The following is a 57,530-nucleotide window of genomic DNA, read 5'->3' as shown; positions in this document are numbered from 1 at the left end:
ATCTGCTCCGCCATGCGCAAGCCCATTTCCGCACGCACATCGTCGGCGGACCAGTCCGTCACCTTGCCCTCGAAGTCTGCAGGGATGACGATTTCCAGCATCATTGGGGCATTGCCGATCTGCTGCCTGGGCGGAAGATCAGTTCCCCCCGACCGCACAATGAGCTCATTCGCGCCCTCGATCTGCAGCGTAATCGGATGAGGCTCGCTGGTCTGGCGAGGAGTCAGGTGCTCAGGCACGGCAGGAGCAGCCAGGTCAGGATCGACCCCGGGGCAGAGCCGTACGGTTTCTCCGGTCGGACCAAGCGCGATCGCGCTTTCGCACACCAGCGAGACCACCTCGCCCGGCATCACACCCGCCACCGACAAGGTCCGCCATCCGCGCTTGAGGTCTTCGAGCAGGATCGCGCGGCTGCCGTCAACCGCCGCGCCGTCATAGGCGGCTTCGGCCCGACGCCTCGGCCATGCCTGCGCAGTCCATCGTTGCTCGCCGATCCGGACTTCCACGCCGTGAACCACTTCGCCGGTAAGCGCGGGCGGCATCGTCAGCACCGCCTCGATCGGCACCGTTTCGCGATTGGTGAATGTTCGGGCGACGATCAGACGGGCAATCGGTGGAACCAGGCGAAGGCGGATCTCGGTTTTATCGAGCAGCAGGGGTGGTCTCGGGGCGAGCGACGGCCGGAACAAGGGCACAAGCGGATCGATCAGCTTATCCATCGTCGTGCTTCCCTCGGATCCCGCGCATGATCAGCCAGCCGCCCGCTTGCGCGCCTTCGTTACACCGCCTGAAAATGCCTCGCGCAGTCTAGTTTCGGTCTGCGCGATCATCCGATCCAGGTCAGCATCCCTGCCGATCAGATCGGGTGCGATCACCAGTGTCAGGCCGTCCATCACCGGCACGGGCACGCCCTCGCGCGCATCAAGAAGAAGCCGGATTGCTGCATTGGGAAAGCCAAGGCCCTTCAAGCGCTGAAAGCGACGGATCGCCTGGACGTGCGCCTCACCATAAGTAGCATAAGTGCGCCCGCCTGCGGGCGAGGGGACGAACCCCTCGGAAATCAGGAAGCGGATCTGCCGGATTGTCGCTCCGGTAGTCGCCGAAAGCTCTTCGAGTTTCATGCGTTTCTTTTAACATATAAATTGTCAAAAACAAGGGTCCGCCAGCTGAGAGCTGGAAACCGCACCATTTGTTTGATCTGGATGAACTTTTTTCTGCTTCTGACGAGGAGACCGTTCGAGGTGAACGGCGTTTCGTGTAGGCGTTAACCCGAGGCTCTTCGAGACATGTTTATGGCAGGTCTCGGTTTTAGCCGACGCTCAGGCGGCCGGTGTAGAATGTCGTGAGTTGGTCGGCGCGAGCCGCATTGCCACTCCGGCGGATCTTCATCGGCAAGCGTTCTTCAGATGGCCAATGTGGCCAAAGGAGAACGATCATGGAGATGCCTGAAACAGAACTCACCGCCGCCAAGCGCCCGGTTTGGAATGCCGGAAGGACAGTGGGTGTAAAGCGGGCCTTGAAACCGAAGCAGATTTGGGAAATCCGTTTCTACCTCAATCAGCGCCGCCGCCTGCGAGACCGGGCGCTGTTCGATCTGGCGATCGACAGCAAGCTTCGGGGCTGCGATTTGGTGCAGATGAAAATTGGCGACCTTGTCAGCGGCGGGCAGATCCGAACGCGGGCGATCGTCATGCAGCAGAAAACAGGCCGGCCCGTTCAATTCGAACTGCTGCCAGACGCTCGCGCAAGCCTGCTAGCTTGGCTCGAACGCCGGGGCGGCACGGTCGATGATTATGTGTTCCCGAGCCGAGTTGATCATAATGGGCATCTCAGCACTCGCCAGTATGCTCGGCTTGTCGATGAATGGGTGACAGGGGTCGGTTTGATGCGAAGCGAGTATGGAACCCACTCGCTTCGGCGAACGAAGGCATCGATCATCTACAGGGCCACCGGCAATCTTCGAGCCGTCCAAATCCTTCTCGGGCATAGCAAGATCGAGAATACGGTGCGCTATCTCGGGATTGACGTGGAAGATGCGCTTGCCCTCGCCGAGAATACCGAGATTTGACCAATCGGCTCCTCGCCTTCGGCGAGGGGCCAACTTCGCGGCGTTTGGGACGAAGCTGCCGTTCGCGGCTTGCCACCTGAAAGACTGTTTTTGGCAAAAGCAGACGTTGCGATACAGCAACCGCAGCGGCGACGCGAACATGCGATCGGTCTGGATATGCTCGCGCAATGACGCGATCGGCAACATCGCGGTCGTCCTCGCCGCAGCTGGTGTGTTCGGCACCGACACCGCATGGCCCGACCTGATCGTCGCCGGCATCATGGCGGCACTCGGCATTTCCGGGGGTACGCAAATTATCATGCAGGCGCGCAAAGAGTTGGCCCGGGAAAACGTCAGTTACACAGTGGCGGCGGAGTGATAGGGGGTAGATGATGCGTAAGCTCCGCCCTTTTCTTGCCTGTCTAATGCTGGTGCTGACCGCCTTCGCAGGCATGGCGCATGCCGCTGAAGCGGCGGGCGGGAGCGTGCTCGGCATCGAGTTGACTATCCACGCGCCGGGTGATGGTGACGAAGTTCCTGCGGACAGCGACAATGGCCTGCCGCACCATCACAACGCCTGCCATGGGCATGATGTCGGAACGCCAGCCATTGCCTGCGGCCCCGAGACTGCTGTGCTCATGGTCATGCCAGGTATCGGTCAGTTGAGCGCCCCTGTGCCGAACGCGAATGGCAATGTCCTGCAGAGGCCTCCCCAAGCCTGACGATTTCGCCGGTCGGCACATGCCGGCCTGACGCTCATCAGTCAGGAATGGATACTCATGAACAAATTGCTCGCGGCGATGCTTGCCGCGGCGTCCTGTGCCTCTGTGGCGGAGGCGCAACAGGAGCGTATATCGGCCGATACGTCGGCACCGATTTTGACGCTAGAAGAGGCCGTTGCCGTCGCTGGCGGCGCGGCACCGTCGGCGGACGCGGCCAATGCCGGCATCGAGGCGGCACAGGAGAACCGGACGGTCGCCGGCCTGCGTCCTAACCCGGTGGCCCAGGCCCAGGTCGAAAACGTCGCCGGCACTGGTCCCTATAGTGGCCTCAGAAGCGCCGAAACGACGATGGGTGTCGCCTTGCCCATCGAACTTGGTGGCAAACGCAGCGCTCGTGTCGCTGTCGCCAACGCCCAGCTTTCGCGGGCGGAACTGGAGGCGGCGATCGCTGCGGCCGATGTCCGGCTTCAGGTTACCTCGCTCTATGTCGAGGCGATCTCTGCCGAACGGCGGCTCGCGACGGCGCGTGACCAGCTCCGCATCGCGGATGATGCTCTGCGAGCCGCAAGGGTGCGGGTACAGGCTGGCCGAGCATCGCCGCTCGAAGAGCAAAGGGCCGACGTCGCCAGGATCAACGCGGCGGCCAGCGTTGAGCGTGCGGCGCGACTTGCCGAAGTTGCCCGTCTCAGCCTAGCGCGGCGCGTGGGACGTCCCATCGATGGCGGGCTCGACGTTGCGCTGCTCGATCGCCTTCCGGCCGCGACCTATGGCCCAACCGTCCTGCCCTCAGCATCCGGCACGCTGACGCTGGCGGCAGCGGATGCCGATCTGGCGATCGCCGATGCCGGCATCCGCCTAGCGCGCGCCAATCGCGTTCCCGACCTCAACATCGGTCCGGCGCTGCGGCGTCTGGAGGCGACCAACGACACCGCTGCAGTGTTCACCGTGTCGATCCCGATCCCGCTGTTCAACAATGGCAAGGCGGCGGTCGCCCAGGCGAGCGCCGAGCGGTCACGGGTGGAGGCACGTCGGCGAATGACTGCGCTCGATGTCGAGCAGGCCATTGCCGAAGCACAAGCCGAGGCTGCCAACGCCGAAACGTCCGCACGCGCCGCCGCCGGACCGGCGCTCGCTGCGGCGCAGGAGGCCGCCCGCATCGCCCGTATCGGCTATCGCGAAGGGAAGTTCGGCCAACTCGACCTGCTCGATGCCGAACGCACCCTCGCCGACACCCGTGTCGCCGCGATCGATGCGCTCGCAAACTACCAGAATGCCCGCGCGCGGCTCGAGCGACTGACCGCCCCCGCGCCTCATGGGGGGAACCAGTGATGAAGAATATTCAGTTGGCGGGCGCAATGTCGCTCGCGCTTATGCTTGCTGCCTGTGGCGGGGGCACTCCGACGAATGAAGCCACATCTCAGCAGCCCAAGGAAGCCGGCCACGCGGATGAAGGCGTGATCACGCTGACGGCCGAACAGATAGCGACCGCTGGCGTACAGGTCGCGGCGCCATTGGTTGGGGGCGCCGGAACGATCGAACTGCCGGCGACGATCGACGGCGATCCGCAGGCTACGCAGGTCGTCTCAGCGGCGATTGCCGGGCGTGTAGTCGCGCTCAACCGCAATCTCGGCGAAGGCGTTTCGCGGGGCCAGACCCTTGCGGTCATTGAGAGCCGCGAGGCTGCGCAGCTCAAGGGTGAGGTTGAGGCGTCGCGTGCTCGGCTTGCTCTGGCCAATTCCAACCTGGCGCGCGAGCAGCGGCTGTTCGCCCAGCGCGTCTCGCCTGAGCAGGATCTGATCGCCGCGCGAACCGCGGCAACCGAAGCACGGATCGCACTTACCCAGGCGCAGAGCCAGGTGTCGGCGGCCGGCGGGGGCGGCGGCGGTCTCAACCGCCTCGGTATCGTCGCGCCGATTTCCGGTCAGGTGATCGCGCGACCGGTAGTGCTCGGCCAGACTGTCGCGGCTGATGCCGAGCTGTTCAGGGTCGCCAATCTCTCGAAGGTGTCGCTGTCGCTCAGCCTCAAGCCCGAGGATGCGGGGCGTATCGGGCCGGGAGCAGAAGTCACGGTCAGCGCATCCGGTCGCTCGGCGACCGCGAAGATCAGCTTCGTCTCTCCTGCGCTCGATCCGCAGACCAGGCTGGTGCCGGCGATCGCGTCACTCGACAATGGCGGCAACCTCTGGCGTGTCGGCGAAGCCGTGACCGCCTCGGTGCAGCTTGCCGGCGACGGCGGCCCCTCCGCGGTTCGCGTGCCGTCGACAGCCGTGCAGACGGTCGAAGGGCGAACGGTCGTGTTCGTGCGCACGGCGACGGGCTTCAAGGCAACACCGGTCCAACTCGGCGACACCGCCGGCGACACGGTGCTCATCCGCTCGGGGCTTTCGGGCCGTGAGCGGATTGCCACCATCGGAAGTTTCACGCTCAAGGCCGAACTCGGCAAGAGCGAAGCAGCGCACGAGGACTAAGCCATGATTGCTCGCATCGTCACATGGGCGGTCGAGAAGCGCTGGCTCGTCCTCGCTCTCACCGCTGTCGCCGCCGTGATTGGCGCATACTCCCTGTTCCGCCTGCCGATCGATGCCGTGCCGGACATCACGAACAACCAGGTTCAGATCAACGTGCGTGCGCCCGCGCTCTCGCCCGAACTGGTCGAGAAGCAGGTGTCGTTCCCGATCGAAACCGCGCTCGCCGGAATTCCCGGCCTAGAATATACCCGCTCGCTGAGCCGAAACGGCTTCGCGCAGGTGACGGCCGTCTTCACCGACGCGACCGACATTTACTTCGCCCGCCAGCAGGTTGGCGAACGCCTTGAGGAGGTGAAGGAAAATTTGCCCAGCGGCGCCAGCCCCGAAATGGGGCCGATTTCGACCGGGCTTGGCGAGGTCTATATGTGGACCGTTCGCCTGGAGCACCGCGCCGACGACAAGCACCGGCCCGGCGAACCTGGCCAACAGCCCGATGGAAGCTACATCACGCCAGAAGGTCAGCGGCTGACGAGCGAGGCCGACAAGGCGACCTATCTTCGCACCGCGCAGGACTGGATCGTCACGCCGCTCCTCAAGAACGTGTCCGGCGTCGCCGGCATTGATTCCATCGGCGGTTACGCAAAGCAGTATCTGGTCATCCCCAATGTCCAGAAGCTGGCATCTGTCGGCCTCACGCTGACCGATCTCGGCACTGCGCTCGAACGCAACAATACGAGCGTCGGCGGCGGCTTCGTCAACCGTGGCGGTGAGGGGCTCGCGGTCCGATCCGATGCCCTGATCCGCAACGACGCAGAACTGGCGCGGACGGTCATCGCGACCCGGGAAGGTGTGCCGATCACGCTCGATCAGGTCGCGACGGTTCAGACAGGTCAGGCGATCCGAATGGGCTCTGCATCGGAGAACGGGACCGAAGTGGTCGTCGGCACAGCGGTCATGCGTATCGGAGAGAACAGCCGAACGGTGGCGACGGCCGTTGCCGACCGCCTTCAGGAGATCAACGCCTCATTGCCGCCTGACGTCGTCATCCAACCGGTACTTGACCGAACGGCGCTGGTGAACTCGACGATCAAGACCGTCGCCAAGAACCTGAGCGAGGGCGCGCTGCTCGTCATCGTCGTACTATTCCTGCTGCTCGGCAATTTCCGGGCCGCGCTGATCGCCGCCCTGGTCATTCCCATCACGATGGTCCTGACCGGGTTCGGGATGCTGCGCGCGGGCGTGTCGGCAAACCTCATGAGCCTTGGCGCACTGGATTTCGGGCTGATCGTCGATGGTGCAGTTATCATCGTCGAGAATGCCCTGCGGCGGATCGCCGAACAGCAGCATCATGAAGGCCGTTTGCTCAGTCTCCAGGAGCGGCTCTCGAATGTCGCGAGCGCGGCGCGCGAGATGATCCGCCCCTCGGTCTATGGGCAGGCGATCATCATTCTCGTCTATGTGCCACTGCTCACCTTGACGGGCGTGGAGGGCAAGACCTTCGTGCCGATGGCGCTGACGGTCATCATCGCGCTGGCCTTCGCCTTCATCCTGTCGCTGACATTCGTGCCGGCCATGATTGCGATCTGGCTGTCGAAGAAAGTGGAGGAGAAAGACGGCCGGATCATCTCGTGGCTGAAGCAGCGCTACGAGCCCGGTCTCGACCGGGCGATGAAAAAGCCGTCGATCACCATCGGTGCGGCGATCGGCAGCCTTGCCATTGCCGCAGTGGCGTTCGTTTCGCTGGGTCAGGTCTTCCTGCCACAGCTCGACGAAGGTGATGTCCTGATCCAGGCGCTGCGCATCCCGGCGACCTCGGTCCAGCAAAGCCAGGCGATGCAGGTGCCGCTGGAGCGGATATTGTCGCGGCAGAAGGAGGTGAAGTTCGTCTTCTCCAAGACCGGCACGGCGGAACTCGCGTCCGATCCGATGCCGCCCAACGCCACCGACATGTTCGTGATCCTCAAGCCGCGCAACGAATGGCCAGACCCAAGCCTCAGCAAGGCCGAGTTGGTCGAACGACTGGAAGCGGAGCTGGGCAAGGTTCCGGGCAATGCCTATGAGATCACCCAGCCGATCCAGATGCGGTTCAACGAACTGATCGCTGGCGTTCGCGGAGATGTCGCGGTCAAGGTTTTCGGTGACGACTTCGCAGCGATGAACCGCACAGCCGAGCAAATCGCTTCGGTGTTGCGGAAGACCGACGGCGCGACCGATGTGAAGGTCGAGCAGACAAGTGGACTTCCGATGCTCGATATTCGCGTCAATCGTGACGCGATGGCGCGGCTTGGGGTCACGGCGCAGGACGTGCAGGATACCATTACCGCCACGATCGGCGGCCGAACGTCCGGCATGATCTTCGAGGGTGACCGGCGTTTCCCGGTGGTCATCCGCCTGTCCGAAGCCGAACGGGCCGATCTCGGAGCACTTGCCCAAGTGCAGGTGCCAGTAGCGGGTGGTTCCTATGTGCCGCTGTCGAGTGTCACGACCATCGCGGTGGTCGACGGCCCCAATCAGATCAGTCGTGACAACGGAAAACGTCGTGTTGTCGTTCAGGCCAATGTGCGTGGACGCGACGTTGGTAGCGTCGTTGCCGACGCGCAGGCGGCGATCGCAAGCGAGGTGCGCTTGCCCGCGGGCAGCTATCTCGAATGGGGCGGACAGTTCGAGAATCTGGCGTCAGCAAGCGAACGGCTGAAGCTGGTCGTCCCGGCCTGCTTCGTGCTCATCTTGCTGCTCCTCTACGGAGCTCTCGGCAACGTGCGCGACGCGGCGATTGTGTTCACGGGCGTTCCGTTCGCGCTGGTTGGCGGTGTCCTGCTGCTGTTCGTGCGGGGGATGGACTTCTCGATCTCGGCAGCCGTCGGGTTCATTGCGCTGTCGGGCATCGCAGTCCTCAACGGTCTCGTCATGGTCAGTTCGATCCAGGATTTGATCCGGTCTGGCATGAGCCGGGCCGAGGCGGCAAGGACCGGAGCCATCCAGCGCCTGCGGCCTGTTGCCATGACCGCGCTGGTCGCAAGCCTGGGTTTCGTGCCCATGGCTTTTGCCAGCGGAGCCGGCGCCGAGGTTCAGAAGCCTCTGGCAACGGTGGTCATCGGCGGGCTGATCTCGGCAACGCTGCTGACCCTGTTCGTTCTTCCCACACTCTATGCCCGGTTTGGGCAGCGCGCTGCCGATCGCGACGAACGTCCGACAGGCCAATTTGAGGAGATGTCCCATGGCGCGTGACCACGAAGGAGCTGGCCACAGCCACGATCATACGGCCGGCGCGAACGCGAATATGTTGGGATGGGCGCTTGCGCTCACCTCGACCTACCTCATCGCCGAGGTATCGGCGGGTTCGTCTTCAATAGCCTGGCGCTGTTGTCCGACGCCGCTCATATGCTGACCGACGTCGCCGCGCTTGTGTGTTGATTGCCGCTGAGAAGTGACCCGGGGAAGCCAGTAATTTTCACTGAGAAGTGACCCATGTTTGAACACGTCCCTGGCTTTGAGCGGGGGACCATGGAGTGTTGGACATGGCATTATTGAGCGTCATCCGGCGCTGGCATTACCGCGATCATCTGTCGATCCGGGAGATAGCCAAGCGTACCGGTCTATCCCGCAACACGGTCCGTAAATATCTGCGGTCAGACACAGTCGAGCCGCAGTTCAAAGTGCCCGAGCGGCCGAGCAAGCTGGATCCGTTCGTCGATCGGCTGACGGTCTGGCTCAGGCGAGAGATGGGCCGATCGCGCAAGCAGAAGCGCACGATCAAGCAGTTGCATGCCGATCTGGTGAGCCTGGGCTTTGACGGGTCCTATGGCCGTGTCGCGGCCTTTGCTCGTGCCTGGCGCGATGATTATCGCCGCCAGCAGCAGATGAGCGGCAAGGGCACCTTCGTGCCGTTGTCGTTCGCACCGGGTGAAGCATTCCAGTTTGACTGGAGCGAGGACTGGGCGATCATCGATGGTGTCCGCACCAAGCTGCAGGTTGCACACTTCAAGCTCAGCTACAGCCGGGCCTTCTTCGTTCGAGCCTATCTGCTCCAGACCCACGAGATGCTGTTCGACGCCCATAATCACGCGTTCCGCGTGCTGGGCGGGGTGCCGCGCCGCGGCATCTATGACAACATGCGCACTGCCGTCGACAAGGTCGGGCGCGGCAAGGATCGGACCGTCAACGCCCGCTTCCTCACGATGGTGAGCCATTATCTGTTCGAGGCAGAGTTCTGTAATCCGGCAGCGGGTTGGGAGAAGGGGCAGGTCGAGAAGAACGTCCAGGATGCGCGGCATCGCCTGTGGCAGCCCGTTCCCCAGACCGAGACGCTCGACGCCCTGAACAGCTGGCTGGAGGATCGCTGCAAGGCGCTGTGGCAGGATATCCCGCACGGGATCGAACCGGGCTCTGTCGCTGATGCCTGGGCCGAGGAGGTGGCAAGCCTGATGCCGATGGGCAGGCCGTTCGACGGCTTTGTCGAATATGGCAAGCGGGTCTCACCGACCTGCCTCGTCCATCTGGAGCGCAACCGCTACAGCGTGCCGGCATCCTTTGCCAACCGCCCTGTCAGCGTGCGGCTCTATCCCGACCGCTTCCTCGTGGTGGCCGAGGGGCAGTTGCTGTGCGAACACCAGCGCATCATCGAACGATCCCATGATGGGCCAGGACGCACTGTTTATGACTGGCGCCATTATCTGGCAGTGGTCCAGCGCAAGCCTGGCGCCCTGCGCAATGGCGCGCCGTTCCTAGAGATGCCCGATGCCTTCCAGCGGTTACAGCGCCATCTGTTGCGCGCTCCCGGCGGCGACAGAGAGATGGTCGAGATCCTTGCCCTGGTGCTGCATCATGACGAGCAGGTCGTACTGCGCGCGGTTACCATGGCGCTGGAGTCCGGTGTTCCGACCAAAACCCATATCCTCAACTTGCTGCACCGGCTGATCGACGGCAAGCCGCTGACGACACCGCCGATCACGGCGCCCCAGGCGCTGAGGCTGGTCAGCGAGCCCCTTGCCAATGTGGAACGCTATGATGCGCTGCGCGGGGAGAACCGCCATGCGTCATGATCCCGCCAGCGGCGCCATCATCGTCATGCTGCGCAGCCTCAAGATGCATGGCATGGCGCAGGCCGTCACCGATCTCATGGAGCAAGGCGCGCCCGCGTTCGACGCGGCCGTCCCGATCCTGTCCCAGCTTTTGAAGGCGGAGACTGCCGAACGGGAAGTGCGGTCGGTATCCTATCAGCTCAAGATCGCACGGTTCCCGGCCTATCGCGATCTGGCGAGCTTCGACTTTGCCAGCAGCGAGGTCAACGAGGCGCTGGTCCGCCAGCTTCACCGCTGCGAGTTTATGGACGTGGCCGACAATATCGTGCTGGTCGGCGGACCCGGAACCGGCAAGACCCACATCGCCACCGCCCTAGGCGTCCAGGCCATCGAGCATCATCGCAAGCGCGTGCGGTTCTTCTCCACGGTCGAGCTGGTCAACGCGCTGGAACAGGAGAAGGCGCAGGGCAAGGCAGGGCAGATCGCCGGAAGGCTTGCCCACTCCGATCTCGTGATCCTCGACGAGCTTGGTTATCTGCCGTTCAGCGCCTCAGGCGGCGCCCTGCTGTTCCATCTGCTGAGCAAGCTTTACGAGCGCACCAGCGTCATCATCACCACCAACCTCAGCTTCAGCGAATGGGCCACCGTGTTCGGAGATGCCAAGATGACCACCGCGCTCCTCGATCGGCTCACCCATCACTGCCACATCCTCGAGACCGGCAACGACAGCTTCAGGTTCAAGAACAGCTCCGCTCAGCAGCCCAAAACCCGGAAGGAGAAAACCCCATCTTGACCCACCCCTGACATCCGAAACATAATCGCAAGGTGGGTCACTTCTCGATGAAAACCCCGGGTCACTTCTCAGCAGCAATCAACAGGCTGCCAGCCAGATATCGGCATCGACCGCATCAAGCGCGGCACGAAAAACCATCGCGGCGTCGAGGATGTCCCCGTCCGCGACGGCCGTCATAGGAATGGTGACAGGAACGCGCGCAGGATGTCCGCCGCCTGCCGCTGGCGCAGAATGCGCCGGTTGCGCAATTCCTCGTCACGATCGACATAGGCATCGTCATGCTCGAAGCGGGCAACCGCCACCGGGCCATCGCGCAAATAGCTCTCGTCGGGATTTGCGTCGCAGAACCGGACAGCTAAGCGGCCAAGCGCCTCGCGGATCACATCGCCATGCTTGCCTTCCAGCGCGGATTTGAACGCGGCATGGACGGCATCGATGCCGCCCTCATAATGTTCGAGGCAATAGACAAGATCGTGCGCGTCCTTGCCCTCATGCCGCTGATCATATGCGAACGCCTTCAGGCAGGTGAAGCTGACGATATCGGCATGCCGCACGACCTCGGTGGTCCGCCCGCCGCCATTGAGCAGCTCGGCGGTGATCTCCTTGGCCTCGTGCAGGTCGAACACCATCGAGGCGTGCGGAATATTCATCGCCGTTACCTGGCTGTCAGTGGGCAGCTCGGTGACCTTGCTACCAGCCAGATTTGGCGCATCGGCGAGGAATTCGAGGATCAGCGTCGCATTGCCATCGATCTTCGTCTGCCACCGCCAGGACACCTTGTGCCCCTTGTCGTTGGTGACTCGCTCGAAATTCATTGCGAGGAGATTATCTTCGAGCGTCGCATAGGCCTCCATGTCAGTGAGAAGCCCCATGTCGACGACAACGTCGACATCGCCCGTGCCGGCGTGACGCGGGACCTCTGGAGGGCGGGCCGCGATGAGATATCGGGGCGTCAGGCCGCCAACCAGATAGACCGAATCCTTCCATGGTCCGAGACCGCGTAGAAGCGTCACCAACACGCGTTCGCAGCCTACGGTTACTGCGGCCTCATAGCCATCGATCGTTTGTGGCTTGGCCATCAGGCTTCCAGCCTTTCCGCACGAAGATGTGCAGCCATCTCCTTTGAGCGACCAGTGCCCTGAAGCAGATCAAGATAGACTTGCAGTGGCTCGGCAAGGCAGACACCGCCCAGCCGTTCGCCGACGGTGATGTCGCCGCGCGCGCGTGTCTCGATCACACCGAGATTCCATCCTTCGCTGACCGGCCGCGCCTGCAAGGTCTCAAGCGCATCGCGCTGGCGCGGACCGGGGACGATCCGACACCGGACCTGGGAAATGCTCGAGAGATATGGCGCGTAAGCCTGCGCAGCGGCGTCGGAGGTCACGGCGTAGGCAGCGTCGGCGTGGCGGCATGCCTGGTCGAGCCGCTGAGCGAGTCCGTCGGCATCCGCACCGGGCACATAGTAGCGCTCGATTTTCGGCGGCTTCTGGTCAGCGATATACTCGGCCCAGGCATCCAGCAACAAGCGTGGGGAGCGCAATCGGCGCAGCTTGGATGGTCCCGCGCCCTCGACATCGACCCATTCGCGCCGTTCCATTTCGCTGAGCGTGGCCGAGGCGGTGGCCGGCGACACCTCGGTTTCCTCGGCAATCTGCTTGACGCTCAGCCAGGCATCGCGGCGCGCAAAAACCGCCCGCACCACGCGCGCCTTCTGCCCCTGAAAGACAGAATCGAAGATCTTGCTGCTTTTGCGAGGTGCGGGGCGATCAATGTAGACGAACGCCTGTTTCGCGGGAATGTAGAGCGTGCCGCCCAGGTCGTAGAAGCCAATGCCTTCTTCGCGGAGGATATCGCGGGCGCCCGGCGAAATGGCGCGGGCGACGAAGAAGGGGACAATCTCACGATCGCTGTCTGGCAAATGGGCGAGATAATTGCGGAGTTGCCAGATCGTCTCACGCACATCACGCGGAAAGGCTTCCCGCTTCGCCTCAACTATGAGCTGGAGGGGACGTCCGGCGACGAGAGCTTCGACGATCGCATCGACTCGCCCGCGGGGTCCGATCGCGACCTCCCGGCCACCGATCCATGCCTGTCCCTCGGGCAAACCTGCGATGGTAGCGATGAGGCCGTCAAGCAGTTCGCGCTCTTCAAGTTCAAATTTCAATTTATTTCCTGCTCAGTGAATTTGCGCCATCTAGCAAATATTTGCCCGTTTGTCCATATTCGCTGTACAGAGATTATCTCCTTGCGGTGCTTTCCTGCGGGAACATATCTAATAAGGACTGGTCGAAACACAGCCTAGGCGATCGCCAACGATTGCTACTGCGAATGGCTGTGTTTCCAGATCGGTACGCACCCGACAGTCGCGAATGTCCGGCTATGCGGACGTTTGGTGGTTCTACCGAACGGACGGCAGCTTACCGACCATGATCGCCGCAAAGCGGACAGTTCGGACTGTCCCAACCCCGGTCATTCCTTTGCGGTGAAGCGAACAAACAAACGGTGGGTTAGAAAAACGGGATAAGACAACTGATTTACGCCGCCCCTTTAGGCTTGTGGGCGTAAGCCAAGCCTCACCCAAGACCAGCTCCCTTCGCGGTGCCAGCCGCCAACCCGGATGCCGCCGCCTGAGCGATAGCAGTCTGCACCTGGCCGGCCCGTTCACTGATCGCCGCAACCAGCTTGCCGCGATCATTGGTGAAGATGGTCGCGGATTCCTTTGCTCGGGATATCCCCACATAGAAGGATTTTTGATCGACCAGATTGACCGCCTTGCTGTCGGCATGGATGATGACATGATCGGCGGTGCGCCCCTGCGCGGCAAAGGCGGTATCGACATAGCCATGGGCGATATGCCGGTCGCGGGCGGAATCGAGGTGGAGCGTTTCCGTCGTTCCTCGCCCGATCTGGATGGTCGCGGTGCGGGCCTGTTGATCCACGGCGATCACCTCCGCGCGCCCACCATTGATCCGGCCCGCCTCCCGGTCATTGCGGGTGAAGCGGATTGCATCACCGGCTTTCAGGTCGATCGGCTGGGTTGAGAAGGCCTGGGCATGCCCCGCACCCCATTGCCGCAAACGCCAGTCCACCTTGCGCCCATCCTCGGTCTTGAGCGCGATGGCGGCCTTGGCCGGATCGATGCGCTCAACGCGGTAGGCTTCGCCACGGGCCACACCCTTGTCGGCATAGTCACGGGTGAAGCGAACCACATCGCCCTTGTCGTAACTCAAGGGATCGCGCGCCTCAGCACGGTTCAGCCCCTTGTTGACGAGGGCTTCCACCGGGACGGCGGGCCCCGACAGTGCCCCCGACCGGGTGAGCGCCGCGCGAATATCGGCGGTCAACGCATCGCGCCCCTCGCGTGACGGCTCGACAACGATGGTACGGACACGCTCGGCCTTGTCCAGCGCCACAAACCGCTCGGCAATGGCCGCGAAGCGTGTGGCCCGGTCAGCTTCCTCGATGATCCGCCCACTACCCCGATCGAGCGCGGCCATGGCTTTCCTGGCATCCCCCTCGATCGACGCCAGCACGGCATCCTTGGTGGCGAGGTTGGTCTGCCGCACGATCTCGGCCAGCCTGGCGGTTTCCATGCCAGCGCCCTGCAACTGGGCAAAGGCCGCACCCGCCTCGACTGACCCCAGCTGCTTCACGTCACCGACTAGCACGATACGGGCGTCATATTTTGCGGCCAGGTCGAACAGCCGCGCGGTATCGCGCGCCGACAACAGCGATGCCTCGTCCACAATCCACGCGGCGGGCCGGGTGAGATCGGACCTCTGTGGCGACAGCAGATGCCGGGCAACGGTATCGCCGCGCGTGTCCAGCGCTTCGCCCAGCACCATCGCCGCCGACGCGGTCGGAGCCAGGGCCGTCACGGCTATCCCCCGCGCTTCGGCCTCGCGGGCGAAGGTCGCCAGCACGGTCGTTGTCTTGGCGGTGCCGGCATAGCCCTGGACGGCAGTGATACGGTTGCGGCTGGTCAGAAGCTGCTCGGTGGCGGCGCGCTGATCGGGATTCCAGCCATGGCCTGTGCGCTCGGCCTGCGCCGCTGCGCCGGCAACAGCCTTGGCGGCGGCAAGCGGTGATGCGATGGGGGTAAGCGTGCGGCGCCCCTCGGCCTCGATCCTGAGCATCCTTGCTTCGGTCTCGACATTCTGCCGGGTGGTGAACCCGGCAAATTCCGCAACACGCCGATCGATATGAATACGGTCGATCAACTCGCCCTGTTTCGTTGCCACCTCGATCGCCGCCCCGATCTGGGCGTATCCGATCCGACCCAGCCCGATCCTCCCGGCTTCCTCCTGCAGGGCGGCAACAGAGAACACCGACTGCCGCTCGCCCAGCTTGTCGGCGGCATGGGCGACAGCACGGGCAGCGGCATTCTCCCCCTGCAATTCCATGGCCGCGCGATGGGCCGGATCGGCGGCTTTCGCTTCGGCCTCCCGGACCATCGCCAGCCTGGCCTCGGCCCCGAACCCCGCTTTGGCGGCCGTCTCCCGCCATTCCGTGACAAGGCTCCCATGATCAGCGGCAACCTTGGCCTCGCGGGTATCGAGCGTGGCAACCTGCTTCTCCACGGCGGTGGCGGTCTCTCGGGATGTACCGCGCTCGGAAAGTGCTGCCTCGATGTCGGCGCTCCGCGTGCTGAACGCCTCGATGACTTCGGTGGAGACACCCCTGATCTCGAACAGGGACTCCTTGCCCGCCTCGATCTCATAGCCCAGTTCCCGGACCTTCAACGCCAGTTCCTGCCGGTAGATCGCCCCGATCTGCTTCTGAAGCTGATAGATCGCGCGCGGTTCGAGGCTGCGCCAGGCACCGTCCTCGCCCTGCGTCGCGTTCATGAGGACATTGTGGGTATGAAGCTGCGGGTCCTGGGCGCGGCTGGTGCCGTGCTGGAAGCTGGCGATCACTAGATTGCCGGTCGCCTCGCGGGCGACCGTGCCGCCATCGCGGATGCGGGTGGCGGCCATATGGCGCTCGACATGGGCCATCGCTGTTTTCACTGCCTCACCATGCGCCTCGATCAACCGCCGGTCGCCCGCGACCTCGGCCATGATCGACACCGACTTAGGCGCGCTCAGGGTCACGTCCCAGCCGGGACGATGCTCCAACTGCCCGTCGCGGAACTTACCAAGCTGCTGGTAGCCGATCCTGCCGTCGAGCAAGGCGCGAAACGCATCGCGATCCACCTCGCCGGACAGGCCCAGCGCCTCCGCGCCAGCCCCCTGCCATTCGGAGGGCGATAGCCCGCCCTCGGCATAATAGTCGTCGGCCTCGTAATAGCTGCTGGCCTGCGCCGAACTGGTGAGTGCAGAGACGGACGCCACCATCACACCGGCCCCTGACTGTCGGGCTTCGGGGTGGGTGACGACGATCCTGATGAGGGGGATGCTGATGACAACGATGGCGGTGGAACTGTGCTGCTGGCGGCCTGTCCCCAGAGCATGGTCGCCGGATCGGCGGCGATGAACCCCGGCTGGTGGGGTTTGCCCCGCCGAGCGATATGATCGGCGGTCAGCCTGATCCTCGCCACTGGCAATCCGTCGGGGAGCAGGAGATATCCCTCGTGCCGCGCAAGGCGGAGCTGGCTCTCCATGACGGCAGGCCGCACCTCGCGCATCCGCCCCAGATTGATGCGGTGGCCTTCGTCGCCATCGCCCAGCATGTCGGTCTTGGTCCGGATCTCCATCTCGCAATCGCCGATGGTCTGGCTAGCCCATTGGCGGGTGTCACTGTCGATGGTCTGCAGGAACAGCTTGGTGTTGCAGCAGCCCAGCATGGATTCGGCAATCTGCGGCCCATAGCGGTGCTGCATCTGCCCCAGTGCCTGGAAGGTCAGCACGACCGCAGCGCCGAACTTGCGGCCCTCCGGCAGCAGCCGCGCCAGATTGTCGACGCGCGGCAGGTCGGCCAGTTCGTCCAGCACGAACCAGATACGCCGATCGTCGGAAGGGCGCAGGCCCAGTACCGCGCTGGCCGCGCATTCCAGCCAGCAGGCGAGGAGCGGTTTCGAGGCTTCGAAGTAGTCCTCCTTCCTCGGCACGAATATCCAGGGCCGCGCACCCGGATGCCGGTCGAGCGCTTCAATGAAGCTGCGGAAGGCAAAAGGCTTCGCCTTGCCGTCCTCAGCGCGCAGGAACTGGATCAGGTCCGCTGCCTTCGCCAGCATGAACAGCACGCTGCCCGTGGCCCGGTCGGCATCGTCGGCAAAGGTGCGGGCCGACGAACTGGTGGCGAGCCATTCCTTGAGGTCGTCCTTGGGCCGGTTCTTCAGGGCATGGAGCAGGTCGGGCAGGGTGCGCCTGTTCTCCTGCCACAGAGCCCGGATCATATTGGCGACGAGGATGCGGCTGGTATCGAGCCACACGTCGCTGTCGTGCTGGCCGGTCTCGGTAATCAGTTGGTGGGCGATGCGGTCGGCATCGGCTGGATGGGCGATCTCGGCGAAGGGCGACCAGAAGGCGCAGCGGGCATCGAACGGGTTGAGGATCGCGTCGCCGCGCGCCGGATCATAATAGTGCGCGATGAACTCGCCGATGGTGTCGTAGACCAGCGCGGCTTCGCCTCGCGCCTCGATGCCGTCGAGCAATTGCCGCAGGGCGGTGGTCTTGCCGCTGCCGGTGGTGCCGATCATCGCCATGTGGCGGGTTTCCAGACGGGGGGGGATCAGCACCTTGCCGATCGACAGGGGGCGTGCGTCAGCCTCCTTCCCGGTCAGCCTGGCAAGCTGCTTCTCGTCCACCACTTGCGTTCCGCCGATCCAGCGATCGGCCAGGAGGCGCTCGCGTCGCCGCGCCATAGCGCCGCGAAAGGCGATCAGGCCCACAAGCCAGGTGCCGAAGCCCAGCACACTGCCCCACTTTCCATAGGACCAGACAAGATCGACGCGCCGCCGGAAATAGGGATGGGCGATGATCTGGCGCGCCGATCGGCCTTGTTCGATATGGTCGGGATAGTGAACGTCGATCCCTGTGTCCGCCTCCCAGCCGGAAACGGCCCAGAGCTTGGTCCTCGCCCAGTAGTAGGTGCCGGTGGCGAGCATCGTGTCGCGGCCTAGCATCATGTTGGGCAGTGTCAGTCCGCCGAGAGCAATGGAGGCGAGCATGATCAGGGCTTGCCGCTTGAGCCGCGCGCCCTGCGTGCTGAGATGATGCTTGCGCAGGGCATCGGCATGGTTGCGGCGATCGTCGGGGCGGGTCATGGCCGGTTCTCCCGCGCGAGGCCCCGCTGGCGATTGTAGGCGGCGGTGATCTCCTCGGTGAGGATCGCGTCACTCTTGCGCGCGCCACTAGCGGCGCTGCGGGCGTAGCAATAGGCAGCGCAGGCGGTGAACAACGCGCGGTCCAGCATCCGCTCCACATCCACGATGCGCGTACCGACCGATGCCAGTTCGGTGACGATCTCGCGGGCGTCGATCGCGCTGCTTGCCCCCTGAGCGAGGGCGGCCAACCCCGTGTCCACGACGCGGGCGAGCATGGCATATTCGCTGAGGCCGCGTTGTCTGGCAAAGCCGGCAAGGGTGCGGTGCTGGGCCGGAGAGAGCCGCACGGTCTGGGCGCGGGCGCTCATCGCACCGCTCCAGCCGAGATGCTATTCGCCATCGCGGAAAACGGCGCAATTGCGCCGTTGCCGTGTCCTCCCGTTTGACGGGATGCTATCCGCATCCCGTCAAACCCGCAGAAATGCGCGATGCACCCGTGCGTGAGGTGTGTATCTGAATTGTGGGCTCGATGCGAAGCATCGCGGCCCTGCGACCTCGCAAAAATAGCGACCTGGTCAGGCATGATCCGATCCTTTCCGGCAGGCTTCGCACAAGGCGCCGCTGGGTTCGCCCAAACAGCAATCGCTGGCCTCGCAGGCGATACCTTCCGGCCCACTGGTGGCTTCACGCTGCCTGCAAATCCATGCTGCTATCATCGCCTTGGCGGCGAGGTCGGCCGCCTTCCGATCGATCTCCTCCGGGACATTGCGAGGGGCATAGAGGTCATGCTCGCGAACCCATGCGAGGACCGTCTTCTCGATCGCCTGTTGCATCCGCTCGTGCAGCGCGCGCGCTTCGAACGGATTGAGGTGGGCTGTGACGCCACTGGTGAGAATCAGGCCGCCCAGGGGAAGCCAGTGCCGATCCACCACCTGCCAGGGCCCGTCGATCCGGCAGGTGGAAACATCGCCGCGATAGATCGCGATCGGTGGGCGTTGAGATCGTCGCCACGGGATCAGCGAATTGCGCAGCGTGTCGCCGTCCTCGTCGTCGGCAACAATTCTGTCGAGCAGCGGCGTCACATAGGGTGCGACACGGGCGTCGATGAATGCGCGATAGGTAATCTTGCGATCACGGCGCATGAAGTCGGCAAGCCGGTCAACGGCCTTGCGGAAAATGGGCATGGGGTGTCCTTTCGTGAATTCCACGATTGGCGGGGCCAGAGATGGGGTGAGACGCGGGCGCAAAGCGCCGATGCATCAGATGGCAGTTCGGGATTGCGCCAGGCGTTTGATGGACTCGGTGGTGAGCAAGGTCCGCCTGCCGATCTTGATAGCGTCGAGGCTGCCGGACTTTATGAGGGCGTAGACCGATGATCGCCCGACGCCGAGCGCCTTGGCGGTCTCATTGATGGATATGGCGAGAGGTTCCATGTGCGTCTCCAAGTTGGCCGACCGACTGCGGCGGGAGACGTGGCAAGTTGCACAGGGTTGCCAGTGGCCCACCCCGTAATGGGAAAGCTGCAGAAATCCGCTGATGACGCGCGGGACGGAAAACAAATGCCGCCCGCCAAAAAGCCCCTCCCGATTCGCAAAAATCAAAAACGGCGGTCAGCGGTCATTGGGAGCCACAGAATTTTTCAGATGAGCGTAAATTTTCTTGGCGTAGGGCACCAGTCGATCGCGTTTTGGTATCTCGCCGGAGACATTGGCTGAGCTGTCGAACCACTCATCGAGCCAATCGGTGATGGCATGGATCGCCGTAGCTTCATCTTTCAGGTCCAGCGTTTCCAGCCTCGGATCGCTACGCAAATCGAAAATCGCTTCGATATAAGCATATTTGACGTTCCGGCCTGGTCCCGACCCTCGCTTGGGCTTGATCTTAAGGGCATTGATAATCTCACTGGGGTCGGCCTCAATCTTGATTGCCTCCGAAACGCGCTTTCCTCCCGGCAAGAGGCAAAGCGACCGGAACGCTCCGAACTCCGAAAGCAAGAGGACACGCAGCTTGCCGAACGAATAGCGGCGATCCAGATAGTGCTTTTTGCCTTTGCGATCCCTGAAATATGCCTTCGGGCCGCCTTCACGCTGGATATAGGCGAAGAACTTCTCGAGGGTCTCTTTCGTCTCGTCGCTTGCGTTCAGATACAGGGCTTCACGCGGTGTCCACAGCCAGCCGCGCCCATATTGAAAGCGGCCCCATTTCCATAAGGCATATAGCGGGATGAGACATGAGACCTGGGCTGCCCCAAAAAGGATGTTTCCAGCGGTTTTCGAGAATGGCCTAGCGATCAAGAACGCTGTCATGAGCAATGGCGGAATAGTGAGGAGGACCGGGACAGCCCACGTATAAAGAGAAGATTCCCGTCCGATATTCTCCGCTACTGTTCGGATAATGTCGTCCAGTTCCCTTCGTGCTTCATCTTCGTCCTCATGGAGTAGCTGTAAGACAATTCTCCGAAGGGAGCGGGCGTCGTCGTTGTCCATCGCTCAATCTTCTCCCGTTGACGGGGGACATTGCCCGCACCTCGCAATTCGTCCAGATAGTCGCTCCACCATTGGGCCATTGCAACACGTTCGCGCCAATAGGCCGATTGGTTGTAAATGCGCCGGACGCTTCCTGCGACCATATGCGCCAGCGCCCGTTCGATAGCGTCGGGGTTCCATTTGCCGGATTCGTTCAACAGCGAGGATGCGGACGTGCGGAAGCCGTGCGCGGTCATTTGGTCCTTGGGAAAGCCCATACGGCGCAAGGAAGCGTTGATCGTGTTCTCGCTGAGCGGCCTTTCGCGCGTCCTGACCGACGGAAACACATAACGTCCGGAACCGGACAGGGAGCGCATTTCCGCGAGGATCGCCAGCGACTGCCGGGATAGCGGCACCGAATGGGGCTGGCGCATTTTCATCTTCCCTTCCGGGATGATCCAGACCGCCTTTTCAAAATCCACCTCCTTCCACTCCATATGCCGGATTTCGCCGGGACGCTGGAAAACGTGGGGCGTGAGTTTCAGGGCATACATGACGGAGGGATCGCCCTGATAACCCTCGATCGCCCTGAGCAACGCGCCAAATGCCACCGGATCGGTGATCGCGGGGAAATGCTTGACCCTCGCTGTTGTCAGCGCACCTATGAGCAACTGGGCTGGGTCACGCTCGGCTCGTGCTGTCGCCACCCCGTAGCGAAACACGCGGCTGGCGAATGCTCGGAGAAGATTTGCCGTATCCAGCCGGCCCCGCCGCTCATGCTTACGAAGTTCGTGCAACAGTTCCTGCGGGGTGATCTCTGCGATGGGACGTTTGCCGAATTCTCCGCCAAGCAGCTTCACGAACCAGCGCATCTTTTTCAGCGTCGGCTCTGCCAACCCCTCCCGCGTTTTCTTCTCGATCAATTCCTCTGCCACGCTGGCAAAGCTGTTATTGGCGCGGATGCTCGCTTCGATGCGTGCCTGACGCTTGGCGGCGTTGGGATCGACATCATGGGCAAGTTGCCTGCGAGCCGCATCGCGTGCTGCACGCGCCTCGGCGAGCGTGATTTCAGGATACGAACCCAGCGCCAGCTTTCGCTCCACGCCGTTACGTCGATATTTGACGCGCCAGAGTTTGCTGCCCCCCGGATTGACCAGCAGGTAAAGCCCTTGCCCGTCCGTGACCTTGTAGGGTTTGTTCTTGGGCTTCGCGTTGCGGACTGCGGTGTCGGTCAGCGCCATTTGGGGGCCTCGCTGATGTGGAGGGCCTGGCGAGGCCCCCAAATTTGCCCCGATCAGCCAAATTTAGAGGCAAACAGAGGCAGTCGCTGACGATCAGCGAGTGCCTCTAAACTAGCGGAAATCTAAGGTTTTTTCAACCATCAGCACGCATCTGCTGACAGGGTACTGGAGGCCCGAGCCGGAATCGAACCGGCGTATACGGATTTGCAGTCCGCTGCGTCACCACTCCGCCATCGGGCCTCGGTGCGGTGGGTGGCCGCAAATGTGCGGCTTTGGTGGCAAAGTCAAGCCGGGGATCGGCGGGCGGCCCCAAGAATCTTGTGCGGCGCGGCGCAAAGCCGCTTGGCGAGGGCGAGTGGCTGATCTAGAGGTCGGGAGACGCCTTAGTGTATTGCATTGTCAATACAGTTGTGCCAAGCGAGGACTTATCGTGACCGAGCAGAATTTCTCTTCGATGCGGGCCGCCATGGTCGAAAGCCAGTTGCGCACCAGCGACGTGGACGATCCGCGCGTCGTCGCCGTGATGGCGAAGGTGCCGCGCGAGGATTTCGTGCCCGCCGGCCGCCGCGCCGCCGCCTATATCGACCGGCCCGTGCCGCTGGGCAACGGGCGCGCGCTCAATGCGCCGCTGGTGACGGGACGGTTGCTCAAGGAAGCGCAGGTCGAGCCGGGCGACCGGGTTCTGCTGATCGGCGCGGCGACGGGCTATGCCGCCGCGCTTCTCGGCGAACTGGGCGCAACGGTGACGGCGGTCGAGGAAGAAGGCGGGCCGGAAACGGCGGCGACCGGCGCCACGCTGGTGCGCGGGCCATTGGCGCAGGGCGCTTCGGCTGGCGCGCCATATGACCTGCTGTTCATCGACGGGGCGGTGGAGGAAGTGCCCGCCGCGCTCGTTGAGCAACTCGCCGATGGGGCGCGCGTCGTGACCGGGCTGATCGACCGGGGCGTTACGCGCCTCTGCAGCGGACGCGCGGTCGGGGGCGTTCTGGGCCTCACGCGCCTGACGGATATCGAAATGGTGGTGCTGCCGGGCTTCGGCGCGCCCAAGGCATTTACTTTCTGACGCGCAGGAGCAGGCGGGGGCACATGACGGCGAAGCATCAATCGGGTGGACGGCGGGCTGTTGCCGCCCTGCTTCTGCTGACATCCGCTCTGGCCGCGCCAGCAGGCGCCGAAACATTGCAGGGCGCGCTGGCGAAGGCCTATGCCAGCAACCCGACGCTGACCGGCGCGCGCGCGGGACAGCGCGCCACTGATGAGGGCGTCGCGATCCAGAAGGCAAGCGGCCGTCCGGCGCTCAACCTGTCGGGCACCTACGAGGAAAGCATCCTCAAGCCGACGATCAGCTTTACTTCGCCCCAGCGGACGGTGAACGCGCAGACGCAGCTTTCCGTGCCGATCTACGCGGGCGGGCAGGTGCGCAACGGCATCAAGGCGGCCAAGACGCGCGTGGACGCCGGGCAGGCGCAGCTTCGCGGGACGGAGATGAGCATCTTCTCCCAGACGGTTGCGGCCTATATGGACGTAATCCGCGACACCGCCATCGTCTCGCTCAACCGCGCCAATGTGCGGGTGCTGGAGGTCAATCTTCAGGCGACGAACGATCGGTTCGAGGTCGGCGACGTGACCCGCACCGATGTGGCGCAGTCGCAGTCGCGCCTCGCGCTCGCCCGGTCGGACCTCCAGACATCCGAGGCGAACCTGATCACCAGCAAGGAAAATTACATCGCGCTGGTGGGTGAGGCGCCCGACAATCTAGAGCCGCCGCCGCAGCTTCCCGGCCTTCCCGCAGACCCTGATTCCGCAGTGCAGGTGGCGCTGCGCGACAATCCCGACATTCTTGCCGCCAACAAGCAGCGGGAGGCGCGCGCCTATGATGTGAAGGCGGCGAAGGGGGCGGTGCTGCCGCAGGTCTCGGCCTACACGCAGGCGGGTTACACCAACTATCTCCATTCGCTCAACAGCAGCGCGCAGGACGCCAACGGCAACATCATCGAAGGACCGCAGATCAACAAGCAGGCGGCAGCGGGCGTGCAGATTTCGATCCCGCTCTACCAGGGCGGCCGTCCCGGCGCGCAGGTGCGGCAGAATCAGGCGCTCGAAGCGCAGGCGATCGAGCAGGCGATCGAAACCGAACGCGGCGTCATCGCCCAGACCCGCGCTTCCTATGCAAGCTGGCAGGCGTCGCTGGAAACCATCAAATCGGCGGAAAACGCCGTGTCGGCATCCTCGCTGTCGCTGGAAGGCGTGCGGGCGGAAAATTCCGTGGGCAGCCGCACCATTCTCGACATTCTCGACGCCGAACAGGAAGCGCTCCGCGCGCGGGTGCAGCTCGTTTCGGCGCGGCGCAACGCCTATGTCGCGGGCTTCAGCCTGCTGGCGTCGATGGGCCATGCCGAGGCCGATGACCTGAACCTCGGCGCGGGCGCGCTCTACGATCCGATGGTCAATTACAAGCGGGTCAGGGGCAAGTGGTTCGACTGGGACTTCGACCCCGCGCCCCGGCCCGTGGCGACACGGACCGTTGACACGCCCGCACAAAATGCCAATGTCCCTGCCGCAACGACGCAACAGCCTTAACCGCTTGTTAACCCGCACGAGTAATTTTGATGTGAAGCGGAACGGCGCGTGGTGAAATTTGGACGGGGAAACTCCATGGGTGACATGACCAAGGAACCCTCGATGGAAGAGATCCTCTCGTCCATCAAGCGGATCATCGCCGAGGAAGGCGAGGAAGCGGTTCAGGCCGCTCCGCTGCGCCGTTCACGCGGCGAAAAGGCCGCGGCGCAGGCACCCGTGCCTGCTCCCGCCGACCCCGACGAAGTGCTGGAACTGACCGACGAGATCGCGGAGGAACCCATGCCCGCTCCCAAAGCCGCGCCCAAGGCTACAGCCGCCGCCGCGCCCGCTGCCCCCGCGTCGGACGACTCGATCCTGTCCATGGAAAGCGAAGTCGCGGCGCGCCATTCGCTATCGGCCCTGTCCTCTATGCTGGTGGCTCCGGCGGCCGGGCAGGACAATACGCTCGACGGGCTGGTGCGCGCGATGCTCAAGCCCATGCTCAAGGAATGGCTCGACGCGCGGCTCCCCGCGCTGGTCGAGGACATGGTGGCGAAGGAAATCGCCCGCATCACCGGCGGTCGCTGAACCGGCGCTTGCACAAGGCCGTTCGCGCGGCCTAGACCCTTGGCATCCTGACGATCGCTGACCGGCGCGTCCTGCGTCGGCGCGAATCGCCATCCGATGCAAGGGTGATATTCATGAAAACATATCTTCTGGGAGCCGTCGCTGCGCTCGCGATGAACGCCGCGCCCGCGCTGGCCCGTCCGTTCACGCCCGCCGATATGGTGAGCCTCAACCGCGTGGCCGCGCCCGCCGTCTCGCCCGATGGCAGATGGCTCGCCTATCAGTTGCGCACCACCGACCTTGCCGCCAATCGCGGACGGACCGACCTCTACCTGCTCGACATCGGGCGAGCGGGGCAGACGCCGCGCCTGATCGCGTCGGTGCCGGACAGGAACGAGGCGGCGCCCGTCTTTTCCCCCGATGGCGCCAGCCTTTATTATCAGTCGGACGCGAGCGGCGACGACCAGCTCTGGCGCGTGGCGCTGGCGGGCGGGGAGCCGGTGCAGATCACCAAAGCGCCGGGCGGCATCTCCGGCTTCCTCATCAGTCCCGATGGGACGAGGGTCGCGCTGTGGGCCGACCGGCCCGTGGGCGCGAAGACCATCGACGATGTGAAGCCCGACGCGCCGAAGGATGCGGGCACGGGCCGGGTCTATGACCAGCTTTTCGTGCGCCACTGGGACAGATGGGCAGACGGGCAGCGGTCGCAGGTCTTCGTCATGCCGCTGTCGGGTGGTCCGGCTGTGTCGGTGATGGGAAGCCTTGTCGGCGACGCGCCGTCGAAGCCCTATGGTGGGGCGGAGGAACTGGCCTGGAGCCGGGACGGGCGGACGCTCTTCTTCACGCTGCGCGAGGCGGGGCGAATCGAGCCGCTTTCGACCAATCTCGACATCTTCTCGGTTCCGGCGGACGGCAGCGCTGCGCCTGTGAACCTGACCGCCGCCAACGAGGCGACGGACACGATGCCGGCGGTGTCGCCGGACGGCAAGTGGCTCGCCTATGCCGCGATGAAGCGGCCGGGTTATGAAAGCGACCGGCTTGTGCTGATGCTGCGCAACATCGCGACCGGTGAAACGAAGCCGCTGACCGAAGGGTGGGACCGTTCGGTCGGCTCTGTCGCCTGGGACGCCGATGGCAAGGGGCTGCTCGTCACCGCCAACGATGTGCTCGACAATCCGGTGTTCCGGGTCGATGCCGCGTCGGGAAAGGTGACGCGCCTCACCGGCAGGGGCCATGCGGCAAGCGTCGTGCCGCTGCCCAAAGGCGGGTTCGTGTACGCGCTCGACAGCATCCAGTCGCCCGCAGACTTCTGGAAGATGCCAGCGAAGGGCAGGCCCGCGCGCCTCACCAGCGTCAATGCGCAGAAGCTCGACGGCGTCGATGACGTGTCGGTCGAGCGGTTCAGCTTTAAGGGCGCGAATGGCGACACGGTCTGGGGGCAGATCGTCAAGCCGCTGAACCCGTCCGCCAGCGGCGCGGCGCCCAAGCTGCCGGTCGCTTTCCTCGTCCATGGCGGACCGCAGGGCAGCTTCAACGATTCATGGTCCTACCGCTGGAATCCAAAGGCGTTCGCGGCGCATGGCTATGCGGCGGTGATCGTCGATTTCCACGGCTCCACCGGCTATGGGCAGGCCTTCACCGACAGCATCAACAGGGACTGGGGCGGAAAGCCGCTCGAAGACCTGAAGCTCGGCCTCGCCGCCGCCGCGGCGAAGGACGCGCAGGTCGATGCGGGCAACGCCTGCGCTCTGGGGGCGAGCTACGGCGGCTATATGATGAACTGGATCGAGGGCCAGTGGCCCGACGGGTTCAGATGCATCGTCCAGCATGACGGCGTGTTCGACGCCCGCGCCATGGCATATGAAACCGAGGAACTGTGGTTCGACGAATGGGAACATGGCGGCCCCTATTATGAGCAGGCCGCCGAATATGAGAAATGGAACCCGGTCAATCACGTCGCCCGGTGGAAGACGCCCATGCTGGTGGTGACGGGCGAAAAGGACTTCCGCATTCCCTATACGCAGGGGCTGGCCGCCTTCACCGCGCTCCAGCGGCGGAATATCCCGTCGAAGCTGCTGGTGTTCCCGGACGAGAATCACTGGGTGCTGAAACCCCGCAACTCGCTGCAATGGTATGGCGAGGCGCTGGGATGGCTCGACAGATGGACGGCGAAATAGCCGACGCCTAAAAGCGCTGGAATGGAAGCGGCCGGGCGATTAAGGCCGCTTCCCATGACCGAATTGCCCAAGACTTTCGACCCCGCCGACATCGAGGCCCGCTGGTATGCGCATTGGGAGGCGAAAGGCCTGTTCCGCCCGGAACGGCCCGACGCCGCGCCCTTCACTATCGTCAACCCGCCGCCCAACGTCACGGGCAGCCTGCATATCGGCCACGCGCTCGACAATACGCTGCAGGACATCGCCGTCCGCTACGAGCGGCTGCGCGGCAAGGACGCGCTGTGGGTCGTGGGGACCGACCATGCGGGCATCGCGACGCAGATGGTGGTCGAGCGGCGGATGGAGGAGCGCCAGGACAAGCGCACCAACTATACGCGCGAGGATTTCGTCGCGAAGGTGTGGGAATGGAAGGCGGAAAGCGGCGGTGCGATCACGCGGCAGTTGCGGCGGCTGGGCTGCTCGATGGACTGGGCGAACGAGCGCTTCACCATGGACGAGGGCTTTTCGAAGGCCGTGGTCAAGGTGTTCGTCGAACTGCACCGGCGCGGCCTGCTCTATCGCGACAAGCGCCTCGTCAATTGGGACCCGCATTTCCGCTCCGCCATTTCGGACCTTGAGGTCGAGACGAAGGAAACGCAGGGCGGCTTCTGGCGCTTCCGCTATCCGCTGGCGGACGGAGTGAGGCTTGCCGACGGGAGCGACCATATCGTTGTCGCCACGACGCGGCCCGAAACGATGCTGGCCGACATGGCGGTCGCGGTGCATCCCGATGACGCCCGCTACAAGGACGTCATCGGCAAGGAAATTCTCCAGCCGATCACCGGACGGCGACTCGCAATCGTGGGTGACGATTATGCCGACCCGGAACTGGGATCGGGCGCGGTCAAGATCACGCCGGGGCATGACTTCAACGATTTCGAGGTCGGCAAGCGCGCGGACATCAGGGCGGCGGACATGCTCAACATGTTCGACGCCGACGCGAAGGTAGTGCAGACCGCCGACGGGCTGGTGCCGGAGGAGTATCTGGGGCTGGACCGTTTCGACGCGCGCAAGGCGGTGGTCGAGGAGATGAAGGCGCTCGGCTTCCTCGTGCCGCACGTCACGAAGAACAAGGAGGGCGAAGAAATCGCCGCCGACTTCGAGCCGCGCACAATCCAGACGCCTTATGGCGACCGCTCCGGCGTGGTGATCGAGCCGTGGCTGACCGACCAATGGTATGTCGACGCCGCGAAGCTCGCGGTCGCGCCGACGCAGGCCGTGCGCGACGGTGCCATCGAGATCGTGCCGAAGACGTGGGAGAAGACTTTCTTCAACTGGATGGACAATATCCAGCCCTGGTGCGTGTCGCGGCAGCTCTGGTGGGGGCACCGGATACCGGCTTGGTTTGGTTGGAGACGAGGCGAGCACAACATCGCCAAAGGCCCCAATGTTGAGCCGGATATCTTCGTTGCGGAAACAGAAGAAGAAGCAATTCGCTTGGCGACTGACGCTTACAAGCCGTTTCTTCTAGAAGGCCAAGAGATCAGCGTAGTCGATAGCAGGCAAGATGCTGAAAAACGCATTGGCTTGTCAATTTGGCGCGATCCCGATGTGCTCGATACATGGTTCTCCTCCGCACTGTGGCCGTTCGGGACGCTGGGTTGGCCGGAGCAGACCGACCTGCTGGCCAAACACTATCCCAACGACCTCCTCATTTCCGGATTCGACATCCTGTTCTTCTGGGACGCGCGGATGGCGATGATGGGACAGGAGTTCATGGGTGAGGTTCCGTGGAAGAAGCTCTACCTCCATGGCCTCGTGCGCGCGGCGGACGGGCAGAAAATGTCCAAGTCCAAGGGCAATGTCGTCGATCCGCTGGGCCTGATCGACACCTATGGCGCGGACGCGCTGCGCTTCTTCATGGCGGCGATGGAAAGCCAGGGCCGCGACGTGAAGATGGACGAGAAGCGTGTCGAGGGGTATCGCAACTTCGCAACGAAGCTGTGGAACGCGGCGCGCTTCCTTCAGGCGAACGGTGTCACGGCGTCGACCACGCATGAAGCGCCACACGCCGCGCTCCCCGTCAACCGCTGGATCGTCGCCGAAACGGTGGCAACCGTGCAGGCGATCGACATGGCGATGGCGGACCTGCGCTTCGACGCGGCGGCCAACGCCATCTATCACTTCGTCTGGGACCAGTTTTGCGACTGGTATATCGAACTGACCAAGGGCGCGATGGACGCGGAGACGCAGGCGGTCGCGGGCTGGGCGTTCGACCAGATCCTCGTCATGCTCCATCCCTTCATGCCTTTCATAACCGAAGAGTTATGGAACCTGACCGGCGCGCGGGAGAATGAACTGATCGTCGCACGCTGGCCGATTGCCTTGGCGGCTGTGGACAGCCAAGCGCAGGCGGAGATCGACTGGCTGATCCGGCTGGTGAGCGCGATCCGCACCGCGCGGACCGAACTCAACGTGCCGCCGGGCGCGAAGCTGCCGATGGTGGTGCGCGATGGCAAGGAGGAGACGCACCGCCGCCTCGACCGGCAGGGCGTGGCGCTGGCGCGGCTGGGCCGGGTCGAGAGCCTGAGCTTTGGCGATGCGCCCCCCGGCGGCGCGGCGCAGATCGTCATCGACGAGGCGACTTTCATCCTGCCGCTGGAGGGCGTGATTGACATCGCCGCCGAAAAGGCGCGGCTGGCCAAGGCCTTGGCGGCAGCGGAGAAGGAGCGGGATTCGCTGGGCGGCCGCCTGTCAAACCCCGCCTTCGTCGAAAAGGCGAAGCCCGAAGCCGTCGCCAAGGCGCGCGATGACCATGGCGAAAAAAGCGCGGAGGCGGAGCGGCTGAAAGCGGCGCTGGAGCGGTTGGGGTAGGCGATTCTCCCCTGAAAGGGGAGGGGGACCGCTAGCGTAGCAAGTGGTGGAGGGGTTTCCCGCCATCGTGAGGGCGACACCCCTCCGTCATTGCTACGCAATGCCACCTCCCGTTCCAAGGGGAGGATGATCGCGGCGCGGGTAAGGGGAGTGAGAGAATGAGCGGACCGGCAAAAGGGACACGCGATCTGACGCAGGCGCCGATCGCGTCGGCGCTGCTGCTGTTCGCCATCCCCACGCTGCTGTCCAACATCCTCCAGTCGCTGAACGGGTCGATCAACGCGATCTGGGTCGGCCGCTTTCTGGGAACGCAGGCGCTGGCGGCGACGGCGAACGCCAACATCATCATGTTCCTCATGTTTTCGGTCGTGTTCGGCTTCGGCATGGCGTCGACCGTCGTGATCGGTCAGTCGGTAGGGCGGCGCGACATGGAGGCGGCGCGGCGTGCGTTCGGTTCCGCCATCGGCTTTTGCTCGATGCTCGGGATCGGCGTCGCGACGGCGGGCTGGGTCGGCGCGCCCGCGCTGCTGCGGCTGCTGGCCACGCCCGCGGGTGCCTATGACATGGCGCTCGTCTATCTGCGCGTGATCTTCATCGCGATGCCCGCCTCACTGCTGGGTCTCATGATCATGATGGGGCTGCGCGGAGCGGGGGACGCGCGCACGCCGCTCATCTTCATGATCGTAAGCGTGACCATCGACCTCGTGCTCAATCCGGTGCTGATCCTGGGGCTGGGACCGGTGCCCGCATTCGGCATCGCGGGATCGGCGGCGGCGACGGCGGCGGCGGGCTTCGTCAGCCTGATCGGCGTGATCGCCTATATCTACGCGAAGGACTTGCCCTTGCGCCTGCGCGGGAGCGAGCTGCGCTGGCTCTGGCCCGCGCCCGACCAGCTTCGCATTCTCGCTGCCAAGGGGCTGCCGATGGGTTTGCAGATGATCGTCATGTCGGCGTCCGGCCTCGTCATGATCGGCCTCGTCAACCGGGAGGGGCTGCTGGTGACGGCGGCCTATGGCGCGGCGCAGCAGATATGGACCTATCTCCAGATGCCCGCGATGGCGATGGGCGCGGCGGTGAGCGCCATGGCGGCGCAGAATGTGGGCGCGGGGCGCTGGGACCGGATCGGGCGGATCACGGGCTATGGCCTTGGCTATCAGCTCGCGATCACGGGCACGATGATCGGCGTCATCCTGCTGTTCCACGAAGCGCTGCTGGCGCTGTTCCTCGGCAGCAACCGCGCGGCCATCGACGCGGCGTGGAACATGCAGACGATGGTGACGTGGAGCTTCCTGCTGTTCGGCTGCACGATGATCCTGTTCGGCGTGATGCGCGCCAATGGCGTGGTGGTAAAGCCGCTGCTCATCCTCATCTTCACCCTGTTCGGCGTGCGCCTCGGCTTCTATCATCTCGCCTACCCGCTGCTGGGTGCGGACGCCCTGTGGCTCAGCTTTCCCGCCGGGTCGGTCACATCTCTGGCGCTGGCGAGCGCGGTCTACCTGCATGGCGGCTGGCGCAAGGCGAAGCTGATCGCGCCGGTGCACGCGGAGGAATGCCGCGAAACCGTGAATAGCGAGGCTGAACCCGCCGGACGCATCGCGCCCGCCGGGTAGGCGCGGGGTCAGCGCCCCTGATTGCGCCAGCGCGTGATGGTGCGGTCGAGGATGTCGGCTTCCTGCCCGCTCTGCCGCCAGAGCTGCGTGAAGCTGGGATCGCTCGACGCGGGGCGGCGATGCGCTTCCAGATCGTCGAATGCGACGCGGATCGGCACGGCGACGCCCTCGCCGCAGATGATCGCTTCCCGGTTGCGCAGTGCCGGGATCGAATCGAGGAAGCCGCGCGCGCCTTCGGGCATGGCGGCTTTCACGAACGCCTGATCGCGGTCGTTGTTGAGACGCATGGAAATGATCGTGCCGCACTGTGACAGCACACCTTCGGCCAGATCGGACGGGCGCTGCGTGATGAGGCCCAGCGATACGCCATATTTGCGGCCTTCCTTCGCGATCCGCTCCAGGATGCGGCGCACCGCCTGCCCGCCGCCCACGCTGGAGCTGGGGATGTAGCGATGCGCTTCCTCGCAGACGAGGAGGATGGGGCGCTGCGGTTCGTCGCGCGCCCAGATGGCGTAATCGAAGACGAGGCGCGAGAGCACGGACACCACGGTCGACGTGATGTCGGACGGCATCGCCGAAACGTCGATGATCGAAATCGGCCTGCCGTCTGCGGGCAGGCGGAAAATCTTGGCGATGAACTGCTGCATCGTGTCGGCGACCAGCATGCCGGAAAACATGAAGGCGTAACGCGGGTCGGCCTTGATCTCCTCGACCTTGGTCTTGAGCCGCATATAGGGCAGCGTGCCGGTGCCCTTGTCCAGCTTGCCCATCTCGTTCGACAGGATGGTGGTGAGGTCGGACAGCAGATAGGGGACTGGGGAATCCACCGTCAGGCGACCGATGGTCTCCGCGAGCCGGTTCTTCGACCGCGCGGCGAGCAGGCATTTGGCGAGGATGTCGCAATCGACCGTGCGTTCGGCGCCCTCGGCGGTCACGAACACCTCGCAATGCTCCTCGAAATTCATCAGCCAGTAGGGCAGGGCGAGGTTGTTGATGTCGAACACCGCGCCGTTTCCGGCGAATGCCGCGCCATATTCCCCATGCGGGTCGATCATCACGATATGCCCCTGCGGCGACAGGTCGCAGATGCGGTGAAGGACGAGCGCGGCGCTGGTCGATTTGCCGGTTCCGGTCGATCCCAGCAGCGCGAAATGCTTGCCCAGCATGGAATCGACATAGAGGGCGGCGCGCGTGTCGCTGGTGGGATAGACGGTCCCGACCTCGATGTTCGCGCGGTCGTCGGCGGCGTAGATCTGCTGCATGTCGGCGGCCGACACGGGGAAGATGTCGGTGCCCGGCGTCGGATAACGGGTCACGCCGCGGCGGAAGCGGTGGATGCGGCCCGTCAGCGCTTCCTCGTCGCCCTCGCCCAGAAAGTCGATATCGGCGACGATGCCATGGTTCGTCTGGTCGAGGACCAGCGACCGGACGCTGGCGATCAGCCAACTGCCGCCCACGCGCAATTTGACCTGGCTGCCCACCTGACCCGCCATGGCGATGCACGGATCGGCGTCGTGACCCAGCAAGGCGATTTGCTGGGCGTCGAACAGCGCCTTGGAACTCGATCCCGCGATCTGGAACAGCATGCCCATCGCCGGATAGGCGTTCGCATGATTCGGCAGCGCGGCCGTAAATTGGTCCACCCCCGGCATATGGGTCATGGTTGTTATCTTCCCCAAGCGGCCGGACCCGCATCCGGCACAGGAGGCCGATCATAGGGGGCGAAAGTAAAGAACGGCTTTATGGCCGGATGCGGGGCCATTTTCCTGCGCCTGCGAGGGTTAAGGGCAGGTGAGCAGCGGTCCATTTCGGACAAGAACTTGGCATCCGAAGGAACAGCCGCCATGGCCAAGGCATTGTTCAGGCGTAACAATCGGGATGGAATATTTGCCGGCTTCTTTCTCTTCTGACATCGCACGCCGGTCCGACGCGATCGCCATTGCGCGCGTCATCTGCATATTGGGCGTGGTGTATGTGCATGCCTGGACCGGTCAGGGCGGCGTGGCCCTCGCGGAAATGCACGGCAGCGCGCAGGACAATCTGCGCTGGTTTCTGATGGAGGTGTTCGGGCGCAGCGCGGTGCCGCTGCTGGGCCTCATATCCGGCTGGCTGGTCGCGGGATCGCGCACCACGCGTGACTGGCGCGCGCATATCGGGCGCAAGGCGCGCACCATCCTGCTGCCGATGATCCTGTGGAACATCATCGCGATCCTGGCCGTGTCCGGCGCGGCGCTGGTCGCGGGGCTGCAGGCGCCCACGCCGCAGTCGATCGGGTGGCTGGCGCAGGAAGTGCTCATCGTCAGCCGCAATCCTGACATCAACGTCCAGATGCCGTTCCTGCGCGATCTGTTCCTGTGCATGGTGGCGGCGCCGGTGCTGATCCGGTTGCCGACATGGGCGCTGGCGATGGTCGTGGCGGTGGCGGGCCTGTGCCATATCGCGGGGTGGGGCGCGCCGGTGTTGATGCGCGCGTCGATCCTGTTCTTCTTCACGACGGGCATTATCGCGCGCCGGCACGGCTGGGCCGAGAAGGTGGCGGCGATGCCGCTGCTGCCCGCGCTGCTGCCTTTCCTGCTGCTGATGGGTGCGCAGCTCTATCGCGCCATCGTCATCGGCGACGCTGGCCTGCGCAGCAGCCAGGCAGCGCTCGATCTGGCGGTGCGGGTGAGCGCGGCGCTCGCCTTCTGGCGGATCGCATGGGCGCTGGCGGCAAGCCCCGCGCGTGCAACGCTCCTGCGGATCGAGCCTTACGCCTTTTTCCTCTTCTGCGCGCACCTCATCCTCATCTGGGTGGGCGGGCCGCTGATCGGGAAACTGTCGGGCCGGATGGGCGAGCCGCTCTATCCGCTCTACCTGATCGCACAGCCTTTCCTTGTGCTGGCAGTGATCGTGCCGGTCGCCAGCGGCCTGCAGCGCATTGCGCCTGCCGCCGCCGGGGTGCTGAGCGGCGGGCGGCTGGCGGCGCGGCGTCAGGCGGCTTCGCGCACCGTGATGGCCTGAGCCGCCGCCATCGCGATGGCGACGCTCCGCTTGCGCGCCTCATGGTCGAAAATCTGGGAGGTCAGGATCACCTCGTCCACCTGCGTGCGGCGGAGGAAGGCGGCAAGGTCGCGCTCCACATCGGCCTGCGTGCCGATCGACGACACGCTGAGCACATCGGACAGCATCGCCCTGGCCTGTGGCGGCAGGCTTTCATAATAGCCCGCGACAGGGGGCTGGAGCTTCCCCGGCTGTCCGGTGCGCAGCCGCACGAACGCCTGCTGCATGGATGTGGCGAGCAGTTGCGCTTCCCCGCCCGTATCGGCGGCGAATATGTTGAACGCGGCCATCGCATGCGGCTGCTTCAACTGCGCCGAAGGGCGGAAATCGCGGCGGTAGATCATCAGCGCTTCGTCCAGGGCGGCAGGCGCGAAATGCGAGGCGAACGCATAGGGCAGGCCCAGCGCGGCGGCGAGCTGCGCGCCGAACAGGCTCGATCCCAATATCCAGATCGGCACATTAGCGCCCGAGCCGGGCGTCGCTTCGATACCGAGCCGTTGGTCGCCCGCGAGGAATGCCTGCAATTCGATCACGTCGCGGGGAAACTGGTCAGCCCCGCCCGCAAGGTTGCGGCGGATCGCCTGCGCGACGCGCTGGTCGGACCCCGGCGCACGCCCGAGGCCAAGGTCGACGCGGCCGGGGAACAGCGCCTCCAGCGTGCCGAACTGTTCGGCAATCACCAGCGGAGAATGATTGGGCAACATGATGCCGCCCGCCCCGATCCGGATGGTGGAGGTCGCGTGGCCGATATGCGCGAGCACGACCGCCGTCGCGGCCGATGCGATGCCCTCCATCCCATGATGTTCCGCCACCCAGAGGCGGTGATAGCCCAACCGTTCGGCGTGGGCGGCAAGGTCCGCCGCATCGGCGAGCGCGGACGCCACGCTGCCGCCTTCGCGGACAGGAACGAGATCGAGGAGAGAGAAGCGCGTCATGGCCGCCATATGGGGCCAGGACCGGTTTTATTTCAAGACTTGATTGTCAGCCCGCCCGGCCGAAACCCGCCACCGGTATGTCGACGCGACGGCCGAAGGCGCCGGGGCGGCGCAGGACGGTCGGACTGGCTTCGCGGTCCAGCAGAGCCATCGTCTCGGTGAAACAGGGGCGCAGCGCGACGATCGTTTCGATCAGCTCTTCCGGTCCCTGCCGCGCCTCGACGCAGCGGCGCGCGGTCATTTCGATATGCTCGGCCATGGCGCTGAGGCGATAGGCGCCGAATTGCGCGGATTCGCCCTTCAGCGTATGCGCGGGACTGACGAGCGCGGCGGAGTTGCGGGCGCGGAATGCGTCTTCCACCGCCTTGATCGACTTGACTCCATCTTCGCGGAAATAGCCCAATATGCGCAGGAACGCCGCGCCCAGCTCCGCCCGCGAACGGGAAAGATGGGCGAGATTAACCAGTTCGGTATCGTCGTGGGACACCCGAGCGCTCCTTTGCCTAGACCGGACGCTTGTAGGTGCGGCGCGTAAACAGCCGGTTAAGGCAGGCTTTCAGTGCGCAGGGAGACGCCGATCACCCCTGTTTTTCGAGGAGGAAGCGATCCGTTCCGGTCCGCGTGAAGGCCCAGCCATGCCCCTCCGCCAGCGCGGCGAGTTCCGTTGGCGCGACCGGATCGTCGGCGGTGACGCGCACCGCGCCCGCGCCTTCCCGCATCGCCCGCGCGGCGCGCAGCGCGGGCCAGGGGCATTTCATCCCGCGCGCGTCGATCTCGACCGGCGCGGCCTTATTTGTTGCCATAGGGATTCTTGGCGCTGCGCAGCGTCAGGCGCACCGGCACCGCGCCGAAACCCAGTTCCTTGCGGATGCCGTTCACCAGATAGCGGCGATAGCTTTCGGGCAGTTCGTCGAGCCGCGTGCCGAACAGAACGAAGGTCGGCGGCCGTGTCTTGTTCTGGGTGATGTAGCGCAGCTTGATCCGCTTGCCGCCCGGCGCGGGGGGCGGGTTGGCCTCCAGCGCGCGTTCGAACCAGCGGTTGAGCACCCCGGTCGAGATGCGCTGCGACCAGGCGGTGCGGGTTTCGAACGCGACGTGGATCAGATCGTCCAGCCCTTTGCCGGTGGCGGCGGACACGGTCATGATCGGCACGCCGCGCACCTGCGCCAGACCGTCGTCCAGCGCCTTCTTGATGCCCTGATAGAGCGCCGACCCGTTTTCGACCGTATCCCACTTGTTGAGCGCGATGACGAGCGCGCGCCCTTCCTCCAGCACCCTGTCGGCGATGCGCAGATCCTGCGCCTCAAGTCCCCGCGTCGCGTCGAGCAGCAGCACCACGACTTCCGCGAAATTCACCGCGTTGAGGCCGTCGCTGACCGCAAGCTTTTCCAGCTTGTCCTGCACCTTGGCGCGCTTGCGCATGCCCGCGGTGTCGATCAGGCGCACGGGGCGGATCGCGTTGTCGCGGCTGACCCATTGCCAGTCGACCGCAATGCTGTCGCGGGTGATGCCCGCTTCCGGACCGGTCAGCAGGCGGTTTTCGCCCAGCAGCCGGTTGATGAGCGTGGACTTGCCCGCATTGGGGCGGCCGACGATGGCGAGCTTGAGCGGTGCGCTTTCGTCATCCTCGTAAAATTCCTTTTCATCCTCCGCATCCTCCCGCTCCAGATGGGGCAGCAGCGCTTGGAACAGGTCGGCCAGACCCTGCCCATGTTCGGCGGAAAAGGGGATGGGTTCGCCAAGGCCAAGGCCGAAAGCCTCCATCACGCCGGGGTCCGCCGCTTTCCCTTCCGCCTTGTTGGCGACGAGCACGACCGGCGCGTCGTTGGCGCGCAGCCAGCGGGCAATTTCCTCGTCCAGCGGGGTGATGCCGGCGCGAGCGTCGATCATGAACAGCGCGACATCGCAATTGTCCACCGCCGCCTCGGTCTGGATGCGCATCCGTCCGGGAAGCGACTGCGGATCTTCGTCCTCATAGCCCGCCGTGTCGATGATGGTGAAGTCGAGGCCCAGCAGATGCGCCTCTCCCTCCCGCCGGTCGCGCGTGACGCCGGGCTGATCGTCCACCAGCGCCAGCTTCTTGCCGACGAGGCGGTTGAACAGGGTGGACTTGCCCACATTGGGGCGTCCGACGATCGCTACCGTGGGCAGCATGGCCCATTTCCTTCCAGAATCATGACTTCAAAAACAGCGCACCCGCGCAGGCGTGGCCTGCGCGGGTGCGCCGCATAGCATAGCGGTGGCGTCAGCGGAACGCTGTCAGCTTTCCGTCGTCGGCCAGCACATAGAGCATGTTGTTGGCGACGATGGGCGACAGCGACATGGACCGCTTCATATCCACGGTCGCCTGCACCGATCCGCTGGTCGGATCGACATAGGCCATTTCGCCGCGCGTCGACACCACGATCAGGCGATTGCCCGCCAGCACCGGGCCGGTCCAGCGGATCGCCTTGTCCTTTTTCTTTTCCTTCTGCCAGCGGCGCAACTGGCTGATCCAGCGGATCTTGCCGGTGGCGCGCGCGACGCAGAGCAGCTTGGCGTCGCTGGTGACGGCGAACACCCATTCGCCCACGACCCACGGCGTCGAAATGCCCGCGATGTTGATTTCCCACAGGCGCTGGCCGCTGGTCAGTTCGTAGGAAGCCATGCGCCCGCCCTGTCCGATGGCGAACACGCGGCCCCGGTCGATCACCGGGTCGGCGTCGATGTCGGTCAGGCTGGCGACGGCGGTCGAGATGCTGGTGCGCGACAGCGCATCGCCCCAGAGCTGCCGCCCATTTTCATAGCGATAGGCGTTGATTTCGCCCGAACTGTAACCAGCGATCACCGTGCCCTGCGCGGCGGCGGGGGCGGCGACGCCGAAGATGCCCGTCACCTGAAGCGTGCCGCTGTCGGTCCACTGGGTCTCGCCATCTGTCTGATTGAGCGCGAAGATCTGGTTGTCCTGCCCCATCACATAGACATGGCCGTTTTCCAGCGTCGGCGCGCCGCGCAGCGGGCCGCCCAGATGCTTTTTCCAGACGATGCTGCCGTTCGCCGCGTCGAGCGCCGCGACATCGCCGACGCCCGTGCTGGCGTAGATGCGGTTGTCGAGCGCGGATACGCCGCCGCCGAAGAGGGCGCGGCCATTATTGCCCTTGCCCTTGCTGTCGGCGGGCAGGCTGGTCTGCCACAGCTTCGATCCGCTCGCCGCGTCATAGGCGATGACATGCGCGCCGCTGTCGATCACGAACAGCTTGCCGCCCGACACCACTGGCGCTGCGGCAAGACGGGCCTGCGGTGAGCTGCCCTCGATCGAGGCGCTCCACACCTGCGCGGGCGATCCGCCCAGCGCGACATGGCCCATCGCCTTGGACGGGTCGCCGCCCGGCTGCGCCCATGCGTCGTTGACGTAGGGCGCGGGCAGGCTGACCGTCACATCGGCGAGTGCCGGATCGACCTCCACGCCCTGTTCGTTGGTCAGGATCGACGTGCGCTTGCCCACCACCGGGGTTTTGGGTCCGCCCTTCTTGCCGCCCACGACGCCGCAGCCCGCGACCAGCGCGATCATCGCGGCCACCGTGACGCTCCGCCCCAGAGGCGACAGGCTCTTCATGCTCACCATCCGCTCGCTTATCCTTCGTTCGGCTCTGCCGGAATTTCGACCGCGTCGATCCCCATGACGCCCGCCATCTGACGCGCGCGTGAACGGATCGAATCGGGCACCTGCGCATCCTTCGCCATCGCCGCGAACATCGGCCCGGCAAGGTCGGTCTTGCCCATCTTCACATAGGCGAGCGCGACCAGTTCCCCCGCGCTGCCGAACCACGGCGCGCCTTCGACCGCGAGCGGCTTCAGCCGGTCCACCACCTGCTGCGGTTTCAGGCCATCGAACTCCAGCGCGGTCTGGCGGATGAGCGCCAGATCGCGATAGGGCTGGTCAAGGCCATCGTCCGCCGCCATCGCCGCATAGATGGCGATCGCGCCCTTCGCGTCGCCCTTGCGCGAAGCGACGCCAGCCTTCGTCAGCAGGGCGGCGGCGCGGTAGCCGGGCTGCCCGGCCTGCGCCAGCGCGTCGAGTTCCTTCGCGTCGGGATTGCCGCCGCCGAGTGCGCTTGTCAGCACGGCGTCCGCCTTTTCGGATGTCGTTTCGGACTGGGTACGGCTGTAATGCTGCCAGTAGAGCCAGCCGCCGAACGCCGCGAGGCCCAGCACGAGCGCGGCGATGGCGGTGCGGCCATAGCGCTGCCAGAAGGTCAGAAGCTGGTCCTGACGGACGGCCTCATCGACCTCACGCATGAAGACTTCGCTATTTTGCGGCGTCAGGGCCACGATATTCTCCGGCACATGGAACAGAAACAGGTTGGCGCAAGGCGCGATCAATAGCGGCGCTGGGCTTTAGCGCAAATTACTTTTTAGGGCGGTAGACCTGTTCGTCGGTCGGAAAGGCGCGGGCGCGCACATCGGCGGCATAGCGCTGCGCGGCGCTGTCGATCAGCGCCGCGACATTGTCGAAGCGTTTCACGAAGCGGGGCACGCGGTCGAACATGCCGATCATGTCCTCCGTCACCAGCACCTGACCGTCGCAATGGGCCGATGCGCCGATGCCGATGACGGGGATGGAAACGCTGTCGGTGACGGCGATGGCAATATCCTCCATCACGCCTTCGATCACCAGGCCAAACGCGCCTGCATCGGCGACGGTGCTGGCGTCGGCGACGATTTTGGCATGTTCCGCCTCGCTCTTGCCGCGCGCGCCATAGCCGCCGAGTGCGTTCACCGCCTGCGGGGTGAGGCCGACATGGCCCATCACCGGAATGCCGCGCTGCGTCAGGAAAGCGACGGTGTCCGCCATCGCGGCGCCGCCTTCCAGCTTGACGCCCGCCGCGCCCGTTTCGGCCATGATGCGGCTGGCGCTGGCGAACGCCTGCTGCGGCGATGCTTCGTAAGCGCCAAACGGCATGTCGACGATGACGAGGCTGTGATAGCTGCCCCGCACCACCGCCGCGCCATGGGCGATCATCATGTCGAGCGTCACGGCGAGGGTCGAGGGGAGGCCGTAGATCACCTGACCCAGCGAATCGCCCACCAGCAGCATGTCGCAATGCGGATCGAGCAACTGCGCCTGCCGCGCGGTATAGGCGGTCAGCATGACGAGCGGATCGGCGGTGCGCCCATCGACCTTGCGGCCCTGAATGGCGGGGACGGTCAGCCGCTTCATCGGCGCGGGCGTCGGATTGGCCCGGCTGGTCGCGGTGTCGAGCGTGAAGGTGGTGGACATGGATGCGCTCTACCCCAGCGCGGGGGCAGGCGCAAATGGGGCGGCCGTGGCTGGCCGCCCCATCAGGACATGGATCAGAAGCTGACCTTGATGGTCCCGCCCCAGGTCTGCGGGTCGCCGACCTGCCCGGCGATCAGGCCGGTGTTGCCCGGCGCGACCTGGAGGTTCTCGATATAGTTCACGTCGAAGACGTTGCGGACCCAGCCGAACACATCGAACCCTTCGCCCCGGAAGCCTGCCCGCAGGTTGGTGAGGGCGTAGCCCTTGACCTCGGTATAGATGGACGGCGAGGCGTTGGAGTTCCAGTGCGACCGGTAATTGCCGTCCACGCCCAGATAGACCTGGCCGTCCTTGTCGAGCAGGTGGGCCGGAATGTTATATTCCGCGCCGTAGGAGAAAGCCCATTTGGATACGCCGGGCAGATCCTGACCCGAAATGTCGCACTGCGGACGGCTGTAGGACGGATTGGCGGTCGTCCCGGCTTGCCCTGCGGGACTCCACAGCGCCGGGTTGGTGGTGATGGTGCCGCCGGACAGTTCGGGCGGGCAGGGCGCGTTGGTGAACTTCTTATATTTGGCGTCGGTGAACGCGCCGTTGGCGTAAGCGGTGAAGCGATCGCTGACGACCACCTTGAAATCCGCTTCGATACCCTGCGAACGCACCTTCTGCGCATTGGCGAGATAGCCGCGCACGGTGCCGAACTGACCGCCGTTCACCGTCGCCTGGAAATTCTTGATCTCGGTGCGGAAGGCGGAGAGGTTGAAGGTGGCCCGGCGGTCCCAGAACTGGGTTTTCAGGCCGACTTCGAAATGATTGACGGACTCGGGCTTTACGGTGCTGGCATCGTAATTGACCGTGTTGTCGGCGTTGAGCGGCAGGCCGTTCTGGTTGATCCCCAGCGTCTTGAAGCTCTTGGCGTAAGTAGCGTAGGCGAGGACGTCGCGCGTCACCTTGTAATTGACGTTGAAGTCATAGGTGAAGTTCCAGGCGCTGTCGGACGGCGCGCTGACCTGCGGCTGATAGACGCCGCACTGGGACGATGTCCCCGCGATCGTGCCGGGGGCGGGCGTTGCGGTGCAACTGATCGCCTGACCCTGCGCATTGGTCACGACGCGCTGATAATAGCCCGACTTCTTGTCGTAATTCAGGCGCACGCCCGGCTGGATGGTCAGCGCATCCGTCACCTTCCAGCTCAACTGCCCGAACAGGGCGGCGCTGTCGGCCTTCAGATACTGGGTGTTGCTGGCGGTCAGCCCCTGAAGCGTGGCGGGGTTCGCCGCATTCGCCCCGGTCAGGCTCCAGCGGGCGGCGTCTGCGCCCTGCTGTTCTGTACCCTGCGTGTCGATCCGCTGCTTGAAGCCGAACAGGCCGACCACGAAGTCGATCTTCTGGCTTTCGTAATTATAGCGGAATTCCTGGCTATATTGATCCTGCTGCGACGGGTTCTGCGACTTCGACACGATCGACAGGCCGGTGAAGTCGCGGTCATTTTCCGGCTTCCAGTCCCAGAAGCGCCAGGCGGTGACGGACGTCAGCGTGCCTGAGCCGACATTCCACTTCACCTTGAGCGACGCGCCGCCGATCTTGTTGCCTGCGTTGAGGTTCGAATCCAGATCGCTCAGCCGGTCATAGGGATTGCGGCTGGGCACCTGATAGACGCGGCCGGGATAGGCGGGGTTGGGATTGGCGTTGATCGCCTTGACCAGCTCGTCATATTGCCGGGTGATCGGACGCTGGGTGGTGCCCACGCGCACGAAGGTCGTGCCGCAGCATTCCGGGTCCTGCTTGCTGTAATCGCCCGACAGGGTGATGCTGAGATCCTCGGTCGGCTGGAACAGCAACTGGCCGCGAATGCCTAGATTGTCCTGCTCGTTGATCCAGCGGCGGCTCGTCACATTATAGAGCGTGCCACGGCGGCTGGTGGTGGCCACGGCGACGCGCGCGGCGATCCTGTCGGTGAGCGGGCCGGAGATCGCGGCCTTCGCCTGCTTGTAATTGAGGTTGCCTGCCGTCACTTCCGCGCGGCCTTCGAAATCGAAGGTCGGCTGGTTGGTCGTGATGTTGATCGCGCCCGCAGTCGTGTTCTTGCCGTAGAGCGTGCCCTGCGGCCCGCGCAGCACTTCGACCTGCGCCACGTCGAGGAAATCGAACGTCGCCGCCGCGACGCGGCTGTTATAGACATCGTCGACATAGATGCCGACGCCCTGCTCGAACCCGTCGCTGGTGAGGCCGAAGGGCACGCCCAGACCCCGGATATTGACCGAGGTGTTGCGCGGGTTGGTGGTGTAGACCTGAAGCGTGGGGGCGAGCTGCTGCAGCTTCACCACGTTGAAATTGCCCGTCGCCTCGATGCTGTCGCCGCGGATGACGGAGATGGCGAGCGGCACTTCCTGCGCGGTTTCGGTGCGGCGGCGGGCGGTGACGACGATCACGTCGCCGCGCGGCGAGGATGCGGCGTCGGCCTGATCGGGCGCCGCGTCCGCCGGGGCGGCCTGCGCGAAAGCGGCAGGCGACAGGAAGGACAGGCCCGCTACGCTGGCGAGCAGAATTTTACGCGCAATCATGCTATTCCCCTTGTTCCGGATGTCCGGTCGATCTCTTGGGGGGCTTGTGTTCGACGCGGGCGGTCCCCCGATCCGCCAGCCGCCGCGCGATCCCGCGCGGGCTTCAATCAGGACGGGACGCCCGGCCTCAACTGGTGAGGCGCGTCTTTTCGGTGACGTCGATCTGCACGACCCGCGCATCATGGACGGTGAGCGTGATCGACCCGAACCGCAGCCCTTCGAGCACGTCGCGCACCTTTTCGATGCTGGCGGCGATGTCGATGCGCTGGCTGGCCGGACGGGCGTCGCGAATGTCGATGGTGCGATGGTCGGTCATATATCCCTCTCTGACCCTCCTTTATCTCAACTGATGAGATAGACAAAAAAGCAAATATAAGGGGCGCGCAAGTTTGTCTTGTCGCGCCCCTTACGGGGGTGAGCCTGTCAGGGATGGAGCGTCGGCGCTGCCTTGCTGTCCTGCTGCGCAAGGGGTACGGCGGGGCGCATCTGCCGCACCGCGCTCGCCTGTTCCTGCGCATTGTCGATCAGCCGTTCGAGCAGCGACTGGCCGAACGCCCAGTCGCCAAGGCCCGAATCGGCGTTGATGTGCCCGGCATAGCCTGCGTCGATAAACTCGCTGCCCCAGTTCTTGCCGATGCTGTGGGCGCGTTCGAAGAAGATATAGGGATCGTTGCGGCTCGCCACGAGGATCGAGGGGAAGGGGAGCTGCGCGCGCGGAACAGGTCCGAAGCCGCCGATGGTTTCAGGCGTTTCCATCCGGTCGCAATCGGGCGGCGCGACCAGCAGCGCGCCGGTCACGGGCCAGCCATAGGCCTGACTCTGGAGCGCGCCCCACCAGCCCACGGCAAGGCAGCCGAGGCTGTGCGCCGCAAGGATGACTGGCGCATTCGCCTCCCGGATCGCGGCATCCAGCCGCGTTACCCACGCATTGCGGCTGGGGCTGGCCCAGCTTCCCAGATCGACGCGCTCACAGTCGCCGCGCTTTTCTTCCCACAAACTCTGCCAATGACCCGGTCCGCTGTTGTTGAGGCCGGGGATCGTCAGGACAACCGGCTGCCGCGCCTCACCCGAAAATCCGAATCGGTCCATCGTCTGATCCTCATCCTTGTCCGAGCTTCCAACCTAATTCTATTTCTTTGGTAGACAATAGGCAGGCGATGAAATGTGGTGAAATCTGGGCAGCCCGTTCATCGGGGAGACAGGTTCGTCGCACGCTCCCCGCGACGGCTCACCACGGGTAGATCTGACCGTAAAAGCTATACACGCTGCGGCCATAATCTTCGCTATAGTCGGGCCGCCCGTCGTCGCCGAAACGGGGCGCCTGATCCAGCACCCGTGCATCGAGATCGACGACATAGCCGCCCTTCCCGGTATCGTAGCCGAGCATCGACCATGGGAGAGGATAGCGATCCTCGCCCAGCCCCAGAAATCCGCCGAAGGACAGCACCGCATAGCGCACCTGCCCCGACCGCTTTTCCACCATGAAGTGCGAAATGCGCCCCAGCCTTTCGCCCTCGCGGTTATAGACCGGGGTGCCTTCCACCCGGTCGGAAGCGATCAGGTCGCGAAGATTTTCGTCTGTTTCGGTAGTCATGTCACTCTCCTGCGGCTTATGGCCTATAGGGGAGCAACCATGGGGGACCGCAGGGGTTCCTCCGCTTTCAGCAGCAGGAGCAAGGCAGATGAAGATCAATCGCAGCGGGTCGGCAGTGTGGACCGGCGGTCTCAAGGACGGCAAGGGCGCCATTTCGACCCAGAGCGGCGCGCTCGACGCCTATCCCTACGGTTTCGCCACGCGGTTCGAGGGCGTTCCGGGCAGCAATCCTGAAGAACTGATCGCGGCGGCGCACGCCTCCTGCTTCACCATGGCGCTGTCGCTGATCCTCGGCGAAGCGGGTCTCACCGCCGACAAGATGGAAACGAGCGCCGTCGTGACGCTGGAGCAGAAGGATGGCGGCTTTGCCGTGACCGCGAGCAGGCTGACGCTCAAGGCTACGGTCCCCGGCGCGGACGACGCAACCTTTCAGGAACTGGCCGCCAAGGCGAAGGCCAATTGCCCCATCTCCAAGCTGTTGAACGCCGACATCAGTCTGGAGGCGGAATTGCTGGGCTGACGATCGGCGGAATGGCGCGGACATGTTCGCGCCACGCAATATAAAGGCCGCTGGCGATGATGAGGACCGCACCGATCCACGTTGTCGCCATCGGCCATCCTTCGCCGATGGCCGCGCCCAGCAAAGTCGTCCAGATGATCGCGCTGTAATCCATCGGCAGCACCGTCGCCACCGGGCCGAAGCGCAGCGCGGCCGTCATGCAAAGCTGCGCAAGCCCGCCGATGGTGCCGATCAGCACCAGCAGTCCCCAGGTGAAGCCGTCATGCGACTGGGCGAAGAAGGGCATGATGATCCCCAGCGGCCCCATCGACAGCACGGTGAACCAGAAGACGGTCACGCCCGGCGGGTTGGTGCGCCCGAGTTCGCGCAGGATCAGGCTGGTGATCGCGGTCAGGATCGCGGCGGCGATGGCGACAAGGACGCCGTGCATCGGGAAATGCCCCGCATCCGGGCGGATCATCACCACCACGCCGGCAAAGCCCAGCAGCACCGCGCTCCAGCGATGGATGCCCGTCGCCTCGCGCAGCACCAGCGCCGACAGGATCGTGCCGAATATCGGCATGGTGAAGCCGATCGCCGCCGCTTCCGCAGGCGGCAGCAGGATGTAGGACAGGAAGTTCAGCCCCATGCCGATGACGCCCGCCATCATGCGGCTGGCGTGCACGCCGATGCGATGCGGGCGCAGGGACGAAGCGCCGCTGGTCAGCAGGACGGCGACGAAGACGACGGGCATCGCGATAAGCTGGCGGTAGAAGACGGTTTCGACGATATTGACGCCGTGATTGGCGGCGATCCTCCCGCCCACGAACATGACCGACAGGCAGATGACGGCGATCAACCGCAGCCCAATGGCCAGCATCGGGCGGTGAGGGCGGGAGTGAGTGTCGTCGGCGGTCACGCCACCCCCTTAGCCCGGCTGCGCCATTGCGCAACCGGGCCACTTGTCACTTCATGGGCTTGCGGAATTTCAGCGTCATGCGGTCGCTTTCGCCGATGGCGAGATATTTGGCCTTGTCGACGTCTCCGTTGCGCAGCACCGGTGGCAGCGTCCACACGCCCTTTTCCCAGTCCGCAGTGTCCTTGGGGTTCGCGTTGATTTCGGAGCTGCCGACATATTCGAAGCCCGCCTCCTGCGCGATGCGGCGGATGGTCGAAACCTTCAGATAGCCGCTCGTCTTTTCGAGTGCGGTGTCGCGATCCTCGGGCAGGCGATGGTCGACCACGCCCAGCGTGCCGCCGGGCTTCAGCATCGTGAAGAAGGCCTTGAAGGTCTCGGCCTCCTTGCCGCCCATCACCATATTGTGAACGTTGCGGAAGGTCAGCACCGTGTCCACGCTGTTCGCGGGGATATTCGCGGTCTCTTCGGGATAGGCGACGACCTGCACCTTGTCATAGACCGGATTGGCGGCGAGGAACTCGCGATATTTGGGCAGGTAGCTGCCGGTCGGCTGGAGCGCGTAGAACGTCCCCTTGTCGCGCAGCAGCGGCGCGAGAATCTCGGTATACCATCCGCCGCTCGGCGCATATTCGACGACGCGGCTGCCCGGCTTCACGCCGAAGAAGGTCAGCGTCTCGACCGGATGGCGGTATCTGTCGCGGGCGACATTGGCGGGCGTGCGCGTGGGTGCGGCGACGGCGGCTGCGACCGGATCGGCGGCTTTGCCATGGCCTTCATGGCCTTCATGCTGCGCAATCGCGGCTCCCATGGGGATCAGCGCCACGGCGGCGGCGAACAGGGCGAGACGGTTCATGCAGGGGGAATCCTCTCTTTGTGGGGAGAGGATGATGTGCCTCGCCCGCACGGGCGAGGCAAGTCAAACCCGCGTGGGCCGTCCTTACAGACAGGCTTCGAGGAAAGGCTGGTCGAACCCGAACTGGCGCGCCTTGTCCAGCGTGTAGGGACGCAGGCCCATGGAGCGATATTCGCCCACGATCTTCCCGCTGTCGTCCTCGTCATGATATTCGAACTTGAACAGTTCCTGCGTGACGATGACTTCGCCTTCCATCCCGATCACTTCGGTGATGTTGGTGACGCGGCGCGAACCGTCGCGCAGGCGCTTCACCTGCACGATGAGATCGACCGAATCGGCGATCTGCTTGGAAATCGCTTCCTTCGGGATCTTGATGTCGCCCATCAGGATCATGTTTTCCATACGGCCGAGGCACTCGCGGGGCGAGTTGCTGTGCAGCGTGCACATGGAACCGTCATGGCCCGTGTTCATCGCGGCGAGCAGGTCAAAACATTCCGCGCCACGAATTTCGCCCAGGATGATGCGGTCAGGGCGCATACGCAGGGCGTTCTTGACGAGGTCGCCGATGGTGATCGCGCCCTGTCCCTCAAGGTTCGGCGGGCGGGTTTCGAGCGGCAGCCAGTGCGGCTGCTGCAGGCGAAGTTCCGCCGCGTCCTCAATGGTCAGCACGCGCTCGCCGGGGTCGATCATCTTCGACAGGGCATTGAGCATCGTCGTCTTGCCCGAACCGGTGCCGCCCGAAATGACGACATTGAACCGGCACGCGCCCGCGATCTTCAGCGCCGTCGCCATCTTGGGCGACATCGCACCCCACTGGGCGAGCATGTCGATGGTGATCGGCTTGGCCGAAAATTTACGGATCGAGATGGCGGTGCCGCGCAGCGACAGCGGCGGCACGATCACGTTGACGCGGCTGCCGTCGGGCAGGCGGGCGTCGGCCAGCGGCGTCGTCTGGTCGACGCGGCGGCCGACCTTGTTGACGATGCGCTGGGCGATCTGGAACAGATGCTCCTCGTCGCGGAACTTGATCGGCGCGATCTGGAGCTTGCCCTTCTTTTCGATATAGGTCTGTTCCGGGCCGTTCACCATGATGTCGCTGATGTCCGGGTCGGCCAGCAGTTCTTCGAGCGGGCCAAGGCCCAGCAGTTCGTCGACCAGCACCTTTTCCAGCGCGAACTGTTCGCGCCGGTTGAGCGTCAGCTTCAGTTCGGCGAGCACTTCCATGATGATCGGACGGAATTCTTCCGCCAGCTCATCTTTGGTGAGCGTCGCCGCCGCTTCGGGATCGACACGTTCCAGCAGGCGCGGAAGCACCTGTTCCTTGATCTTGTGGACGCTCGCTTCAAAGCCCTGCGGTCCGGCGTCGGGCACATGTTCTGCATTGGCGCGTTCGGACAGGCGCGACATGGCGTCGGCGTTGCGCTGCATCTGGCTCGTGGGCGCGGCGAGCGGATCGACGGGCGTTTCGCCGGGCAGGGACGCGATGTCGAGCGGAGGGAATTGCTCACCGCCGCGAGGCGCTTCCTCGCGGGGGGCGGGGCCGCCCTGCATGGGGCGGGCCACGCCGAAACCCGGCTTGATACCGGCAGGTCCATTCTTCCGTCCAAAGGCGCTCATACTTCTCCGCCACTCTGTCGAGACCGGAACGCAAGACGCGCCGGTCGATCCAATCGGGGTGATAAGGGTGAATAGGTCGCAAACTTTGACAAATGGCTAATGCGGCGTTGACCCATTGCCATCAGCGCAAGGAGCAGCGCCGTCGCAAGGCTGATCGCGGCGCCCCATCGCTCCTGCCACAATGTGACGCGCTCGACCCGGTAAAGGCCCGGCGTCGCGGTAAAGTGGATCAACGGACCTGCGCTCGCCACCGGCTGACCGTCGCGCGTCACGCGCCAGATCGGGAAGGCGGCATGGCCCAGCGTCACCGGCCCGGCGCGCCGCACGAGGATGGCGTCGCCGCGCGGCAGGGCGCGATAAGCCGACATGTCGGTCCAGCGATATTTGCGCTCGACATGGGTCAGGTCGAACCCGCGCGGCAGATATTCCGGCGCATCGGGCGCGATCCGCTCGATCTGCGCGGTATCGTCGGGTCTGCCCATGAAGGCGGCGGTCAGAAAACCGGTAAACGCATAAGGGAAGATCAGCAGCAGCGCCCCGCCCGCCGCCAGCGCCGGGCGCAGCCGCACGGACATCATCGCCGTCACCGCCGCAAATTCCGCAAGGCACAGCGCCCGCCACGGAAACTGCACCTTGTTCAGCATCTCGATGTCCCAGACGAACGGGATCAGCCGGACCGACAGCAGCGCCAGCAGGATCGCCATCGCGCCCCAGAAGCTCCGCGCGGCGGGCCACGCCAGCAGCATGAGGCCGAGGGCAAGGCTGGGGAACAGCTCGAAACTCGCGTTCAGCACCGACCAGTCGGTCGCGCGATAATCGGGACCCCACAGCAGCGAAATCGACACATGGCTCTGGAGCGTCATGGCGGGCAGCAGGTAGAACGCCGCAAGGCACAGCGCCATCGCGCCCGCCAGCGCTGCCGGGACCAGCACCGGATCGCGCCGCCACCATCGCCGCGCCACCATCGGCGTGACGAGGAAAAATGCCGTCAGCATCGCCAGCGGCAGATGGCTGAGCAGCAGCCCGGCGCAGGACGCCGCCAGCAGCAGCGTCGCACGCCGCTCGGGTAGCCGGTCGATGGCGAGCGCGATCAGCGGCAGCCACACGAACGCCGCCGCCTCCGCCAGCGCGCCGCGCACATAGATGTCGTGCAGATGATAGGGCGCGGCCATATAGAGCGCCGCCCCCAGCAGCGGATGCGTCCCCCGCGCGGCCAGCCAGCGATACATCGCAAGGCCCGACGCGACCAGCAGGACAAGCCCCGTCAGATTGATCGCCGTCAGGACCGGAATGCCGAGCGCGTTCAGCCCCCCGCCGATCCAGTAAGCGAAAGGCGGATAGAAATAGAAGGCCGGACTACCGATCCCTTCGAAGCTGGCGGGCAGCCAGCGCTCGTAGAAATGCCCCGCCGCCATCTCCTGCCCGAAATGCTCGGTCCACAGGATATTATACTGATGCAAATGCGTCGTTCCCGGCCCCCACAACAGGGCAGGCAGCATCAGCGCCAGCCCGAGCAGCGTGAGCGCGACAAGCGGATGGCGCAGGAGGGGATAAGACCGCATCGCCGCCTCCCTGCCAGACTCATGGTAAAGAAAGCGTGATCGCACGCCCCGCGCTTACCGCCCGTTAACCAATGTCGCCGATACCGGACGCTGGACTTCATGAGGGAAAGCCGCGCCCATCCCATGCGAACGCTCTCGATCGTCATTCCGGTGTATAACGAGCAGGAAGCGCTCTCGCTGTTCCTCGACGCCGCGCGTCCTGCGGTGGACGAAGCGCTGCACCTGATCGGGCCGGGCGCGAGCGCCGAATATCTGTTCGTGGACGACGGCAGTACCGATCGGACCGCCGATCTGCTGGCGATCCTCTCGCGGCTCAATCCCGATGTGCGCTACCTGTCGCTCTCGCGCAATTTCGGCAAGGAAGCCGCGCTCGCGGCCGGGATCGACCATGCGACCGGCGACGCGGTCATTCCCATCGACGTCGATCTGCAAGACCCGCCCGCCGTCATCGTCGACATGGTGTGCGCCTGGCTTTCGGGCGCGCAGGTGGTCAATGCGCGGCGCATCGACCGTTCGAGCGACGGCTGGTTCAAACGGCTGAGCGCGCGCGGCTTCTACCGCCTGCTCAACCGCATGTCGGACTATCCCATTCCCGAAGATGTCGGCGATTTCCGCCTGCTCGACCGGCAGGCCGTCGATGCGATCCGCCAGCTTGGCGAACAGGCGCGCTTCCACAAGGGGCTGTTCAGTTGGGTCGGCTTCAAGGTCGCGACCGTCGATTACGTCCGCGCCGCGCGGGGGGCAGGGGCGACCAAGTGGCGGCTGGGCAAGCTCTGGTCGCTCGCCATCGACGGCATCACCGCGTCCACCACCATGCCGCTGCGCATCTGGTCCTATATCGGCGGCGCGGTTGCGCTGCTCGCGATGGCCTATGCCGCATGGCTGGTCGTGCGCACGATGACCACGGGCGTCGATGTGCCGGGCTATGCCTCCATCATGGTCGCGGTGCTGATGCTGGGCGGGCTTAATCTTCTGAGCCTCGGCATCATCGGGGAATATCTGGGCCGGGTCGCGCGCGAAGTGCGCCAGCGCCCGCTTTATGTCGTGGCGCGCTCTTCGGCGGAGCCGGAAGCGGTCGAAACCGCGCAGGGGGAAGAGGAAAGATGGACCGTTCAGCCTATGCGAGCATGAGCACGCAGGAGGGCGGCCACTGGTGGTTCGTCGCCCGCCGCGCCATCCTCGACAGCCTGATCCGCCAGCGCATCGCGCCTCGCGACGGGGCGCGCATATTGGAGGCGGGATGCGGCACCGGCGGCAATCTCGCCATGCTGGCCAGCCATGGGTGCGTCGATGCTCTCGAATATGACGCACAGGCGCGGGAGATTGCCGGCGCGCGTGGCCTCGCCCGTGTGGAGCCGGGCATGTTGCCCGCGCGGATCGGCTTCGATGACAGCCGCTACGACCTCATCGCAATCCTCGACGTGCTGGAGCATGTGGACGAGGACCGCGCCTCGCTCGCCGCGCTTAGGGATCGGCTGGCGGCAGGCGGCCGCATCCTGCTGACGGTCCCCGCCGTGCCCTGGCTCTGGTCCGACCATGACGTGATCCACCACCACAAGCGCCGCTACACCCTCGCCAGCCTGCGCCGCGTGGCGGAGGAAGCGGGGCTGAAGGTTGAGGGGATCGGCTATTTCAACAGCCTGCTCTTCCCCCTCGCCATGGCGATGCGCACCGCGCACCGGCTCCTGCGCCGCAAGGAAGCGCTCGATGCGCAGCCCTCGCCGCCGGTCAACGCGCTCCTGCGCCGCATATTTTCTTGGGAACGGCACCTGCTCGGCCGCATCCGCTTTCCCATCGGCCTGTCGCTCTACGCGATCCTGTCAGCCTGACGCTTCGTCCGGGCTATACCAGTGCCCGTCCCAGCATCGCGCGGGGCGGGGCGGGCTGACCCGCGCCGGATCGGCGGGGCGGACGAGGGCCGGGACGGCATCCAGCGGCGCGACATAGGTGCTCACCGGAAAATCGCCGAAGCTCTGCTTCCACGCATCGAACAGGTCGCATCGCACCTGTGGCGCGGGTGGGTGGATGAGGGCGCGGCGAACTTCCATGAAGCCGGTGATCGACCCGATGGCGATCAGCCCGATCAGGACCGGGCGCGCGCGCGCCGCGTCGTTCACGCCGTCCGCTACCATGGCCGCGAGGACCATGAGCGCGCTGATCGACGCGCGCATGGGAAAGTCGCTCGACGCGCCGATCTGGACGAAGGGCGCCAGCAGCAGCCAGACCGTCAGCACCGCCAGCGTATCGCGCCCGAAACGCGGGCTGCGGACGAGGAAGGCGAGCGGCGCGACATAGACCAGTATTTCCAGCAGCTCGAACGCTCCCCACTGGACCGGCGGCAGCGCCTGCAGCCGCGCGCCGACCTCTCCGCCCGCCGCTGCGAGATAGAGCAGGCCCGGCGCCGCGATCAGGCTGGCGAGCGCGGGGAGGGCGATGTCGCTCCCGCGCAGGCTGCGCGCGGCGAGTGTTCGCACGCCCGCCAGCGCGGCAAAGGGCATCGCGCCGATCAGGCCCAGCGGCGACCAGAGCGCCGTCAGCGGCAGCAGCGCGAGGAAGGGGCCGGGCGGGAGCTTCCCCGCGCGCCAGAGCAGGAAGCCCAGCGCGCCGACCCAGCCCGAAATCGCATGCGGCGGCACCCAGAAGGCCAGCGTGATGGTCGAACTATACTGGAGATAGGCCCAGTTTTCGATATGATCGGAAAGCCCGCCGCGAAACAGGATGCGCCCGACTGCATCGAGACCGCTGAACAGGACGACGACTATCAGCGCCGTGATCTTTGCGCGCCGCGTCCCGAACAGCGTCGAGCCGAGCGCCAGAAGGCTACCGATCAGGAAACTGTTCTGCGTTAGCAGCGCGATGTCGCCCGCCCGCGCGCCCAGCGCCTTGGCCGCCAGCGCGGGCGCGAAGAACATGCCGATGGGGCCGCGCAGCAACTCGGGCAACCCCCGCGCCGTGTAGACGAAGGGCCAAGGATAGGCGCTCATGTCGCGCATGACGGCATATCGAACCTGCCAGTCGATATTGGCGTAGAAAAACCGGCCCTCGCCGCCCAGCAGCATCAGCAGGAATGCGGCTGCGAAGCTCAGTGCGAGCGCGCCCGTGCTGACGCGCGGCAGGCTGGCGGACGCGCGGTGGAGCCAGACGAGCAGCCCCGCGGCCGCCGCTCCGCCCAGCGCGATCGTCCATCCCGGCATCCCCAGGAAGCGCCAGAGCAGCAACTGGTCCACCCCCAGCCAGCCCGCGAGCGCGACGAGCAGCCAGCGGCCCTCAAGGCCTTTTGCCGGAACGGGGGAAGCGGGCGCGGTCATCTGCGCATCGTCATGGCAAAGAAAAAGGGGCGCGGAAAGCGCCCCTTCACCGGATCGTCGGCAAGGCCGCGGTCCAAAGCCGGATCAGCCCGCCTTTTCGGCGAGGACCGTCAGACCCTTCTCATTCACCTCGGCAAAGCCGCCTTCGACCGGAATGATTTCCGGCGAAGCGCCCGCGCTGGCGTAGATCTGGATCGCGCCGTCGCGGATCGTCGACATGAAGGGCGCATGGCCTTCCAGCACGCCGAAGTCACCCTCGGTGCCGGGCACGACCACCTGATACACCTCGTCGGAACGAACGAGCTTTTCCGGAGTCACGAGTTCGAAATGCAGTGCCATTTTCTCTGTCTCCCCCCTCCCGCTTGCGGGAGGGGTCGGGGGAGGGTGTTCAGGAAGGCCGTCCCCAGACAGACCCTCCCCTATAACCCCTCCCGCAAGCGGGAGGGGAATGGTTCATCCTACGCCGCTTCCGCAGCCAGCTTCTTGGCCTTTTCGACCGCCTCGTCGATGCCGCCGACCATGTAGAAGGCGTTTTCGGGCAGGTGGTCATATTCGCCCTCGACCACCGCCTTGAACGAGCGGACGGTGTCCTCGATCTGGACGAACTTGCCGCTGATGCCGGTGAAAACTTCGGCGACGTGGAAGGGCTGCGACAGGAACTTCTGGATCTTGCGCGCGCGGGCGACGGTCAGCTTGTCCTCTTCGGACAGCTCGTCCATGCCCAGAATGGCGATGATGTCCTGCAGCGACTTGTACTTCTGGAGGATCGCCTGCACCGCGCGGGCGGTTTCGTAGTGCTCCTGACCCACGACGCGCGGCTCGAGAACGCGGCTGGTCGAATCGAGCGGATCGACCGCCGGATAGATGCCGAGTTCGGAGATGGCGCGGTTGAGAACCGTGGTCGCGTCAAGGTGCGCGAACGACGTTGCAGGCGCCGGGTCGGTCAGGTCGTCCGCGGGAACGTAGACGGCCTGCACCGAGGTGATAGACCCCTTGTTGGTGGAGGTGATGCGTTCCTGCAGCGCGCCCATGTCGGTCGACAGCGTCGGCTGATAGCCCACCGCCGAAGGAATACGGCCGAGCAGCGCCGACACCTCAGCGCCCGCCTGCGTGAAGCGGAAGATGTTGTCGACGAAGAACAGAACGTCCTGATTTTCGACGTCGCGGAAATATTCGGCGATGGTCAGGCCCGAGAGCGCGACGCGCGCGCGCGCGCCCGGCGGCTCGTTCATCTGACCGTAGACCAGCGCGACCTTGGAGCCTTCGCTGATCGCGTTGCCGTCCGCGTCCTTGGCGATGACGCCCGCGTCGAGGAATTCGTGATAGAGGTCGTTGCCCTCGCGCGTCCGCTCACCCACGCCCGCGAACACCGAAGTGCCGCCATGGCCCTTCGCGATGTTGTTGATGAGTTCCTGGATGAGCACGGTCTTGCCCACGCCCGCGCCGCCGAACAGGCCGATCTTGCCGCCCTTCGCATAGGGGGCGAGCAGGTCGATGACCTTGATGCCGGTGACGAGGATAGACGCGTCGGTCGACTGGTCGACGAACTCAGGAGCCTTCGCGTGGATCGGCGACTTGAGGTCGGTCGCGACCGGGCCGCGCTCGTCGATCGGCTCGCCGACCACGTTCAGGATGCGGCCGAGCGTCGCGGGGCCGACCGGAACGCTGATCTGCGATCCGGTGTCGGTCACTTCCTGACCGCGGGTCAGACCGTCGGTCGAGTCCATCGCGATGGTGCGGACGGTGTTCTCGCCGAGATGCTGGGCGACTTCCAGCACGAGGCGCTGGCCGTTGTTGCTGGTTTCCAGCGCCGAAAGGATCGACGGGAGCGCATCAGGGAAGGTCACGTCGACGACGGCGCCGATGACCTGCGAAATGCGGCCTACATTATTGGTGGTTGCCATGACTGATGTCCTTGCCTGCACTTAGAGGGCTTCGGCGCCCGAGATGATTTCGACCAGTTCGGTGGTGATCGCGGCCTGGCGGCTGCGGTTATACTGGATGTTGAGCTTGTTGATGAGGTCGCCGGCGTTGCGGGTCGCATTGTCCATCGCGGTCATCGACGCGCCCTGTTCCGACGCATTGTTTTCCAGCAATGCCTTGAAAAGCTGGATCGACACGTTGCGCGGCAGCAGGTCGTCGAGGATCGCTTCCTCGCTCGGTTCATATTCGACTGTGGCGGGGATGGCGTTGCGGTCCGCGTCCGCCGGGATCTTCACCGGGATGATCTGCTGCTCGGTCGGGATCTGCGCCAGCGCCGACTTGAAGCGCGAGTAGAAGAGGTGCGCGACGTCGAACTTGCCGTCGAGGAACATCTGCGAGAGTTCCTGCGCGATCTCCTGCGCCTGTGCGAAGCCGGGTTCCTTGGTGCCGGTCGTGTCGAACTGGTGCACGATCTTGCCGGGATAGGTGCGGTTGATGACCGGACGGCCCTTGCGGCCGACCAGGTAGAAGAGCACCTTCTTGCCGTCCAGCTCCAGCGCCCGCGCCTTGGCCAGCGCGGCCTTGACGATATTGGCGTTGAACGCGCCCGCAAGGCCACGGTCGGAGTTGGCGACGACGAGCAGGTGCACATCGTCCTTGCCGGTGCCAGCGAGCAGCGGCGAAGCGCCTTCGCCAGATCCGCCCGCAATCTTGGTCGCAAGGCTGGCGACCACGGCTTCCAGACGCTCGCTATAGGGGCGCGCGGCTTCGGCGGCGGCCTGCGCCTTGCGCAGCTTCGCGGCGGCGACCATCTGCTTCGCCTTGGTGATCTTCTGCGTGGACTTCACCGGGTCACGGCGAAGTTTCAGTTCCTTGAGGCTGGGCATGTTGCACCCTTCATGGCGCCGCCCCGGACGAACCGGCGCGGCGCATAACGTCGATTAAGCGAAAGTCTTGCCGAACGCGTCGAGCGCGGCCTTGAGCTTGGCCTTCGCGTCGTCGCCCAGATCCTTGCTGTCGCGGATCGCGGTCAGCACTTCGGGGTGATCGTGGCGCAGATAGGCCAGCATCAGTTCCTCGTAGCGATTGACGTCCTTGACCGGGATCGCGTCGAGATAGCCGTTGGTGCCAGCGAAAATCGACGCGGTCTGCTCCTCGAAGGGGAGGGGCGAAAACTGCGCCTGCTTGAGCAGTTCAGTGAGGCGCGCACCGCGATTGAGCAGCTTCTGCGTCGAAGCGTCGAGGTCCGAGCCGAACTGGGCGAAGGCCGCCATTTCGCGATACTGCGCCAGCTCCAGCTTGATCGAGCCGGACACCTTCTTCATCGCCTTGGTCTGCGCGGCGGAGCCGACGCGCGACACCGAAAGGCCGACGTTAATGGCCGGACGGATGCCCTGATAGAAGAGGTTGGTTTCGAGGAAGATCTGGCCGTCGGTGATCGAAATCACGTTGGTCGGAATATAGGCCGACACGTCGCCCGCCTGCGTCTCGATGATCGGCAGCGCCGTCAGCGAGCCGGCGCCGTTGGCGTCGTTCATCTTCGCCGCGCGCTCCAGCAGGCGGCTGTGCAGATAGAAGACGTCGCCGGGATAGGCTTCGCGGCCCGGCGGGCGGCGCAGCAGCAGCGACATCTGGCGATAGGCGACCGCCTGCTTGGAAAGGTCGTCATAGACGATCACGGCGTGCATGCCGTTGTCGCGGAAAAATTCGCCCATGGTGACGCCGGT

At 64.8% G+C, this 57,530-nt stretch carries 49 protein-coding genes, 1 tRNA gene and 1 pseudogene (2 of these 51 cut by a window edge); 18 read left to right on the top strand and 33 right to left on the bottom strand.

Translation table 11 applies throughout. From position 1 onward, the window contains the following. Positions 1-719 carry the 5' portion of a VIT domain-containing protein gene (locus SAMIE_RS10550; RefSeq protein ID WP_066701166.1) on the bottom strand. The gene continues 700 nt to the left of window position 1, outside the view, so the window shows 719 of its 1,419 coding nt (coding positions 1-719); the start codon lies at positions 717-719; its stop codon lies off the left edge, out of view. A gap of 30 nt (positions 720-749) precedes the next feature. Beyond that, positions 750-1,121: a helix-turn-helix domain-containing protein gene (locus SAMIE_RS10545; protein WP_066701165.1), complete on the bottom strand. Its 372-nt coding sequence runs from the start codon at positions 1,119-1,121 to the stop codon at positions 750-752. Positions 1,122-1,435: 314 nt separating this feature from the next. Between SAMIE_RS10545 and SAMIE_RS10540 the strand changes: the two genes are divergently transcribed. From SAMIE_RS10540 to istB, 8 genes and pseudogenes are all read left to right on the top strand, one after another. Continuing rightward, a complete protein-coding gene (locus SAMIE_RS10540; RefSeq protein WP_066701164.1) occupies positions 1,436-2,068 on the top strand; it encodes a tyrosine-type recombinase/integrase in 633 nt (210 codons plus the stop codon). 121 nt (positions 2,069-2,189) lie between these two features. Then, positions 2,190-2,426, top strand: a pseudogene (locus SAMIE_RS10535) (cation transporter); the annotation flags it as partial. Between the two features lie 46 nt (positions 2,427-2,472). Continuing rightward, positions 2,473-2,769 (top strand): hypothetical protein, encoded by a 297-nt coding sequence (locus SAMIE_RS23770; protein ID WP_232037213.1) that lies wholly within the window; start codon positions 2,473-2,475, stop codon positions 2,767-2,769. Positions 2,770-2,826: 57 nt separating this feature from the next. Next, on the top strand, positions 2,827-4,098 hold the full coding sequence (locus SAMIE_RS10525) for a TolC family protein (protein WP_066701163.1): 1,272 nt from the start codon (positions 2,827-2,829) through the stop codon (positions 4,096-4,098). Beyond that, positions 4,098-5,237, top strand: coding sequence for an efflux RND transporter periplasmic adaptor subunit (locus SAMIE_RS10520; protein ID WP_066701162.1), 1,140 nt, complete (start codon positions 4,098-4,100; stop codon positions 5,235-5,237). Before SAMIE_RS10525 ends, SAMIE_RS10520 begins: the two co-directional genes overlap by 1 nt. Before the next feature lie 3 nt (positions 5,238-5,240). Beyond that, positions 5,241-8,465 carry an efflux RND transporter permease subunit gene (locus tag SAMIE_RS10515; protein ID WP_066701161.1) on the top strand — a complete coding sequence of 1,075 codons (3,225 nt, stop codon included), beginning with the start codon at positions 5,241-5,243 and terminating at the stop codon, positions 8,463-8,465. Positions 8,466-8,755: 290 nt separating this feature from the next. Further along, the gene (gene istA / locus SAMIE_RS10505) at positions 8,756-10,279 is read left to right on the top strand and encodes an IS21 family transposase (protein WP_126516717.1); all 1,524 of its coding nucleotides are present in this window, start codon (positions 8,756-8,758) and stop codon (positions 10,277-10,279) included. Continuing rightward, positions 10,269-11,051 (top strand): IS21-like element helper ATPase IstB, encoded by a 783-nt coding sequence (istB, locus tag SAMIE_RS10500; protein ID WP_126516718.1) that lies wholly within the window; start codon positions 10,269-10,271, stop codon positions 11,049-11,051. Before istA ends, istB begins: the two co-directional genes overlap by 11 nt. 173 nt (positions 11,052-11,224) lie before the next feature. On the opposite strand, the gene SAMIE_RS10495 is transcribed toward istB, so the two are convergent. The 10 genes from SAMIE_RS10495 to SAMIE_RS10450 form a co-directional block, all read right to left on the bottom strand. Further along, a complete protein-coding gene (locus SAMIE_RS10495) occupies positions 11,225-12,130 on the bottom strand; it encodes a hypothetical protein (protein WP_066704039.1) in 906 nt (301 codons plus the stop codon). After that, on the bottom strand, positions 12,130-13,155 hold the full coding sequence (locus SAMIE_RS10490; protein WP_232037212.1) for a helix-turn-helix domain-containing protein: 1,026 nt from the start codon (positions 13,153-13,155) through the stop codon (positions 12,130-12,132). The genes SAMIE_RS10495 and SAMIE_RS10490 overlap by 1 nt, the downstream gene beginning before the upstream one ends. A 469-nt stretch (positions 13,156-13,624) precedes the next feature. Then, complete coding sequence (gene mobF / locus SAMIE_RS10485; protein WP_066704047.1) at positions 13,625-16,387, bottom strand: MobF family relaxase; 2,763 nt, start codon at positions 16,385-16,387, stop codon at positions 13,625-13,627. After that, entirely contained in the window at positions 16,387-18,258 is a 1,872-nt protein-coding gene (locus SAMIE_RS10480) for a type IV secretion system DNA-binding domain-containing protein (protein ID WP_066704049.1), read from the bottom strand. The genes mobF and SAMIE_RS10480 overlap by 1 nt, the downstream gene beginning before the upstream one ends. Next, positions 18,255-18,626, bottom strand: coding sequence for a hypothetical protein (locus SAMIE_RS10475; protein WP_066704052.1), 372 nt, complete (start codon positions 18,624-18,626; stop codon positions 18,255-18,257). Before SAMIE_RS10475 ends, SAMIE_RS10480 begins: the two co-directional genes overlap by 4 nt. A 207-nt stretch (positions 18,627-18,833) precedes the next feature. Continuing rightward, positions 18,834-19,442: a hypothetical protein gene (locus SAMIE_RS10470; protein WP_066704055.1), complete on the bottom strand. Its 609-nt coding sequence runs from the start codon at positions 19,440-19,442 to the stop codon at positions 18,834-18,836. Between the two features lie 75 nt (positions 19,443-19,517). Beyond that, positions 19,518-19,691, bottom strand: coding sequence for a helix-turn-helix domain-containing protein (locus SAMIE_RS10465; protein ID WP_066704057.1), 174 nt, complete (start codon positions 19,689-19,691; stop codon positions 19,518-19,520). Positions 19,692-19,868: 177 nt separating this feature from the next. Further along, positions 19,869-20,564 (bottom strand): hypothetical protein, encoded by a 696-nt coding sequence (locus tag SAMIE_RS10460; RefSeq protein WP_066704059.1) that lies wholly within the window; start codon positions 20,562-20,564, stop codon positions 19,869-19,871. 74 nt (positions 20,565-20,638) lie between these two features. Continuing rightward, positions 20,639-21,964: a tyrosine-type recombinase/integrase gene (locus SAMIE_RS10455; protein WP_083952641.1), complete on the bottom strand. Its 1,326-nt coding sequence runs from the start codon at positions 21,962-21,964 to the stop codon at positions 20,639-20,641. Between the two features lie 166 nt (positions 21,965-22,130). After that, positions 22,131-22,204 (bottom strand) — tRNA-Cys (locus tag SAMIE_RS10450). Positions 22,205-22,394: 190 nt separating this feature from the next. Here SAMIE_RS10450 and SAMIE_RS10445 point away from each other — a divergent pair. The 6 genes from SAMIE_RS10445 (at position 22,395) to SAMIE_RS10420 (ending at position 31,730) form a co-directional block, all read left to right on the top strand. Further along, a complete protein-coding gene (locus tag SAMIE_RS10445; RefSeq protein WP_066703327.1) occupies positions 22,395-23,027 on the top strand; it encodes a protein-L-isoaspartate O-methyltransferase family protein in 633 nt (210 codons plus the stop codon). Between the two features lie 23 nt (positions 23,028-23,050). Next, positions 23,051-24,544: a TolC family outer membrane protein gene (locus SAMIE_RS10440; protein ID WP_066703330.1), complete on the top strand. Its 1,494-nt coding sequence runs from the start codon at positions 23,051-23,053 to the stop codon at positions 24,542-24,544. A 75-nt stretch (positions 24,545-24,619) separates the two neighbouring features. Then, a complete protein-coding gene (locus SAMIE_RS10435) occupies positions 24,620-25,111 on the top strand; it encodes a DUF2497 domain-containing protein (RefSeq protein WP_066703333.1) in 492 nt (163 codons plus the stop codon). 113 nt (positions 25,112-25,224) lie between these two features. Then, positions 25,225-27,267, top strand: coding sequence for a S9 family peptidase (locus tag SAMIE_RS10430; protein WP_066703335.1), 2,043 nt, complete (start codon positions 25,225-25,227; stop codon positions 27,265-27,267). A gap of 54 nt (positions 27,268-27,321) precedes the next feature. Next, complete coding sequence (locus tag SAMIE_RS10425) at positions 27,322-30,120, top strand: valine--tRNA ligase (protein WP_066703338.1); 2,799 nt, start codon at positions 27,322-27,324, stop codon at positions 30,118-30,120. Between the two features lie 158 nt (positions 30,121-30,278). Then, a complete protein-coding gene (locus SAMIE_RS10420) occupies positions 30,279-31,730 on the top strand; it encodes an MATE family efflux transporter (RefSeq protein ID WP_066703341.1) in 1,452 nt (483 codons plus the stop codon). A gap of 8 nt (positions 31,731-31,738) precedes the next feature. Here the strand turns inward: SAMIE_RS10420 and SAMIE_RS10415 are convergent, their stop codons facing one another. After that, complete coding sequence (locus SAMIE_RS10415; RefSeq protein WP_066703343.1) at positions 31,739-33,391, bottom strand: ATP-binding protein; 1,653 nt, start codon at positions 33,389-33,391, stop codon at positions 31,739-31,741. A gap of 226 nt (positions 33,392-33,617) precedes the next feature. Between SAMIE_RS10415 and SAMIE_RS10410 the strand changes: the two genes are divergently transcribed. Further along, on the top strand, positions 33,618-34,730 hold the full coding sequence (locus tag SAMIE_RS10410) for an acyltransferase family protein (RefSeq protein WP_232037211.1): 1,113 nt from the start codon (positions 33,618-33,620) through the stop codon (positions 34,728-34,730). On the opposite strand, the gene SAMIE_RS10405 is transcribed toward SAMIE_RS10410, so the two are convergent. The 11 genes from SAMIE_RS10405 to SAMIE_RS10355 all read right to left on the bottom strand — a co-directional run bounded on the left by SAMIE_RS10405 (position 34,700) and on the right by SAMIE_RS10355 (position 45,122). Beyond that, positions 34,700-35,704: an LLM class flavin-dependent oxidoreductase gene (locus SAMIE_RS10405; RefSeq protein WP_066703400.1), complete on the bottom strand. Its 1,005-nt coding sequence runs from the start codon at positions 35,702-35,704 to the stop codon at positions 34,700-34,702. The genes SAMIE_RS10410 and SAMIE_RS10405 overlap by 31 nt on opposite strands. A gap of 46 nt (positions 35,705-35,750) precedes the next feature. Next, complete coding sequence (locus SAMIE_RS10400; RefSeq protein WP_066703347.1) at positions 35,751-36,191, bottom strand: Hpt domain-containing protein; 441 nt, start codon at positions 36,189-36,191, stop codon at positions 35,751-35,753. A gap of 91 nt (positions 36,192-36,282) precedes the next feature. Further along, on the bottom strand, positions 36,283-36,507 hold the full coding sequence (locus tag SAMIE_RS10395) for a sulfurtransferase TusA family protein (RefSeq protein WP_066703349.1): 225 nt from the start codon (positions 36,505-36,507) through the stop codon (positions 36,283-36,285). Continuing rightward, positions 36,494-37,858 carry a ribosome biogenesis GTPase Der gene (gene der, locus SAMIE_RS10390; protein ID WP_066703351.1) on the bottom strand — a complete coding sequence of 455 codons (1,365 nt, stop codon included), beginning with the start codon at positions 37,856-37,858 and terminating at the stop codon, positions 36,494-36,496. Before der ends, SAMIE_RS10395 begins: the two co-directional genes overlap by 14 nt. Before the next feature lie 91 nt (positions 37,859-37,949). Beyond that, positions 37,950-39,308 carry an outer membrane protein assembly factor BamB family protein gene (locus SAMIE_RS10385; protein WP_066703357.1) on the bottom strand — a complete coding sequence of 453 codons (1,359 nt, stop codon included), beginning with the start codon at positions 39,306-39,308 and terminating at the stop codon, positions 37,950-37,952. An 8-nt stretch (positions 39,309-39,316) separates the two neighbouring features. Further along, positions 39,317-40,015, bottom strand: a complete 699-nt coding sequence (locus SAMIE_RS10380; RefSeq protein WP_066703403.1) for a tetratricopeptide repeat protein — start codon at positions 40,013-40,015, stop codon at positions 39,317-39,319. A 76-nt stretch (positions 40,016-40,091) separates the two neighbouring features. Beyond that, on the bottom strand, positions 40,092-40,964 hold the full coding sequence (gene panB / locus SAMIE_RS10375) for a 3-methyl-2-oxobutanoate hydroxymethyltransferase (protein WP_066703359.1): 873 nt from the start codon (positions 40,962-40,964) through the stop codon (positions 40,092-40,094). Between the two features lie 74 nt (positions 40,965-41,038). Continuing rightward, complete coding sequence (locus tag SAMIE_RS10370; protein WP_066703362.1) at positions 41,039-43,528, bottom strand: TonB-dependent receptor; 2,490 nt, start codon at positions 43,526-43,528, stop codon at positions 41,039-41,041. A gap of 127 nt (positions 43,529-43,655) precedes the next feature. Continuing rightward, entirely contained in the window at positions 43,656-43,844 is a 189-nt protein-coding gene (locus tag SAMIE_RS10365) for a YezD family protein (protein WP_066703365.1), read from the bottom strand. A gap of 107 nt (positions 43,845-43,951) precedes the next feature. Beyond that, on the bottom strand, positions 43,952-44,617 hold the full coding sequence (locus SAMIE_RS10360; protein ID WP_066703368.1) for an RBBP9/YdeN family alpha/beta hydrolase: 666 nt from the start codon (positions 44,615-44,617) through the stop codon (positions 43,952-43,954). A 139-nt stretch (positions 44,618-44,756) separates the two neighbouring features. Then, positions 44,757-45,122: a PRC-barrel domain-containing protein gene (locus SAMIE_RS10355; RefSeq protein ID WP_066703371.1), complete on the bottom strand. Its 366-nt coding sequence runs from the start codon at positions 45,120-45,122 to the stop codon at positions 44,757-44,759. Between the two features lie 88 nt (positions 45,123-45,210). Between SAMIE_RS10355 and SAMIE_RS10350 the strand changes: the two genes are divergently transcribed. Beyond that, a complete protein-coding gene (locus tag SAMIE_RS10350) occupies positions 45,211-45,642 on the top strand; it encodes an OsmC family protein (protein ID WP_066703374.1) in 432 nt (143 codons plus the stop codon). On the opposite strand, the gene SAMIE_RS10345 is transcribed toward SAMIE_RS10350, so the two are convergent. The 4 genes from SAMIE_RS10345 to SAMIE_RS10330 all read right to left on the bottom strand — a co-directional run bounded on the left by SAMIE_RS10345 (position 45,614) and on the right by SAMIE_RS10330 (position 50,572). Continuing rightward, positions 45,614-46,501: a DMT family transporter gene (locus SAMIE_RS10345; protein WP_066703377.1), complete on the bottom strand. Its 888-nt coding sequence runs from the start codon at positions 46,499-46,501 to the stop codon at positions 45,614-45,616. The two genes, SAMIE_RS10350 and SAMIE_RS10345, sit on opposite strands and share 29 nt — an antisense overlap. Before the next feature lie 85 nt (positions 46,502-46,586). Then, positions 46,587-47,393 (bottom strand): class I SAM-dependent methyltransferase, encoded by an 807-nt coding sequence (locus SAMIE_RS10340; RefSeq protein ID WP_066703380.1) that lies wholly within the window; start codon positions 47,391-47,393, stop codon positions 46,587-46,589. 84 nt (positions 47,394-47,477) lie between these two features. Continuing rightward, positions 47,478-49,010, bottom strand: a complete 1,533-nt coding sequence (locus tag SAMIE_RS10335; RefSeq protein WP_066703383.1) for a CpaF family protein — start codon at positions 49,008-49,010, stop codon at positions 47,478-47,480. Continuing rightward, positions 49,007-50,572: a 6-pyruvoyl-tetrahydropterin synthase-related protein gene (locus tag SAMIE_RS10330; protein ID WP_066703386.1), complete on the bottom strand. Its 1,566-nt coding sequence runs from the start codon at positions 50,570-50,572 to the stop codon at positions 49,007-49,009. Before SAMIE_RS10330 ends, SAMIE_RS10335 begins: the two co-directional genes overlap by 4 nt. A gap of 123 nt (positions 50,573-50,695) precedes the next feature. Here SAMIE_RS10330 and SAMIE_RS10325 point away from each other — a divergent pair, with 123 nt between their 5' ends. Together SAMIE_RS10325 and SAMIE_RS10320 are read left to right on the top strand one after the other, a co-directional pair. Beyond that, positions 50,696-51,703, top strand: coding sequence for a glycosyltransferase family 2 protein (locus tag SAMIE_RS10325; protein WP_066703389.1), 1,008 nt, complete (start codon positions 50,696-50,698; stop codon positions 51,701-51,703). Beyond that, on the top strand, positions 51,676-52,401 hold the full coding sequence (locus SAMIE_RS10320; protein WP_066703392.1) for a class I SAM-dependent methyltransferase: 726 nt from the start codon (positions 51,676-51,678) through the stop codon (positions 52,399-52,401). Before SAMIE_RS10325 ends, SAMIE_RS10320 begins: the two co-directional genes overlap by 28 nt. Here the strand turns inward: SAMIE_RS10320 and SAMIE_RS10315 are convergent. The 5 genes from SAMIE_RS10315 to atpA all read right to left on the bottom strand — a co-directional run. Beyond that, positions 52,393-53,880, bottom strand: coding sequence for a hypothetical protein (locus tag SAMIE_RS10315; RefSeq protein WP_066703395.1), 1,488 nt, complete (start codon positions 53,878-53,880; stop codon positions 52,393-52,395). The two genes, SAMIE_RS10320 and SAMIE_RS10315, sit on opposite strands and share 9 nt — an antisense overlap. An 84-nt stretch (positions 53,881-53,964) precedes the next feature. Next, positions 53,965-54,219 carry an ATP synthase F1 subunit epsilon gene (locus SAMIE_RS10310; RefSeq protein ID WP_066703399.1) on the bottom strand — a complete coding sequence of 85 codons (255 nt, stop codon included), beginning with the start codon at positions 54,217-54,219 and terminating at the stop codon, positions 53,965-53,967. A 119-nt stretch (positions 54,220-54,338) separates the two neighbouring features. Then, entirely contained in the window at positions 54,339-55,784 is a 1,446-nt protein-coding gene (atpD, locus tag SAMIE_RS10305) for a F0F1 ATP synthase subunit beta (protein WP_066701368.1), read from the bottom strand. Positions 55,785-55,805: 21 nt separating this feature from the next. Continuing rightward, positions 55,806-56,690, bottom strand: coding sequence for a F0F1 ATP synthase subunit gamma (locus tag SAMIE_RS10300; protein ID WP_066701369.1), 885 nt, complete (start codon positions 56,688-56,690; stop codon positions 55,806-55,808). Positions 56,691-56,744: 54 nt separating this feature from the next. Next, a protein-coding gene (atpA, locus tag SAMIE_RS10295; protein ID WP_066701370.1) for a F0F1 ATP synthase subunit alpha crosses the window boundary here: on the bottom strand, positions 56,745-57,530 show its 3' portion. 744 nt of this gene lie beyond the right edge of the window; 786 of the gene's 1,530 nt are visible here — the last part of the coding sequence; the start codon falls outside the window, past its right edge; its stop codon occupies positions 56,745-56,747.

Source organism: Sphingobium amiense, from assembly GCF_003967075.1.
Classification (GTDB): domain Bacteria; phylum Pseudomonadota; class Alphaproteobacteria; order Sphingomonadales; family Sphingomonadaceae; genus Sphingobium; species Sphingobium amiense.
The sequence above is the reverse complement of the archived record's forward strand: the minus strand, read 5'-3'. Positions and strand labels throughout refer to the sequence as shown.

Excerpts from the sequence above, each read along its gene's own strand:
- SAMIE_RS10545 (WP_066701165.1), bottom strand. The coding sequence starts at position 1,121 with ATGAAACTCGAAGAGCTTTCGGCGACTACCGGAGCGACAATCCGGCAG.
- SAMIE_RS10540 (WP_066701164.1), top strand. The coding sequence starts at position 1,436 with ATGGAGATGCCTGAAACAGAACTCACCGCCGCCAAGCGCCCGGTTTGG.
- SAMIE_RS23770 (WP_232037213.1), top strand. The coding sequence starts at position 2,473 with ATGCTGGTGCTGACCGCCTTCGCAGGCATGGCGCATGCCGCTGAAGCG.
- SAMIE_RS10525 (WP_066701163.1), top strand. The coding sequence starts at position 2,827 with ATGAACAAATTGCTCGCGGCGATGCTTGCCGCGGCGTCCTGTGCCTCT.
- SAMIE_RS10520 (WP_066701162.1), top strand. The coding sequence starts at position 4,098 with ATGAAGAATATTCAGTTGGCGGGCGCAATGTCGCTCGCGCTTATGCTT.
- SAMIE_RS10515 (WP_066701161.1), top strand. The coding sequence starts at position 5,241 with ATGATTGCTCGCATCGTCACATGGGCGGTCGAGAAGCGCTGGCTCGTC.
- istA (WP_126516717.1), top strand. The coding sequence starts at position 8,756 with ATGGCATTATTGAGCGTCATCCGGCGCTGGCATTACCGCGATCATCTG.
- istB (WP_126516718.1), top strand. The coding sequence starts at position 10,269 with ATGCGTCATGATCCCGCCAGCGGCGCCATCATCGTCATGCTGCGCAGC.
- SAMIE_RS10495 (WP_066704039.1), bottom strand. The coding sequence starts at position 12,130 with ATGGCCAAGCCACAAACGATCGATGGCTATGAGGCCGCAGTAACCGTA.
- mobF (WP_066704047.1), bottom strand. The coding sequence starts at position 16,387 with ATGGTGGCGTCCGTCTCTGCACTCACCAGTTCGGCGCAGGCCAGCAGC.
- SAMIE_RS10480 (WP_066704049.1), bottom strand. The coding sequence starts at position 18,258 with ATGACCCGCCCCGACGATCGCCGCAACCATGCCGATGCCCTGCGCAAG.
- SAMIE_RS10475 (WP_066704052.1), bottom strand. The coding sequence starts at position 18,626 with ATGAGCGCCCGCGCCCAGACCGTGCGGCTCTCTCCGGCCCAGCACCGC.
- SAMIE_RS10470 (WP_066704055.1), bottom strand. The coding sequence starts at position 19,442 with ATGCCCATTTTCCGCAAGGCCGTTGACCGGCTTGCCGACTTCATGCGC.
- SAMIE_RS10465 (WP_066704057.1), bottom strand. The coding sequence starts at position 19,691 with ATGGAACCTCTCGCCATATCCATCAATGAGACCGCCAAGGCGCTCGGC.
- SAMIE_RS10460 (WP_066704059.1), bottom strand. The coding sequence starts at position 20,564 with ATGACAGCGTTCTTGATCGCTAGGCCATTCTCGAAAACCGCTGGAAAC.
- SAMIE_RS10455 (WP_083952641.1), bottom strand. The coding sequence starts at position 21,964 with ATGGCGCTGACCGACACCGCAGTCCGCAACGCGAAGCCCAAGAACAAA.
- SAMIE_RS10440 (WP_066703330.1), top strand. The coding sequence starts at position 23,051 with ATGACGGCGAAGCATCAATCGGGTGGACGGCGGGCTGTTGCCGCCCTG.
- SAMIE_RS10435 (WP_066703333.1), top strand. The coding sequence starts at position 24,620 with ATGGGTGACATGACCAAGGAACCCTCGATGGAAGAGATCCTCTCGTCC.
- SAMIE_RS10430 (WP_066703335.1), top strand. The coding sequence starts at position 25,225 with ATGAAAACATATCTTCTGGGAGCCGTCGCTGCGCTCGCGATGAACGCC.
- SAMIE_RS10425 (WP_066703338.1), top strand. The coding sequence starts at position 27,322 with ATGACCGAATTGCCCAAGACTTTCGACCCCGCCGACATCGAGGCCCGC.
- SAMIE_RS10420 (WP_066703341.1), top strand. The coding sequence starts at position 30,279 with ATGAGCGGACCGGCAAAAGGGACACGCGATCTGACGCAGGCGCCGATC.
- SAMIE_RS10415 (WP_066703343.1), bottom strand. The coding sequence starts at position 33,391 with ATGACCCATATGCCGGGGGTGGACCAATTTACGGCCGCGCTGCCGAAT.
- SAMIE_RS10405 (WP_066703400.1), bottom strand. The coding sequence starts at position 35,704 with ATGACGCGCTTCTCTCTCCTCGATCTCGTTCCTGTCCGCGAAGGCGGC.
- SAMIE_RS10395 (WP_066703349.1), bottom strand. The coding sequence starts at position 36,507 with ATGGCAACAAATAAGGCCGCGCCGGTCGAGATCGACGCGCGCGGGATG.
- der (WP_066703351.1), bottom strand. The coding sequence starts at position 37,858 with ATGCTGCCCACGGTAGCGATCGTCGGACGCCCCAATGTGGGCAAGTCC.
- SAMIE_RS10385 (WP_066703357.1), bottom strand. The coding sequence starts at position 39,308 with ATGGTGAGCATGAAGAGCCTGTCGCCTCTGGGGCGGAGCGTCACGGTG.
- panB (WP_066703359.1), bottom strand. The coding sequence starts at position 40,964 with ATGTCCACCACCTTCACGCTCGACACCGCGACCAGCCGGGCCAATCCG.
- SAMIE_RS10370 (WP_066703362.1), bottom strand. The coding sequence starts at position 43,528 with ATGATTGCGCGTAAAATTCTGCTCGCCAGCGTAGCGGGCCTGTCCTTC.
- SAMIE_RS10365 (WP_066703365.1), bottom strand. The coding sequence starts at position 43,844 with ATGACCGACCATCGCACCATCGACATTCGCGACGCCCGTCCGGCCAGC.
- SAMIE_RS10360 (WP_066703368.1), bottom strand. The coding sequence starts at position 44,617 with ATGGACCGATTCGGATTTTCGGGTGAGGCGCGGCAGCCGGTTGTCCTG.
- SAMIE_RS10355 (WP_066703371.1), bottom strand. The coding sequence starts at position 45,122 with ATGACTACCGAAACAGACGAAAATCTTCGCGACCTGATCGCTTCCGAC.
- SAMIE_RS10350 (WP_066703374.1), top strand. The coding sequence starts at position 45,211 with ATGAAGATCAATCGCAGCGGGTCGGCAGTGTGGACCGGCGGTCTCAAG.
- SAMIE_RS10345 (WP_066703377.1), bottom strand. The coding sequence starts at position 46,501 with ATGCTGGCCATTGGGCTGCGGTTGATCGCCGTCATCTGCCTGTCGGTC.
- SAMIE_RS10340 (WP_066703380.1), bottom strand. The coding sequence starts at position 47,393 with ATGAACCGTCTCGCCCTGTTCGCCGCCGCCGTGGCGCTGATCCCCATG.
- SAMIE_RS10335 (WP_066703383.1), bottom strand. The coding sequence starts at position 49,010 with ATGAGCGCCTTTGGACGGAAGAATGGACCTGCCGGTATCAAGCCGGGT.
- SAMIE_RS10330 (WP_066703386.1), bottom strand. The coding sequence starts at position 50,572 with ATGCGGTCTTATCCCCTCCTGCGCCATCCGCTTGTCGCGCTCACGCTG.
- SAMIE_RS10325 (WP_066703389.1), top strand. The coding sequence starts at position 50,696 with ATGCGAACGCTCTCGATCGTCATTCCGGTGTATAACGAGCAGGAAGCG.
- SAMIE_RS10320 (WP_066703392.1), top strand. The coding sequence starts at position 51,676 with ATGGACCGTTCAGCCTATGCGAGCATGAGCACGCAGGAGGGCGGCCAC.
- SAMIE_RS10315 (WP_066703395.1), bottom strand. The coding sequence starts at position 53,880 with ATGACCGCGCCCGCTTCCCCCGTTCCGGCAAAAGGCCTTGAGGGCCGC.
- SAMIE_RS10310 (WP_066703399.1), bottom strand. The coding sequence starts at position 54,219 with ATGGCACTGCATTTCGAACTCGTGACTCCGGAAAAGCTCGTTCGTTCC.
- atpD (WP_066701368.1), bottom strand. The coding sequence starts at position 55,784 with ATGGCAACCACCAATAATGTAGGCCGCATTTCGCAGGTCATCGGCGCC.
- SAMIE_RS10300 (WP_066701369.1), bottom strand. The coding sequence starts at position 56,690 with ATGCCCAGCCTCAAGGAACTGAAACTTCGCCGTGACCCGGTGAAGTCC.